Genomic DNA, 56,804 nt, shown 5'->3' with positions numbered 1-56,804 from the left:
CGAGGGCGAACTCGTCGCCGGTGCGGGCCAGCCATCCTCGGCGCATGAGCCGTTCGGCCACGAGCCTCGCGGGCCGGGGCAGCGCGATCCACAGGCTCAGCCCGTCGGTCTGCGGAGCGTCGAGCCCGGCGTCGCGGAGACGCTCCGCGAAGCGCTCGTTGCGCTCGGCGTAGTGCTCACGGGCGGCGGCGATCGTCGCAGCCGCCTCGGGGTCGGTCAACTGCGTGAGGGTGAGGCGCTGGAGCAGGTGGCTGACCCACGTGGTGCCCGGACTCAGGCGCATCGCCAGGCGCTCGGCCGTGGTGGGATCCGTTGCGGCCACCGCGAGACACATGTCGGGTCCGAGGAACTTCGAGACCGAGCGGACGAGCGCGTAGCGGCGGTGGCCGGGGCCGATCAGGCTCTCGTAGGGGCGGCCCGAGAGCATCGAGAAGTGGTCGTCCTCGATGAGCAGCACGTAGGGGTGGTCGGCGAGCACGGCCCGCAGCGCGGCCGCGCGCTCGGCGGTGAGGCTCGCACCGGTGGGGTTCTGCGCCCGCGGCGTGCAGATGATCGCGCGGACACCGGCGTCGAGCGCGGCGCGGAGCCCGTCGACGGTCATGCCCTGCTCGTCGACGGGCACCGGGACGGCACGATAGCCGCCGAGACGGACGGTGTGGATGCTCGCCAGGAAGCACGGGTCCTCGAGGGCGACCGCGTCGTCGCGCATGAGCGCCTGTGCGAGGAGCCGCTCCACGGCGTCGACGGCGCCGCTCGTGATCGTGATGCGGAAGTCGTCCACGACGAGGTCTCGGGCGACCCAGTCGTGGGCCCAGGCCTCGAGGCCGCGGTCGATCACGGGCTCGCCGTAGAGGACGGGGCGTCCGGTGACGGTGGCGAGGGCGTTCGACGGGTCGGGGATCAGGCGCGCGTCGGGGTTGCCGGTGCCGACGTCGCGGAGCACGGTGTCCGCGGCGTATCCCTCCTGCGCGACGCTCTCGTGTCCGGCGATCACGGTGCCGGCGCGGCCGCGCGAGACGACGAGCCCTGCCTGAGCGAGCTGACGATACGCGGCGACGGCCGTGTTGCGGTTGACGCCCAGGGTGGAGGCGAGCTCGCGGACCGGGGGGAGAGGGCTGCCGACGCCGAGGATCCCGCGGTCGCGGAGGTCGCGCACGCTGTCGGCGATGTCGGCCGCGGTGGTTCCGGTGATCTGGTCGCTCATGTGTCCTCGTGTCGATTCTAGGTCGTTCCGGACAGTGCTATCGTTTGGCCTAGATCAAAACCCGACAGGAGTCAGTCATGGCCGAGAACCCCACCACCGGATCGTCGCGCGTCAAGCGCGGTCTCGCGGAGATGCTCAAGGGCGGCGTCATCATGGACGTCGTGACCGCCGAGCAGGCGAAGATCGCCGAGGATGCCGGCGCGGTCGCCGTCATGGCGCTCGAGCGCGTCCCCGCGGACATCCGCGCCCAGGGCGGTGTCTCGCGCATGAGCGACCCCGACATGATCGACAGCATCATCGACGCCGTGTCGATCCCGGTGATGGCGAAGGCGCGCATCGGCCATTTCGTCGAGGCCCAGGTGCTGCAGGAGCTCGGCGTCGACTACATCGACGAGTCCGAGGTGCTGTCGCCCGCCGACTACGTCAACCACATCGACAAGTTCGGTTTCACGGTGCCGTTCGTGTGCGGGGCCACGAACCTCGGCGAAGCGCTGCGCCGCATCAACGAGGGTGCGGCGATGATCCGCTCCAAGGGCGAGGCCGGCACGGGCGACGTGTCGGAGGCGATGAAGCACATCCGGAAGATCCGCGGTGAGATCGCCGCGCTGACGGCGCTGCCCAAGGACGAGCTCTTCGTCGCGGCGAAGGAGCTGCAGGCGCCCTACGAGCTCGTGGCCGAGATCGCCGAGACCGGCAAGCTCCCCGTCGTGCTGTTCGTCGCGGGCGGGGTCGCGACGCCGGCCGACGCCGCGATGATGATGCAGTTGGGCGCGGACGGCGTGTTCGTCGGATCGGGCATCTTCAAGTCCGGCAACCCCGCCGAGCGCGCCAAGGCCATCGTTAAGGCCACGACCTTCTACGACGACGCCAAGGTCATCGCCGAGGTGTCCCGCGGTCTGGGCGAGGCCATGGTCGGGATCAACGTGTCTGATCTGCCCGCGCCGCACCGCCTCGCCGAGCGTGGCTGGTAGTCCCCGCGTCGGCGTCCTGTCCCTGCAGGGCGACGTGCGCGAGCACGCCGCCCTGCTCGAGGGACTCGGGGCGGAGGTCGCCCTCGTGCGACGCCCCGGTGAGCTGGAGGCGGTCGACGGGCTGGTGATCCCGGGTGGCGAGTCGAGTGTGATCGACAAGCTGTCCCGTCTGTTCGGTATGCAGGAGCCGATCCGGGCCGCGATCCGCGACGGGATGCCCGTGCTCGGCACGTGCGCCGGCCTCATCATGCTGGCGGACCGCCTGGTGGACGCGATCGACGGGCAGGAGTCGTTCGGCGGACTCGATGTCACCGTGCGGCGCAACGCCTTCGGTCGTCAGGTCGAGTCCTTCGAAGCGGATCTCGACGTTCCCGCGCTCGGCGGCGAGCCGGTGCATGCCGCGTTCATCCGCGGGCCGGTGGTCGAGAGCGTCGGCCCCGCGGCATCCGTCCTGGCGTCGCTCGACGACGGCCGCGTCGTCGCGGTCGAGCAGGGAGCCCTGCTCGGTCTGAGCTTCCACCCCGAGATCACGGGGGAGACCCGGTTCCATCGGCGCTTCCTCGATCGGGTGCTCGCGCGCGGCTGACTCGGCGCTCCGGAAGGGCCGGGTACCGTGGCGGGATGCGAACGCCAGTGGGGACGACGGGGATCAGCGCGAGCGGAGGAACGGTCGAGCTGGTCGGCAGACGGGGTGCCGAGTGGGCGCGCGTCGCGACCGGTGGCGCTGGCCTCGCGGAGGCCATCGCGCTTCTGGACACGGCCGAGCAAGGTGCGGCGCATGCCGATCCCGTGTACGACGGGGCCGTCGCGTCCGGCCTTCCCTCGGCGCCGCGCTTCGCCGCCGGTCAGGAGATCCTCTGGCGCTACGGGCGCGTGATCGAGACGGCGCGCGTCGTGCGCGACGACGATCGTGGGCTCGTGGCGTGGACCCCGTCGGCATCCGCACGCCTCGATGCCGTGCCCGCCGACGGGCGCCGTCCGCGGGAGGTGCCGCTCGCACAGCGCTCGCTCGTGCCGTGGCGAGCCGTCGAGAGCACATGGCGCGGACCCGGCATCCTCCGCGTCGCGCCGACGGGGAAGCCCTGGTCGGTGTGGTTCTTCCGCCGCGACGACGGCAGGCCCGACGGCGCGTACGTCAACCTCGAGCTTCCCCATCGCCGCGTCGGGGGAGCGCAGGCGGCGGTGTTCACCCGCGATCTCGTGCTCGACCTGTGGATCGACGCCGCGCACCCGGGAGAGGAGGACGTCTGGCTCAAGGATGCCGACGAGCTCGCCGCGGCGGTCGAGCAGGGACGGTTCACGGCGGAGCAGGCCGAGGCGGTGCGGATGCTCGCCGATCATGCCGCATCCGACTTCATCGTCGACGGCACCTGGCCGCTGGACGAGGGCTGGGCCGACTGGGCGCCGGATGCCGCGGCAGACGTCCCGCTCCGGCTGCCAGCCACCGCGGCGATCGAGGCCGCGCGCCGCAGGTCAGGACGCACGAGCATCGACGGCTGACCACCGGCGAGTGGGGTCAGCCCTTCCGCCGCTGGGCCATCAGCCACTCGTACAGTTCCGGGTTCTCGTACGTCTCGGTCCAGGAGTCGTGGCCCACCCCCGTGTATCGCGTGAACCGCACGTCGGAGCCGAGCGACCGGAGCTCCGTCACGATCTCCTCGGTCATGGAGATCGGAACGACCTCGTCGGCATCGCCGTGGAAGGCCCACACCGGGAGGTCCTGGATGGACGCAGCGCTCTGTCCCCACAGCCCGCCGCAGATCGGCGCGATGGCGGCGAACCGCTCCGGGTACCGCGTCGCGAGCGTCCAGGTCCCGAACCCGCCCATGCTCAGGCCGGTCACGTACACCCGGTCGGGGTCGATCCGGTAGCGCGCGGAGACCTCGTCGAGCAGTCGCGCCAGAACGGTCGGCTCGGAGTCCCACCGGCTCGACTCGGGGCACTGGGGAGAGACCAGCACGAACGGGAACTCGTGACCCGCGTCGGCGAGTGCGGGCGGGCCGTGCAGCGCGGCGAGATCGAGGTCCACTCCGCGTTCGCCGGCGCCGTGCAGGAACAGCACCAGAGGCCATCGGCGAGCCGGATCGTCGTCGTCGTCCGGCAGATGGATCAGGTACCGCAGAGTGTCTGCGGGTGTCGGCTCGCCCTCATGGATCTCGGACGCGCGGTCGATCGGGGTGATGCCTCGGAGTCGTCGCATGAGACCATCCTGCGACACATCCGCCTTTCGATAGACTGGACGACGCGCTGGGCGCGAGCTCACCGCGGATTCGACGAGCGGAGACTTATGTCCGGGCATTCCAAGTGGGCCACGACCAAGCACAAGAAGGCCGTCATCGACGCGCGCCGTGCCAAGTCGTGGGCCAAGCTCATCAAGAACATCGAGGTCGCGGCCAAGCTCGGCGGCCCCGACCTGGCGGGCAACCCCACGCTGTTCGACGCGGTGCAGAAGGCGAAGAAGACCTCTGTCCCGAAGGACAACATCGACCGCGCGGTGAAGCGCGGTGCGGGTATCGGCGGCGAGGCCGTCGAGTACTCCTCGATCATGTACGAAGGCTACGGACCCAACGGCGTCGCCCTCATGATCGAGTGTCTGACCGATAACAAGAACCGCGCGGCGGCCGAGGTGCGCACGGCGCTGAGCCGCAACGGCGGCACGCTCGCCGACCCGGGCAGCGTCGCGTACAACTTCAGCCGCAAGGGCGTCATCGTCGTGAGCTCCGAGGGCACGACCGAGGACGACGTCATGATGGCCGCCCTCGAGGCCGGCGCGGAGGAGATCGAACCGCACGCCGAGGGCTTCGAGATCCTCACCGAGCCGACCGACCTCGTGACCGTGCGCTCGGCGCTGCAGGACGCCGGCATCGACTACGAGTCCGCCGACGTCGAATTCGTCCCGAACCTCAAGGTGGAGATCGACGCCGACACCGCGCGCAAGATCTTCCGTCTCATCGACGCGCTCGAGGACAGCGAGGACGTGCAGAACGTCTTCAGCAACTTCGACCTCACGGCTGACGTGCAGGCCGAGCTCGAGAACGACGAGGACTAGGCGCGCCGACGTCGCAGGGCGCGGAGCGGCGCATAGCCTGGGGGAGTGACCTCCACTCTCCGCGTCCTCGGCATCGACCCCGGTCTGACCCGGTGCGGCGTCGGCATCGTCGACGTGGACCGTGCGCGACGGGGCACGCTCGTCCACGTCGGGGTGATCCGGTCTGCGCCGGACGCGCCGATCGGCGAGCGCCTGGCCGTCGTCGCCGCGGGCATCCGTGAGGTACTGGAGACGCATCGCCCCGACGCCGTCGCCGTGGAGCGGGTGTTCGCCCAGCAGAACACGCACACCGTCATGGGAACGGCGCAGGCGAGCGGCGTCGCACTGCTCCTGGCCGCCGAGGCCGGTCTCCCCGCCGCCACGCACACGCCGAGCGAGGTCAAGGCTGCTGTGACCGGCTACGGCTCCGCGGACAAGAAGCAGGTGCAGGCCATGATCGCGCGGATCCTCCGTCTGGATGCCCCGCCGCAGCCCGCCGATGCTGCGGATGCCCTCGCGATCGCGCTGTGCCACGCCTGGCGGCGAGGGGCGGCGACCGTCGGGGGTGCGGATGCGCTGACCCCGGCGCAGCGCGCCTGGGCCGACGCCGAGCGTGTCGCTCGAACATACGTACGATCCCGCGTCTAGGCTGGGAGGATGATCTCCTCGCTGCACGGCACGGTCCTGCACACGTCCTCCGATCACGTTGTCGTCGACGTCGGCGGTGTCGGCTTCTCTGTGGCCGTCCCGAGCGACGTCGCGCACACCGCGACGGTCGGAGAGCGGCTGCAGCTGCACACGAGCCTGATCGTCCGCGAGGATGCGCTGTCGCTGTACGGCTTCGCCCAGCGCGACGAGCTCGAGATCTTCGGTCTGCTCATCAGCGTCACGGGGGTCGGGCCCAAGTCCGCGCTGGGGGTGCTCTCGCACCTGACGGTCGACCAGATCGCCGAGGCGGTCACGGGGGAGGACGACGCGCCCTTCCGCCGCGTGTCGGGCATCGGCCCGAAGACCGCGAAGCTCATCGTCGTGCAGCTCGCCGGCAAGGTACAGCCGAGCGGCCCGGTGTCGAAGGCGACCGGTTCGGGGGGAACGGACGTCGTCGACCAGGTGACGGCTGCTCTCGTCGGTCTCGGCTGGTCCGAGAAGGTCGCCGCCGAGGCCGCTGCCCAGACGGCGGCGGAGGCCACGGACGCCGAACGTGCCGCGGTCGCTCCGCTGCTGCGACGCACGCTCGCCGCTCTGGGACCCGCGCGTGTCTGACGCCCGCGACGCCACCGAGCCGGTCGACGATGCCGAGCTCGCGATCGAGGGTGCGCTGCGCCCCACGAGCCTGGGTGACTTCGTCGGTCAGCAGAAGGTCCGCGGGCAGCTCCAGCTGCTCCTCGACGCCGCCCGCATCCAGAGCCGACCGCCGGACCACATCCTCCTCGCCGGTCCGCCCGGACTCGGCAAGACGACCCTCGCCATGATCGTGGCGCACGAGAGCGAGCGCCCGCTGCGGCTCTCGAGCGGTCCCGCGATCCAGCACGCCGGCGACCTGGCCGCACTCCTGTCGAGCCTCGTGCCCGGAGAGGTGCTGTTCATCGACGAGATCCACCGGATGGCGCGCTCCGCCGAGGAGATGCTCTATCTCGCGATGGAGGACTTCCGCATCGACATCATGGTGGGCAAGGGCGCCGGTGCGACGAGCATCCCGCTCGAGCTCGCGCCGTTCACCCTCGTGGGCGCCACGACCAGGTCCGGCCTGCTGCCGAATCCGCTGCGGGACCGCTTCGGCTTCACCGGGCACCTGGAGTTCTACGACGAGTCCGAGCTCGAGCAGGTGATCGCCCGCTCCGCCCTCGTGCTCGGCGTCGATCTCCCCGGGGACTCGCTCGCGGAGATCGCCCGTCGCTCACGAGGGACGCCCCGCATCGCGAACCGACTGCTGCGACGTGTGCGCGACTATGCGCTCGTGCACGGCGGGGGAGCGGCGTCGCTCGACGACGTGCGCGCCGCGCTGGAGCTCTACGACGTCGACCCGATCGGACTCGATCGGCTGGACCGGGCGGTGCTCGACGCCCTCGTGCGACGGTTCCGCGGCGGGCCCGTGGGCCTCAGCACCCTCGCGGTCGCGGTCGGCGAGGAGGGCGAGACCGTTGAGAGCGTGGTCGAGCCCTATCTGGTGCGGATCGGATTCCTGGGGCGCACGCCGCGCGGACGGGTCGCCATGCCCGAGGCGTATCAGCATCTCGGCATCCCGCATCCGGACGGGACGCTTCGCCTCGATGACCTATAATCACTGAAGACTTCCCCCCGATAGAACTGTGCGCCCTTGGCTGGTGCGTGCACCTGAGAAAGGCGCTAGCCCTCATGCCCATGGAAATCCTCCTCTTCGGTCTCCTCGCCGTCCTCGTCGTCTTCATGTTCGTCAACGGCCGTCGCCGCCAGAAGCAGATGAAGGCGGAGCAGGAGGAGAAGGCGACCAAGACGGTCCCCGGCGTGAAGGTGCTCCTGCAGGGTGGCATCTACGGCACGATCGTGGCGTACGACCACGACGACCTCGACTCCCCGGCCCTCGTGGAGATCGCACCGGGCACCGTCATCGAGGTGCACAGCCAGGCGATCCTCCGCATCGTCGAGCCGAAGGACCTGACCGACGGCGTCGAGATCGTGGGCGACGACGCCCCGGTCGTGGTCGAGGAGACCCCCGTCGTCGACGACGCTCCCGCCGTCGAGACCCCCGAGGAGACGCGTCGTCGTCTCGACCGGGACGCCGACGACAAGTAACACCCGCTCTCGCAGCACTCGGCACTCCGGCATCTCAGAAAGCTGATCTCACGTGGCCACTTCCTCCCCGGTCCGTCACGCCTGGCGGGTCCTCCTCGGACTCCTCCTGGTGACGGGCATCCTGTTCGGCATCAACGCCCTCGGCGTGTACGTGTTCCAGAAGAGCTCGTGGGCTCCTGAGCTCGCACTCGACCTGCAGGGCGGCACGCAGATCATCCTGAGCGCCGAGACGGAGGACGGCGCCGCGCCGTCGGCCGAGCAGCTCGATCAGGCCGCGGCCATCATCCGCCAGCGCGTCGACGCCTCCGGTGTCGCCGAGGCGGACATCACGACCGAGGGCGGCCGCAACATCGTCGTGCAGATCCCGGGTGCCGCGGACGACCAGACGCGTGAGCGCATCCAGTCCAGCGCGCAGCTGCAGTTCCGCTCCGTGATCTACACCACGGCCGCGACGAACACCTTCGTCGGCGAGGACGGCAACGAGACGGCATACCCGACGCCGGACGACTCGGTGAGCGACACCCCGACGGCTGAGCCGACCGACGCCAGCGACCCCTCCTGGGTCACGGACAAGCTCATGGCGGAGTTCCAGGCGTACGACTGCGCCAACCCGGAGAACGACCCCTCGCGCGAGCCCGCCGACAAGCCGCTCATCGCGTGCGACCCGACCGGCCAGGCCAAGTTCATCCTCGGCCCGACCGAGCTCACCGGCACCGCGATCACCGATGCGACCGCCGGTCGCGACCCGCGCTCCGGTGCCTGGATCGTGCAGCTCACCATGAACGCCGACGGCACGCAGGCCTTCGGCGAGGTCAGCACGCGCCTCAACCAGAACCGCCTCGCGAACCTCTCGCCGCGCGATCAGTTCGCGTTCGTGCTGGACGGCTCCGTCATCAGCGCCCCGCGCATGAACGGCCAGATCCTCGACGGTCGCCCCAGCATCTCGGGCGACTTCACGCAGGAGACGGCCACGACGCTCGCCGACCAGCTGAAGTTCGGTGCGCTGCCGCTCAGCTTCGAGGTGCAGAGCTCCGACACCGTGTCCGCGACGCTCGGTACCCAGCAGCTGCAGATCGGCCTCATCGCCGGGCTCATCGGCCTCGCGCTCGTCGCCGTCTACTCGCTGTTCTCGTACCGCGCGCTCGGGACGGTGATCATCGCGTCGATCGCGGTCATGGCGGTCCTCACGTACATCGTGATCTGCATCCTGGCCTGGCGCCTGGGCTTCCGCCTCTCGCTCGCCGGCGTCGCGGGTCTGATCGTGTCGATCGGATTCACGGCCGACTCGTTCATCGTCTACTTCGAACGCATCCGAGACGAGCTGCGAGACGGCAAGTCGATCACCGCCGCCGTCGAGGACGGCTGGGGGCGCGCCAAGCGCACGATCTACATCTCCAAGTCGATCAACGTGCTCGCCGCCGTCGTGCTCTACATCCTCGCGGACGCGACGGTGAAGGGCTTCGCCTTCACGCTCGGCCTCACCACGATCATCGACGTGCTGATCTTCGTGATCTTCACGCATCCGGTCATGCAGATCCTGGCGCGCACGCGCTTCTTCGGCGGGGGACACAAGCTGTCCGGCCTCGACCCCGAGTCGCTGGGCGCCGTGTACCGCAGCCGGTCGCAGTTCCGGGAGGTCGCCACGGCCACGGCCGGACGGAACGCCAAGAACGCGCGCTCCCGCGGCGAGGCCGACCGTCGCCAGACCATCGCGGAGCGCAAGCGCGCCGAAGCACTCGCCGGTGAGAAACGCACCAGCACCGGAAGTGAGGGGGACGCGTGATGGCTTCCATGAACGAGTTCGGCAACAACCTCTACACGGGCAAGACCTCCTTCCCCTTCGTCGGGAAGCGCCGCCTGTGGTTCATCATCGCGATCGCGCTCGTCGTGGGCTCGGCCCTCGTGCCGCTGATCCGTCCGATCCAGTTCTCGATCGAGTTCACCGGTGGATCGCAGTTCACGGTGCAGGCACCGGACACCACCGACCAGCAGACGGCGACGGACGCCGTGCAGTCGGTCGTCGCCGAGGCCGCGACCAAGGTCGTGGTCGTCAACGGCACCGACATCCGCGTCCAGACCGACCAGATGAGCGCCGCCGAGACGCAGCAGGTGTCCGCGGCCCTCGCCGATGCGTACGGCGTCGAGGCCGATGCGGTCACCTCGTCGTTCATCGGGCCGGCCTGGGGCGAGAACGTCACCAAGCAGTCGCTCTGGGGCCTCGCGATCTTCCTCGCGCTGACCTTCCTCATCCTCGCGATCTACTTCCGGACCTGGAAGATGTCCGCCGCGGCGATCCTCGGTCTGCTCGACGTCCTCGTCATCACGGTCGGCGTCTACGCCCTGGCCGGGTTCGAGATCTCGCCGGCGGCCGTGATCGGGTTCCTCACGATCCTCGCGTACTCGCTCTACGACACGACGGTCGTGTTCGACAAGATCCGCGAGAACACCACGGAGGACGGCGAGAAGTCCTCACGGCTGTTCGGGGAGTCCGTCAACCTCGCCGTGAACCAGACGCTCATCCGGTCGATCAACACGTCGGTCGTCGCAGCGCTGCCCGTCGGAGCGATCCTGTTCATCGGCTCGTTCTGGCTCGGCGCGGAGACGCTCACGGACATCTCGCTGTCGATCTTCGTCGGAATCCTCGTCGCGACCTACTCCACGCTGTTCGTGGCTGCGCCGCTGTACTCGCTGTTCCGCGAGAACGAGCCGCAGATCAAGGCTCGGGACGCGCGGGTGCGCGAGTCGCGCGAGCGCGCGGCCGTCGAGGCCTGATCGATCCCGCTCGGCGGGGCCGCACCCCGCCGAGCACGCGTAAGATGTTGTGATTCGGAGGTGAGCGGATGGCGGAACCGCAGACGACGTCGCAGGGATCGAGCCTGAGACGACTGGTTCCCCGCATCTTCTCCCGTGCGCCCCGGGTCAACGACCTGGACAACCTCCTCCGCACAGTCAGGGCCAACCACCCCAAGGGCGACATCGCGGTGATCGAGCGCGCCTACGCGGTCGCCAAGGAGAAGCACGAGGGTCAGAAGCGTCAGAGCGGCGAGCCGTACATCACGCACCCGCTCGCCGTCGCGCAGATCCTGGCCGAGATGGGCCTGGGTCCGCGGGCGATCGCGGCCGCGCTGCTGCATGACACAGTCGAGGACACCGGCTACGCGCTGACCGATCTCACCGCCGAGTTCGGCGACGAGGTCGCGATGCTCGTGGACGGCGTCACGAAGCTCGACAAGGTCAAGTACGGCGAGAGCGCACAGGCCGAGACCGTCCGCAAGATGATCGTCGCGATGTCGAAGGACATCCGCGTGCTGCTCATCAAGCTCGCCGACCGGCTCCACAACGCGCGCACCTGGGGCTTCGTGCCTCCGGAGAAGGCGGCGAAGAAGGCGAAGGAGACGCTCGAGATCTACGCGCCCCTCGCCAACCGACTCGGCATCCAGGCCATCAAGTCGGAGCTCGAGGACCTCTCGTTCGCGGTGCTGCACCCGAAGATCTACAACGAGATCCACAACCTCATCGCGCAGCGGACCCCGCAGCGCGAGAAGTACCTGGGCCAGGTCGTCGAGGAGATCGACGAGGATCTGCGCGACCTCCGCATCCGCGGTAAGGTCGTCGGCCGCCCCAAGCAGCTCTACTCCGTATACCAGAAGATGGTCGTCCGCGGTCGCGAGTTCGACGACATCTACGACCTGATCGGCATCCGTGTGCTCGTCGCCTCCGTGCGCGACTGCTATGCGGTGCTCGGTGCCATCCACGCGCGGTGGACGCCGCTCCCCGGTCGGTTCAAGGATTACATCGCGACGCCGAAGTTCAATCTCTACCAGTCGCTGCACACGACGGTGATCGGTCCGTCCGGCCGCACGGTCGAGATCCAGATCCGCACGCACGAGATGCACCAGCAGGCGGAGTACGGCGTCGCGGCGCACTGGATGTACAAGGAGCGGATGAACGGCGGCAAGGCCGAGGTGCGCGCCGCCGACCGCGACATGGCGTGGCTCGCCCACATCTCCGACTGGCAGGCCGAGACCGCCGACCCCGGCGAGTTCCTCGACTCGCTGCGCTTCGAGATCGGCGCGAAGGAGGTCTACGTCTTCACGCCGAAGGGCCGCGTGATCGGGCTCCCCGCCGGAGCGACCCCGGTGGACTTCGCCTACGCCGTGCACACCGAGATCGGTCACCGGACGATGGGTTCGAAGGTCAACGGCCGTCTGGTGCCGCTCGAGTCCGAGCTCAAGAGCGGCGACGTGGTCGAGGTCTTCACCTCGAAGAACCCGGATGCCGGCCCCAGCCAGGACTGGCTGGGCTTCGTCAAGAGCACGAGGGCTCGCAACAAGATCCGCGGCTGGTTCACGAAGGAGCGTCGCGAGGAGGCGATCGAGCAGGGCAAGGAGTCCATCGCGCGGGCGATGCGACGGCAGAACCTGCCCCTGCAGCGCCTCATGAGCCAGGACTCGTTCGCCGAGGTCGCCCACCAGCTGCGCTATGAGGACGTCTCGGCGCTCTACGCCGCCGTCGGCGAAGGGCACGTCTCGACGCAGTCCGTGCTCGAGAAGGTCACGGCCCTGGTCGCGGAGAGCGATCCGCCGACGGGCGCGATCGACCTGCCGGAGCGCGTCCCGACGCGGGAGGCCCGTGCGGGGGACTCCGGAGTGCTCGTCCGCGGCGCCGCCGACATCCTCGTGAAGCTCGCGAAGTGCTGCACTCCCGTCCCCGGCGACGACATCGTCGGCTTCGTGACGCGGGGGAGCGGCGTGTCCGTCCACCGGTCGGACTGCGTCAACGTCAAGGCGCTCGCGAGCGAGGAGGACCGCTTCGTCGAGGTGTCGTGGGCGCCGACCACGAAGAGTGTGTTCCGCGTGCAGATCCAGGTGGAGGCGCTCGACCGCTCCGGCCTCCTCTCGGACGTCACGCGGGTGCTGAGCGAGCATCACGTCAACATCCTGTCGGCGACCGTGAGCACCACGGACGAGCGGCTGGCGCTGAGTCGGTTCGTCTTCGAGATGGGGGACGCGGTGCACCTCGACCGTGTGCTCAACGCGGTGCGCCGTATCGACGCGGTGTACGACGTGTATCGGGTCACCTCGTCCTGACGCGGAGCAGTGCCGCGCGTCCCGAGATCTTGCCCGGCACCCGGCCGAGGCCGTCCAGCACGTCGACGGCGTCGGCGACGAGCCGGGGATCGACCTCGGCGAGCCCTATCATCCACGGGCGCAGTCCCGGATCGCGATGCAGGGCGAGGGCGAGGTCGAGCATGGTCCGCAAGGGTGTCATGGTCGTCACTCCTCCGACGATCTGCTGATCCGACAGCGGGATCTGCGCCTCGTGCATCACGACGCGCACGGACAGGACGGGGCGGATCCGGCGGCTGACGGCGCGGCTCACGTGATGTCGGCTCGGGGCCGCGTCACCGGCGCCGTGGATCCAGGCCGCTGTGGGACCCGACGCGGCGGTGCCCGGGGGGATGACCGCGGAGAGGGTCGCGGCGCGCGTCGCGGGACCCTCCACGAGATCGGCGGGGACGAATCCCTCGCCGAGGTCGACGAGGTGGCCGTCGAGGCGAGCGGCACTCAGCTCGGCGATCGTCAGCCTGCCGCCGGGCAGATACAGGAGAGCGGGATGCATCACGCCAGTGTGGCGCAGTGCATCCCGCTCATCGGTGCCGTGCGAGGCTCCTGTGGAGAGCCGACCGCGATCAGCCGCCGAGCGCGCTGAGCCAGGTGCGGCGGGCCTCGAGGGCGTCCGCCGCCTCCTTCGCCGCCTTCTTGTCACCGGACTTCTCGGCCGCGGCCAGCTCGGACTCGAGCTTCTCGATGGCCTCGAGGAGCTGCGAGCTCATGTCGTTGGCACGAGCCTTGGTCTCGGGGTTGTTCTTCTTCCAGTCGACGTCCTCGCGGGCCTTAAGAGCCTGCTCGATCACGCGCAGCCGGTCGTCGAGTGCGCGCTCCTTGTCGCGGGGGAAGATCCGACCGATCTCGTCCCACTGGCGCTGGATGCGGGTCAGCAGGGCGCGAGCGCGCTTGATGTTCGACTCGTCGGCCACGGCCTTGGCCTCCTCGAGGAGGGCCTGACGTGCCTCGATCTTCGGTGCGGAGTCCGCCTCCTCCGCCGCGGCCTGCTCGGCACGGGCGGAGTACAGCGCGTCGCCGGCGGCCTTGAACCGCGCCCACAGGGCGTCGTCCGCCTTCCGTCCGGCGCGTCCCGCGGCCTTCCACTCGTCGAGGAGCGTGCGGTACGCGGGGATGCCGTCGACGCCGCGGGGTGCGAGTGCCTCGGCCCGCTCCACCAGGCGGGACTTGGCGTCCCGTGCGGTCTTGTGGGCGTCATCGAGCTCGGAGTAGAAGGCGCGGCGCGCCTTGTCGACGACCGAGCGCGCGTCACGGAAACGCTTCCAGAGCTGCTGCGAGACGCTCTTCGAGAGGCGCGGTCCGCTCTGCTGCTGCGCCTGCCACGCGTCGAAGAGCTCGCCGAGCTCCGCCGTGACCTGCTTCCACTGGACCTTCGAGAGGTCGCGTGCGGCGATGGCCTCGGCGCGTTCGACGAGAACCGTGCGCTCCGCGACGGCCTGCTCGACGAGCTCCTTCGCCTGCTGCGCCTCCTGGGCCGTGGCCTCGGACAGGGAGGACGTGAGCGCGGTGAGCCGCTCGCGGAGTCCGGCGAGGTCGCCGACGGCCGCGGCGTCCGTCGCCTCGTCGATCAGGTGGCCCGCCTGCTTGACGAGGTCACCCGCCGAGGCGCCGCCGGCGGCATGACGCTGCTCGAGAGCGACGACCTTGAAGGCGATGTCGTCGTACTTGCGCACGAAGTAGGCGAGCGCCTCGTCGGGCGTGCCGTCGGGGTACTGGCCGACGACGCGCCAGGTCTCGCCCTCACGGACCTCGACGGTGCCGTCGTCCGAGACACGGCCCCACTCGGCGGCGTCGGACGTGGGGGTCGGGATCGCGGCGGTGACCGGAGCCACGGCGGCGGGGGTGGGCAGCTTGCGCGGCATGGGCCTGGCCGGCGGGGCCGGGACGGGCGGAGTCGGCTTCGAGGGGTCGGTGGCAGACACGTGATTCTCCTTGCGCGGACGGACCGCGGGAGGCGGAAAGGACGAGAGTCAGCCTAGTACGACGGACGCCCCGGGATGGGGTGGTCGTCTCAGCCGGCGGGTGTCTCGCTCGGCGCGGGCTCCTCGGTGGGCGCCGGCGCGTCCGTCGGGAGGGGCGTCTCGGTGGGGAAGGGTGCGTCGGTCGGCTCGACGCTCGGAGTCGGCTCGGGCTCGGGTGCGGTGACCTGCGCATGCACGACCTGGCTCGCGACAGCGCCGCCCACGATCACGATTCCGGCGATCACGGCGATCGCGTTGTCGCGCACGCGGCGGCGGATCTGACGGTCGTGCCACTCCCTGCGCGCGACGTGGAGCCGCGCGCGCTCCGCCTCGGTGCGCGAACGCTGTGCTCCCTTGGACCCGCGTGCCGCCATGCCCTGCTCCCTCTCCCGACGCGGTCGGGCGCGTCGCCTGAGAGCCTACCGTCGACCGCGTCGCCGTGCGGGACGCCGCGGTGTCGCCGCCCCGCGTTAGCCTGGGATCATGACCTCCGCCGCCGCACTGCTCTCCGGGCAGACGCCCCTCGCCGTGCGCATGCGTCCCGTCTCCCTCGACGAGGTCGCGGGTCAGAAGCACCTGCTCCGCGCCGGCTCGCCGATCGTGGCCCTCGCCGATCCGGCCGCCTCGTCTCCCGGCGCCGTGTCGATCATCCTGTGGGGCCCGCCCGGTACGGGCAAGACGACGCTCGCGCAGGCGATCGCGCGCTCGTCGGGGCGCCGTTTCGTCGAGCTGTCGGCCATCACAGCCGGCGTCAAAGACGTGCGCGAGGTCATGCAGGAGGCGATCACCCAGCGCGACCTCTACGGTCAGACCACCATCCTCTTCCTCGACGAGATCCATCGCTTCACGAAGGCGCAGCAGGACGCGCTGCTGCCCGGCGTCGAGAACGGCTGGGTGATCCTGATCGCCGCGACGACCGAGAACCCCTCGTTCTCGGTGATCTCGCCGTTGCTGTCCCGGTCGCTCCTGCTCACGCTCCAGCCGCTCACCGACGACGACATCGGCACCCTCGTCGATCGCGCCGTCGCCGACGCGCGCGGGTTGAACGGCGCGGTCTCCCTCGCCGATGACGCGCGGGCCGCCCTGATCCGCCTCGCCTCGGGCGACGCCCGCCGAGCCCTGACCGGGCTCGAGGCCGCAGCGGCTGTCGCGATGTCGCAGGCCGACGACGGGGCGACCCCCGAGGTGAGCGCAGACGACGTCGCGCAGGCCGTGGACAAGGCGTTGCTGCGCTACGACCGCCAGGGCGACGAGCACTACGACGTGATCAGCGCCTTCATCAAGTCCATCCGGGGCTCCGACCCCGACGCGGCTCTGCACTACCTCGCGCGCATGATCGAGGCGGGGGAGGACCCGCGGTTCATCGCCAGACGGCTCGTGATCTCCGCCTCGGAGGACGTCGGCCTCGCCGACCCTCAGGCGCTGACGATCGCGGTCGCAGCGGCGGATGCGGTGGCGTTCATCGGCATGCCGGAGGGCCGGATCCCGCTCGCCGAGGCAACCGTCTACCTCGCCACGACCGCGAAGTCCAACGCCGCCTACTCCGGCATCGACGCCGCGATCGCCGACATCCGCGCCGGCGGCTTCGGACGGGTGCCGCTGCATCTGCGTGACGCCCACTATCCGGGGGCCAAGCGGCTCGGTCATGGACGGGGCTACGTGTATCCGCACGACAGCGAGTTCGGCATCCTCCCGCAGCAGTACCTGCCGGACGAGCTGCAGGGACGCCGCTACTACGAGCCCAAGAACCTCGGCGCCGAGCGCGACATCTCGGCGCGGCTCGAGCGCATCCGCCGCATCCTCGACGGGCGCTGACCGCAGGGAGCCGGGCGGATCCGGTTCACGGCAGCGGAAGGTCCTCGCCGTTCCACTCGATGTCGTGGGTCGTCGCGGCGGCGAGCGGGATCCGCTGCCGGAGCGCGGTGAGAGCGAAACCGCCGAGGAGCAGGGCGTAGGCGACGGAGGGCATCGGGTCGTCCCCGGCGTGTACGACATCGCGGATGCCTCGAGCGCCCCGTCTCCGGCGGAGCAGGTTCATCACACGGATCTGCGCGGGCGCGACGGTCTGCGTCGACCCGGACGGCTCCTCGGCGGCGAAGAGCCCGCCGAAGTCGGCGCTCGCGAGACAGTGGATGCCGCTGGTGACCCGCGGATTGCATTCGATGACGGCGATGCGGTCCTCCGCGACGATCGCGTCGAACGAGATGTGCCCCGAGTAGCGGAGGCCCGCCACCGCACGCTCGATCGCCTCCTGGAACCGGGGTTCGTGGACCGGCTGAAACGACGTCAGGACCTCGAACGACGCAGCCGCGGCATCCGCGTACTGCACCGAGGCCAGGACGCGTCCCTCGTGGGCGAAGGCGTAGGCGCAGTGCAGGCGCCCCTCGACGAACTCCTGCGCGACCCAGTGGTCGTCCCCGTGACCGAAGGCGATCGGCGGCCGCAGGCGCCGCGATTCGCGGGCCAGGAGTCGCACGTGCGTCCCGAATCGCGAGAAGCGCCGCTTGAGCACGAGCGTCCGGCTCCGGTCGCTCCGCAGCAGCGCGCCGAGGTCCTCGGCCCCGCGCACGAGTCGTGTCGCGGGCACCGGAACGTCCAGCCGTCCGAGGGTCCGCATGGCCCCGAGCTTGTCGTGGAGCGCGGCGATGTGCGCGAACGACCCCGCGGCGATCCGCACCCCGGGACAGCGCCGCCGCAGCCAGTCGGCGCCTCGCGCGACGAAGAAGGTCTCCTCGCAGGTGGGGACGACGAGGTCGATGTCGTGCGTCTCGATCGCCGTCGCGAGATCCTGCAGGAAGGCAGGGAAGCGGAATCGGGGCGAGCGGATGCGGACGCTCCCGTGGGCGTACCGCGACCAGGCAGCGGGATTCACCGCGACCGACTCGGAGACGTAGACGTCGTGACCGTGCCGACCGAGGTTGCGGACGATGTCGAGGGCCACGAGCGACCGGCCGCCCAGCACGAGCACGCGCATCAGAGTCCCCGGCGCATCATCATCGGCACGACCACCCGCTCGGCGAGCGCCGCGAAGCTGCGCACGAGCGCGGCGCGCCACCGCGGCACGCCGTCGAGCACGACCATGCGGTACTCGATGCGGTTCTTCGCGCCGCGGCTCTTCTTGAACTCCCCGGCGCCCGCGCTGCTGTGGAAGACGAGACCGAGGTCTCGAGCCTTGTCCTGCAGGCGGATGGACAGGATGCGGTAGAGGCCGTCCTCCCGCGGACGGTCGAGGTCGTAGCCGAGCACCGGGGTGGTGAGGACGCCGTTGAGCGCGATGTGGCCGATGACGCCGACCGCCTCCCCGTCCCCACGGGCGAGCACCTCGTAGTCGACGATTCCGGCGTCGTGCGTCCGCGCCATGAACCGAGAGGTGAGCTGCGGGTTGTGGGCCGAGTACTTGTCGACGTAGAGCCGACGGTACAGGTCGGCGGCGCGCACCGGGTCGAGGTCGTCGCGGTGGGGACGGGAGCCGCGGAACCGGTGTTCCGACCGCGCGGCGAGGCGGCGCTCACGACGGAGCACGTGCTCGACACGGCTGCCGAGACCCTCGTACACGTCCTGGACCCAGATGCTGCGGCTGAACAGCGGGAGGTAGCCGAGATCACGCATCCGAGCGTGCAGGGCACCCGTCGTGTCCGCGTTGATCGAGTTCCACACGACGTAGCGCCCCCGGAACCGTGCGGCCACCGCCCTCGTGACCGCCTCGACCGCGGCGGGGGCGAGCGCCGGGTACAGGTTGGTCGACAGCAGCCAGTTGTTGACGTACACGGCCTCGTCTATGCGCGCCATCCGCAGCATCGCCGCCACAGGGAGGAGCGCGATCGCGGCGAGGCGCTCGGCGATGGGCGATCGCAGCTCCCGGAGTTCCGCGCGTGCGTAAGAGACGTAGTGCGCGTACATCGAAGAGGTGTAGGCCGTGTTGGCGTTCGAACGGGCGTCGGGGAGGAAGAGGGGGAGCACGACCGCGTCGTCGACGACGATCGCGAGCATCGTTCCGCGGGCGTTCGCCACCGCCGACGCCACGCCGTCCTCCGCGAGGAGCCGGATGTAGTCGGCGGCCTTCCGCGCGTCCGGGTGAGCGAAGCGCGAAGGGTCGAGCGCGTCGGCCGCCTCGAGGCGGACGTCGACGACCTCTGGCACGAGAGGCATCCTATCCGTCGACGATCGCCGCGATCGGGGGGTCCGCGGGCACCGGAGTCGATCTGTTAGACTTGATCGGCTCGAAACCGAGTTTTCGGGCATCTCCTCGTTCACACCACACCTTGCTGGCGCCCCGGCGTGCGCTCCAAGGCAGGACGCGGTGATACGTCCGCGAGTCGCGAAAGCCGCGACCGCGTCATCGGAAGGACAGCTTCGTGACCACGAAGTCCCAGGACCGCCGCAAGGTCCGTCTCAGCCGCGCCCTCGGCGTGGCCCTCACCCCGAAGGCCGCCCGCTACCTCGAGAAGCGTCCCTACGCTCCGGGCGAGCACGGCCGCACCAAGCGCAAGGCCGACAGCGACTACGCCGTCCGTCTGCGTGAGAAGCAGCGTCTGCGCGAGCAGTACGGCATCCGCGAGAAGCAGATGCGCAACACGTTCAACGAGGCCCGCCGCCAGGACGGCCTGACCGGTGAGAACCTCGTCGAGCTCCTCGAGATGCGTCTCGACGCCCTCGTCGTGCGTTCGGGCTTCGCCCGCACCACCGCGCAGGCTCGTCAGCTCGTCGTGCACCGTCACATCCTCGTCGACGGCCAGCTCGTCGACCGCCCGTCGTTCCGCGTGAAGCCGGGTCAGCTCATCCACGTCAAGCCCAAGAGCGAGGGCACCGAGCCCTTCCAGGTGGCGGCAGCCGGCGGCCACGCCGAGGTGCTTCCCCCCGTTCCCGGCTACCTCGAGGTCGAGCTCGACAAGCTCCAGGCCCGTCTCGTGCGTCGTCCGAAGCGCTCCGAGGTCCCCGTGACCTGTGAAGTGCAGCTCGTCGTCGAGTACTACGCGGCTCGCTGATCACCAGCGGCACAGCAGAGGGCGTCGGGTTCACCCGACGCCCTCTGTCGTTTCCGCCTACGATGGAGAGACCGCGCCTCCGCGGGTCGAACACGAGGATGACGACATGAAGAACGTGCTGTGGTTCCTGATCGGTGTGATCGGCGGCTTCGTCGCGGCGCACTTCATGAACAAGGACCCCCGCGGTCATGACATCCTCGCCGAGGTCGACGCCAGGATCAACGAGTTCACGGGGATCATCGGCGACGCCTATCGCGAGCAGCAGGCCCGACTCTCCGACCCCGCGGACGACTGAGCCTCGGCGCACGACCGCCGCGCGACCGCCCGCCATCCCACCCCGTACGCAAGGACACCCGGCACACCCATGAACACTGCGGAGATCGCGCAGCGCTACCTCGACTACTTCGAGAAGAACGACCACCTCATCGTCCCCTCGTCCTCGCTGGTCAGCGACGACCCCTCGCTGCTCTTCACCGTCGCGGGCATGGTGCCGATGATCCCGTACCTGACCGGCGTCGTGCCCGCCCCTCACCCGCGCATCGCCGACGTCCAGAAGTGCATCCGCACGAACGACATCGAGGAGGTCGGACGCACCGCCCGCCACGGCACCTTCTTCCAGATGCTGGGCAACTGGTCGTTCGGCGACTACTTCAAGGAGGGGGCGATCCGCTACGCCTGGGAGCTGCTGACGAGCTCCGAGGCCGACGGCGGACTCGGCTTCGACGAGAAGGACCTCTGGGTCACGGTGTACGAGACCGACGACGAGGCCGAGGCGATCTGGCGCGACATCATCGGCCTGAAGCCCGAGCGCATCCAGCGACTCGGCCGCGCGGACAACTACTGGAACACCGGCCAGCCCGGCCCGGGCGGCCCGGACAGCGAGATCTTCTTCGACCGCGGCCCCTCGTACGGCGTGGACGGCGGTCCCGCGGCGGACGACACCCGGTTCCTGGAGATCTGGAACCTCGTGTTCATGCAGGACTTCATCGACAACATCCGAGGCAAGACGGAGTTCGACATCGTCGGCGAGCTGCCGATGAAGAACATCGACACCGGGATGGGACTCGAGCGCGTCGCCTTCCTCAAGCAGGGCGTCGAGAACATGTACGAGACGGACCAGGTGCGTCCCGTGCTCGACCGCGCCGTGGAGCTCTCCGGCCGACGTTACGGAGCCGTGCACGAGGATGACGTGCGCTTCCGCGTGGTCGCCGACCACGTGCGCTCCTCGCTCATGCTGCTCTCCGACGGCGTGCGTCCGTCCAACGAGGGCCGCGGCTACATCCTCCGCCGTCTCATGCGCCGCACGGTGCGCGCGATGCGTCTCCTGGGTGTCGACGAGCCGGCGTTCCCCGAGCTGTTCTCCGCCTCGCGCGACGCCATGAAGTCCGCCTACCCGGTGCTCGAGGCCGACTGGACGACGCTGTCGTCCGCGGCGTTCGCCGAGGAGGAGACGTTCCGCCGCACGCTGGCCCAGGGATCCACGATCCTCGACCTCGCTCTCGACGACACGAAGAAGAGCGGGTCGACGGCGCTCAGCGGCCGTGAGGCGTTCCTGCTGCACGACACGTACGGCTTCCCGATCGATCTCACGCTCGAGGTCGCCGAGGAGGCGGGGCTCGACGTCGATCGGGCGGCGTTCGACTCGCTCATGAAGGAGCAGCGGGACCGCGCCAAGGCCGACGCCCGCAACCGCAAGCGCCAGCTCGCCGACGTCTCGGTGTACCGCGACCTCCGCGCCCTCGGCGAGACCGGTTTCGACGGGTACTCCGAGCTCCAGGTCGACTCGCACGTGCTCGGCATCCTCGTCGACGGTCAGGTCGAGAAGATCGCTATCGAGGGCCAGATCGCCGAGGTCGTGCTCGCCGAGACCACGCTGTATGCGGAATCCGGCGGTCAGGTCGCCGACAAGGGCGTGATCGTCGGCCCCGGCTACGAGCTCGAGGTCCTCGACGTGCAGAAGCCGGTTCCCGGACTCATCAGCCACACGGTCGAGGTCACCCGGGGCTCCGTCGCCGTCGGCGCTGCCGCGACCACGGTCGTCGACGCCGCGAACCGTCGGGCCGCGCGTCAGGCGCATTCGGCCACACACCTCGTGCATGCGGCGCTGCGCGACACGCTCGGCCCGACCGCCACACAGTCGGGATCACTCAACCGCGCCGGGTACATGCGCTTCGACTTCGCCTGGTCGCAGGCGCTCTCGTCGGAGACCCGCACCGAGATCGAGGAGATCACGAACCGCGCCGTGAACGACGCTCTCGAGGTCACCACGCGCATCCTCACGCTCGACGAGGCCAAGGAGGCCGGCGCGATGGCGCTGTTCGGCGAGAAGTACGGCGATGTCGTGCGGATGGTCGACATCGGCGGCCCGTGGTCGCGCGAGCTCTGCGCCGGCACGCACGTGGCGTCCAGCTCCGAGATCGGTCTCGTCAGCGTCGTGGGGGAGTCGTCGGTCGGCGCGTCCAATCGCCGCATCGAGGCCCTCGTGGGTCAGGACGCGTTCCGGGAGCTCGCCGCGGAGCGTGCACTGGTCTCCCAGCTCACGGCATCCCTCAAGACCCCGCGCGATCAGCTCGCCGAGCGCATCGCCGACCTGTCGTCGAGCCTGAAGGCCGCCGAGAAGCGCATCGCGCAGTTCGAGGCCAAGGAGCGTGCCGGACAGGTCCCCGCGATCGCCGACGCCGCGACGCGCGTGGGCGCCTTCCACGTCGCCGCGCAGTCGCTCGGCGACGTCGCCTCGGCGGACGACGTGCGCGACCTCGTGCTCGGCGTGCGCGAGCGTCTCGGCAGCGACCCCGCGGTCGTGGCTCTCGGCGCCGTCGTGAACGGACGACCCGTCGTCGTCGTCGCCACGAACGACTCCGCACGAGCGGCCGGAGCCAAGGCGGGTGTGCTCGCGAAGCGCGCGGCCGCGGTGCTCGGCGGCGGCGGCGGCGGACGTGACGACGTCGCGCAGGGTGGAGGGACGGATGCTGCGGCGATGTCCGCCGCGCTGGAGGCCGTCTCTCAGGAGCTGCAGGCAGCGTGACGGGCTTCCGCCGCGGGGTGCGCCTCGGGATCGACGTCGGCCGGGCTCGGATCGGCGTCGCCCGGTGCGACCCCGACGGGATGCTCGCCGTTCCGGTGGAGACCGTCGCACGCGACGATGCGGCACTCGACCGCATCGCGGAGATCGCGACCGAGTACGTGCCCCTCGAGATCGTGATCGGCCTCCCCGTGAACCTCCGCGGTGTCGACACGGCATCGACCGCAGACGCACGGGAGTTCGCGGCAGCGCTGCAGAGCCGGATCGGCACGCCCGCGAGGCTCGTCGACGAGCGGCTGAGCACGGTCACCGCACACGCCGCGCTGAGATCTTCGGGCAGATCCCAGAAGAACTCTCGTAGCATTGTGGATCAGGTCGCCGCTGTGGTCCTTCTGCAGCAGGCGATAGACACGGAGAAGAGCACGGGAAACCCGCCCGGCTCCACGATTCCGCTCGACGAGGAGTCCCCCTGACGATGCCCGAACGCGAGAGTGCTTCCCCCCGGCACGATCCGGACGCCCGATTGGGCGACCTGTTCGAGAACCTTCCCGACCCGACGCAGCAGAGCCCGACGGTGGACAACACGCCGCCCGCTCCGGGTTCGCGTCGAGCGGCGCGTGAGGCCGCGAGCCGCGCTGCCGGTCCCGCCGTCCCCGAGGCGTCTCGCGACGATCTCGCGGACGACGGCGCCGCCCGGTCCGCCGCCCCGGTGCCGGAGGCCGCCGCGGACGAGTCCACGGCGGACGGCGCTCCCGTCGCCGCGCCCCGTGCGGAGACTCCGACCCCCGACGAGGGCACTCCCACCAGGGCCATGCCCCTCACGCGCACGCCGGCGGAGGATGTCGCGCCCGCCGACTCCTCGACGTCCGAAGCCCCCGCGGCCGGAGGGCGGCTGGAGGACCTCTTCCACAGCGAACCCGTGGCCGAGGACAGGCGCGGAGCCGCGGTGAAGAAGAAGCGCCGCACCGGCTGCCTCGTCGCTCTCATCATCGTGCTCGCCATCCTCGGAGGCATCGTCGGCGCGGGGGTGTGGGCCTGGAACACCTACGGCGACAAGATCAGCGACGCGCTCGGCTGGGGTGATCCCCAGGACTGGGAGCCCGGGATCGCGACCGGCGAGGTGCTGGTGACGATCAAGGACGGCGATACCGGCGGCCCCGTCTCCACGGCGCTGTTCGAAGCGGGCGTCACCCGCACCGAGGACGTCTTCTACGACTATCTGGTCGACGAGAACATCGCGGTGACCTTCTACCCCGGCATCTACCGGATGCAGGAGAAGATGACCGCGGAGGATGCCCTGGCCGCGCTCCAGGACCCGGCGAACAAGATGGAGAACTCGGCGAGCGTGTCGGAGGGCGGGACGATCAGCTCCTCGCTGCCGGGCATCGCGGAGTCCCTCAACATGCCGATCGAGGATCTTCAGGCGGCGATCGACCTCGGGCCCGCGGCCTACGGCGTCGACGCGCAGAGCCTCGAGGGATGGCTGTTCCCGGCCGTCTACACCTTCGACCCCGGCGTGACCGCTCAGGGCGTCATCCAGCGCATGGTGGATCGCACGTGGGAGTCGCTGAACGCGGCGGGTGTGCCGGCGCAGGATGCGCAGCGCGTGCTGACGATCGCCTCGATCATCCAGCGCGAGGGCCTCACCGCCGATTTCGACAAGGTCTCGCGCGTCATCCAGAACCGTCTGGACATCGACATGAAACTGCAGATGGACTCGACCGCGCAGTACGGCTACGGGTCACTGCACGAGGGTGTCGTGTCGAGCTCCGCCGAGGCACTGGCCGACCCGAACCCCTGGAACACCTACGTCAACACGGGGCTGCCCGTCACCCCGATCGCCAGTCCGAGCGACGCCGCGATCAAGGCGGCGATGAATCCGGCCGACGGTCCGTGGCTGTACTTCGTCACGGTGAACCTCGCCACCGGGGAGACGCAGTTCTCCGAGACCTACGAGGAGCACCTCAAGGGCGTCGAGAAGTGGGACCAGTGGTGCAAGGAGAACCCCGACGGAGGATGCGCGGCCGGATGACCCGCACTCGACTCGCGGTGTGGGGCGACCCGATCGCGCACTCCCGGTCGCCGCAGCTGCACGCCGCCGCGTACCGCGTTCTCGGACTGGAGTGGGACTACACGCGTCGGCAGGTCGACGCGGAGGGGTTCGAGAAAGCGTTCGGGTCGCTGGACGACACCTGGCGGGGCCTCTCGCTCACGATGCCGCTCAAGGAGCGTGCGTACCGCGCCGCCGAGGTTCGCGATCGCCATGCCGAACTCACCGGCGCCGTGAACACGCTGCTCCTCGCCGACCGCGTGCACGGTTTCAACACCGATGTCGGCGGCATCGTGGACGCGCTGCGTGAGGACGGCCTCGACCGGGTCGAGCGCGTCCGCATCCTCGGAGCGGGTGCGACGGCGGCATCCGCTCTGGTCGCGGTGGCCGAGATGGGCGCGCGCCGCGTCGACCTGCGGGCGCGCCGGCCGGAGAAGGCTGCGCCCCTCCGGGATCTCGCCCTCCGGTTGGGCATCGACACCGGCATCCGCACGTTCGACGACGTCGCGGCCCCGGTCGACCTGACCGTCGCGACCCTCCCCGGAGGCAGCGCGCTCGGCGAGAGCATCGTCGAGCCGCTCGCCAGCACGGGGGGAGTGCTGTTCGACGTCGCGTACTCGCCCTGGCCCTCGTCGCTCGCGGAGCGGTGGCCGGGCACGACGATCTCCGGGCTCGGGATGCTCCTGCACCAGGCCGTTCGCCAGATCCGGGTCTTCCACCACGCGGACACGGAGGTCCCGCTCGACGGTGAATCGCGCGTCCTGACGGCGATGCGCGAGGCCCTCGGGTCGTAGACCGACACGCGGCACGAGCAGGGGTGCGACGCGTGGGAGACTAGAGCAATGCTCCGCGTGCTCACGGCCGGCGAATCGCACGGCCCAGAACTCATTGCCGTCATGGAGGGCCTGCCCTCGGGCGTCCCGGTGTCGTCCGAGGCGATCCAGGCAGACCTCGCCCGCCGCAAGCTCGGCTACGGCCGCGGCTCCCGCATGAAGTTCGAGCAGGACGAGCTCTCGATCTCCGGCGGCGTGCGCCACGGCAAGACCCTCGGCAGCCCGATCGCGCTCCGCATCGGCAACACCGAATGGCCCAAGTGGGTCGAGGTCATGAACCCCGAGCCCGTCGAGCTCACGGACAAGTCCCGTGGCCGCAGTGCGCCGCTCACCCGCCCCCGCCCGGGACATGCGGACCTCGTCGGCATGCAGAAGTACGACTTCGACGAGGCCCGCCCGATCCTCGAGCGGGCGAGTGCGCGAGAGACCGCCGCCCGCGTGGCGCTCGGAGCCGTCGCGCGGTCCTTCCTCGGTGAGCTCGGCATCCGCCTCGTCAGTCACACCCTCTCGATCGGCCCCGTGCAGGTGCCCGAGGGCTCCGCGCTGCCGACGCCCGACGACGTGGAGCGCCTCGACGCGGATCCGCTGCGCTGCTTCGACCCCGCCACGTCCGCACGCATGGTCGCCGAGGTCGACGACGCCAAGAAGGACGGCGACACGCTCGGCGGCATCGTCGAGGTGCTCGCGTACGGGCTGCCTCCGGGGCTCGGCTCGCACGTGCACTGGGACCGCCGCCTGGACGCCCGTCTCGCGCAGGCGCTCATGAGCATCCAGGCCATCAAGGGCGTCGAGGTCGGCGACGGCTTCGAGACGACGCGCCGGCGCGGCTCCGCCGCTCATGACGAGCTCTTCGCCACGGCCGACGGCATCACGCGAGGGTCCGACCGTGCCGGCGGCACCGAGGGCGGCATGTCGACGGGCACGGTGCTGCGGGTCCGTGCCGGCATGAAGCCCATCGCCACCGTGCCGCACGCCCTCCGCACGATCGACATCGCGACCGGCGACGACGCCACGGCGCATCACCAGCGCTCGGACGTCTGCGCGGTCCCGGCTGCGGGCGTGGTCGCCGAGGCGATGGTCGCCGTCGAGCTGGCGCGTGCCGTGCTGGAGAAGTTCGGCGGCGACAGCGTGCGCGAGACACGACGCAACCTCGAGGGATACCTCGACGCGATCCCCGCCGAGCTGCGCACGACCCCGGCCTCCGAGGCGGCGCTCATCGCGCATGACGAGCGAGGCTGAGCGGCTCACGCTGGTGCTGGTCGGTCCCATGGCCGCCGGCAAGACCAGTGTGGGACGACGCGTCGCGCGGAAGCTGGGCATCCCGTTCATCGACACCGACAAGCGCGTCGTCGCGGCTCACGGTCCGATCCCGGCGATCTTCGCCGAGTTCGGCGAGTCGCACTTCCGGGAGCTCGAGCGCGACGCGGTCGCGGCAGCGCTGAGCGAGGGCGGCGTCGTCTCATTGGGCGGCGGAGCCGTGACCGACGAAGGGACCCGAGCGCTCCTGCGGAAGCATCCGGTCGTGTTCCTGACGGTGACGCCCGAGGCGGTGGCGGATCGGATCGCCGGCGGCGGTCGACCGCTGCTCGAGGGAGAGGATCCCGTCGGCCGCTGGACCCGCATCTTCGAGGCGCGCCGAGGCTGGTACGAGGACGTCGCGTCCACGACTTTCGACACGTCCCGACGGCCGATGCACCGCATCGCCGAGGAGATCGCCGCATGGAGGAGAGAGCAGGCATGAGCAGCACGACCATCAGCGTCACGGGGGAGACCCCCTACGACATCACGATCGGGCGGGACATCCTCGACCGCGTGTCGGACGCCCTCGACGCCGGCGTCCGGAAGGTGCTCATCGTGCACCCGCCGACGCTCGCGGCCCGCGCGGCCGAGCTGCGCGATCGACTCCTCGCCGATACGACGAACGGTCAGCGCGAGGTCCTGCTGGCCGAGGTGCCCGATGCCGAGCAGGGCAAGCGCATCGAGGTCGCCGCCTTCTGCTGGCAGGTCATGGGGCAGGCCGACTTCACGCGGTCGGACGCGGTGGTCGGCTACGGCGGCGGCGCCGTGACCGACCTCGCGGGGTTCGTGGCGGCGACGTGGCTGCGCGGCGTGCAGCTCGTGCAGGTGCCCACCACCGTGCTCGGGCTGGTCGACGCGTCCGTCGGCGGAAAGACGGGAATCAACACGGCGGAGGGCAAGAACCTCGTCGGGGCGTTCTGGGCACCGCGCGCGGTGATCGGCGACCTCGACGAGCTCGGGAGCCTGAGCGCGAACGAGGCGACGGCCGGCTTCGCGGAGGTCGTCAAGGCCGGATTCATCTGGGCGCCCGAGATCCTCGACATCGTGGAGGCCGACCCCGCGCGTGCCGTCGACACGACCACGCCGGAGTTCCGACGCGCGATCGAGCTCGCGATCGACATGAAGGCGAAGGTCGTCTCGGACGACTTCCGCGAGGCCGGTCAGCGGGAGATCCTCAACTACGGCCACACTCTCGGCCACGCGATCGAGCACGCGGAGCGCTACCGCTGGCGCCACGGCGCGGCGATCTCGATCGGCATGGTCTACGCCGCGGAGCTCTCACGCCTCGCCGGGCGCCTGTCCGACGCGTCGGCCGAGAGGCATCGGACGATCCTGGAGTCGCTGGGACTGCCGACGACCTACCGCGCCGGTGCCTGGCGGACGCTGCTCGCCACGATGCAGCGCGACAAGAAGACCAGGGGAGGGATGCTGCGGTTCATCCTGCTCGACGAGATCGGGAAGCCGACGGTGCTCCAGGCTCCCGACGAGTCCCTGCTCTTCGCCGCGTATCAGGAGGTCGGCGAGTGACCCGGCGCATCCTGCTCGTGAACGGACCGAACCTCAACCTCCTCGGCACGCGGGAGCCGGAGGTGTACGGGACCGCGACGCTCGATGACATCGTCGCCCTGACGACGGGGGCGGCGCAGGAGGCGGGCTTCGAGGTCCGCTCGATCCAGAGCAACCACGAGGGCGTGCTGATCGACGCGATCCACGATGCCCGCGCGGACTGCGCCGGCATCGTGATCAACCCCGGCGGGCTCACGCACACGTCCGTCGTGCTGCGCGACGCCCTGACCGGGGTCTCGTTGCCGTTCGCGGAGGTGCACATCTCCGACGTGTACGCCCGGGAGGAGTTCCGCCACCACTCGTACCTGCACGACGTCGCCGCTGTGCGGGTCGTCGGCGAGGGCGTCGAGGGCTACGCGACCGCCGTGCGACAGCTCGCGGCGCTCATCCCGTAGAATCGACTGTCGGCCCGCCCTGCCATCCGGCGGCGAGCGGCCCCCACGGACTCACGAAACGGAACTCCCGCACATGGCATCTACCGCAGACATCAAGAACGGCGTCGTCCTCAGCATCGATGGACAGCTCTGGAGCGTCATCGAGTTCCAGCACGTCAAGCCGGGCAAGGGCGGGGCGTTCGTGCGCACCAAGCTCAAGAACGTGGTGTCGGGCAAGGTCGTCGACCGCACCTACAACGCGGGCGCGAAGATCGAGATCGAGAACGTCGACCGCCGCGACTACACGTACCTGTACACGGACGGTGACGGCTACGTGTTCATGGATCAGACGGACTTCGACCAGATCACGGTCGGCGCAGCGACCGTGGGAGACGCCAAGAACTTCCTGCTCGAGAACCAGCAGGTCACGATCGCGCTCAACAACGGCAACCCGCTGTACCTCGACCTGCCGGCCTCCGTGATCCTCGAGATCACGTACACGGAGCCGGGTCTGCAGGGCGACCGGTCCTCGGCAGGCACGAAGCCCGCCACGCTCGAGACCGGATACGAGATCCAGGTCCCGCTCTTCGTCGAGGCCGGCACCAAGGTCAAGGTCGACACCCGCACGGGTGACTACCTCGGTCGCGAGAAGTAAGGCGTGAGCGCCCGGACGAAGGCGCGCAAGCGCGCACTCGACATCCTCTTCTCCTCGGACGTCCGCGGAGACGACCTGGCCGTGACCCTCGCCGCGGAGGCGACCCGCGCGGCGAGCGAGCCTGCGCGAGAGGCCTCCTGGCTGTACGCCCGCGAGGTCGTCGACGGGATCGTCGATCACCGTGACGAGATCGACGAGCAGATCACGACGCACAGCCGCGACTGGCGTCTGGAGCGCATGCCCGCGGTCGATCGGGCTCTGCTGCGCATCGGCGTGTGGGAGATCCTGTACAACGACCAGGTGCCCACCGCGGTCGCGATCGACGAGGCGGTGGAACTCGCCAAGGAGTTCTCGACCGACGACTCGGGCGCTTTCGTGCACGGCGTGCTCGCCCGGGTGGCGCGCGCCGCCTGAGCGCGGTCCACGAGGATGCCGGCGGCGTCGATGTCGGCGGCTCACGGAACGATGGCCGGATGAACGACTGGCGATCGCTGCTCCCCGCGCGCGAGAGCGGACCACGGGTCCCTGTCGCGCTCGGGGTCGAGCTGCGACTCCGTGATCTGCGCGGGTCCTGGTCGGCCCGTCCTCAGCGCGCGGCCACTCCGCGCGATATAGCGAAACGCGAGGGAGAGGTGCTCCTCGGTGTGCGACCGCTCGTGCGCAGCGAGGCGACCGGCGCTTGGATCCAGAGCGGGGTCTCCTGGGACCAGGTGCGCCGCCCCGGAACGCAGTTCGCCGCCGCGACGTCGCGCTGGTTCGGGGATCTGCTGAACATCTCCCGGGATTCGCTGCTCTCCGGCGCCTCCGGCGAGTGGCTGATCCTCGACCACGTCGAGTCGTCCCTCCTGTGGCCGCATCTGCGCGAGGCCGCCGGACTCGGCATCCCGTTCGTCTCGACGCAGAAGACCGTCGCAGTCGGTCTCGCCGAGACCGTCGCCGTCTCGGCGGAGATCCGTCGCGAGGAGTCGGGCTCTCTCCTCGTGCACGCCGAGGCGTCGGTCGACGGTCGCACGGTGGCCGCACCGGATCTCCACGCGATCGGCACCACAGGCGTGTACGCCGTCTCGGCGGTGGGCCGAGGCCTGGAGGTGCGGCTGGGGGAGACGGCGCTCGACCCGGCCGTGCGCGCTCTCCTCGCGGCGCCCGCGGGGGTCGAGGTCGTCGCCGACGAGGAGACGGCATTCCTGCGCGACGCGTATCCATTGCTGGCTCGTCGCATCACGGTGCGCGCTCGGGGCGGGGTTCCGGTTCCTGTGCTGCCGCCGCCGGTCCCCGTGCTCACGGTCGCCTTCCAGGCGGGGGACGTGGTTCGCTGGACGTTCGAGTGGGAGTACGCCGGATTCGGCCGCTTTCCGCTCTCGTCGACGAACGACGCGATACGGGACGCGCAGGCGGAGGACGACGTCCGCGCGGGGCTCGTCGACAGCTGGACCCGTGCGACGCCGCTCGCATTCGCGGCACAGGGGTCGGTGCACGACGTCGACGCCGCCGAGTTCGTGGCGACAGGGGTTCCGGCGCTCGAGGCCGACGGCGTGACCGTGATCGTCAGCGGACGGCGCAAAGCCTATCACGAGCTCAGCGGTGAGCCCGAGGTGACGATCTCCACCGTCGAGACCACCGATGCCGATTGGTTCGATCTCGGGGTGCTCGTCCGCATCGACGGCCGGAGCATCCCGTTCGAGCCTCTGTTCACCGCTCTGAGTCGAGGGAGGAAGAAGCTCCTGCTCGCCGACGGCGGTTACTTCTCGCTCGCGCACCCCGCACTCGGACGTCTCCGGGACCTGATCGACGAGGCGGGCGGACTCGACGAGTGGGAGACGGGTCCGCGGATCAGCCGCTACCAGGTCGATCTCTGGGAGGAGTTCGAGGACCTCGCCGATGAGGCGCTGCCGGCCGTCGCCTGGCGGGCGACGGCCGATGGACTCCGCGAGGCCTCGGGCGTTCCGTCGACCCCGGTGCCACAGGGGCTCCGGGCGACGTTGCGGCCGTACCAGAAGTCGGGCTTCGACTGGCTCGCGTTCCTCTGGCGACACCGCCTGGGGGGCATCCTCGCCGACGACATGGGACTCGGCAAGACGCTGCAGCTGCTGGCCCTGATGCAGCACGCGCGAGAGCAGGGCGAGACGCGTCCGTTCCTCGTCGTCGCGCCGACGTCGGTCACGGGTGCGTGGCGCGCCGAGGCCACGCGCTTCGTGCCGGACCTCCGCGTGGCGCTCGTGGAGGGCACGGTCGCGTCGGGCGGCGCCTCCGTCGTCGCGGCAGCCGCGGGCGCCGACGTCGTCGTGACCTCGTACGCGGTCGCCCGTCTCGACGAGGAGGAGTTCGCCCGTGTGTCCTGGGCCGGACTGGTGCTCGACGAGGCGCAGTTCGTGAAGAACCCGGCGACGAGGGCCCACCGGGCGATGGCGTCGTTCGACGCGGCGGTGACGTTCGCGGTGACGGGCACACCGATGGAGAACAGCCTCAGCGAGCTCTGGGCGCTCCTGTCCCTCTCCGCACCCGGGCTGTTCGCGTCGGCGCGCGCGTTCCGGGAGCACTATCTGCAGCCCATCGAGCAGGGGAAGGTCCCGGAGAACGCCGAGGGAGGGGACTACCGCCGCCGCCGGCTCGCACAACTGCGTCGACGCATCCGCCCCCTCGTGCTGCGACGCACGAAGGAACGCGTCGCGGCAGACCTCCCTCCCAAGCAGGAGCAGCTGCTCGAGGTCGAGCTGAGCACGGCGCACCGCGCCCTGTACGACGTGGTTCTGCAGCGCGAGCGCCAGAAGGTGCTCGGTCTGCTCGAGGATCTCGACCGCAACCGGTTCATCGTGTTCCGCTCGCTCACGCTCCTGCGCATGCTGAGCCTCGCACCCGCTCTGATCGACGACGCCGATGCGGCGATCGGCTCCCGCAAGCTCGACGTGCTGCTCGAGCGCGTCGAGGAGCTGCAGGCCGAGGGACACCGGGCGCTCGTGTTCAGCCAGTTCACGTCGTTCCTCGACCTGGCACAGGAGCGCCTCGCGTCGGCGGGTATACCGTTCGCACGACTCGACGGCTCGACGCGTCGCCGCCAGGAGGTCGTCGACGGCTTCACGACGGGGGAGCAGCCCGTGTTCCTCATCAGCCTCAAGGCCGGCGGCTTCGGACTGACCCTCACCGAGGCCGATTACGTCTTCCTGCTCGACCCGTGGTGGAACCCGGCGGCCGAGGAGCAGGCGATCGACCGCACGCACCGCATCGGTCAGACCGAGCAGGTGTTCGTGTATCGGATGGTGTCGACCGGGACGATCGAGGAGAAGGTGCTCGATCTGCAGCGGCGCAAGGCGCGGCTGTTCTCCGCGGTGATGGACGACGACGACCTGTTCGCACAGTCGCTGACGGCCGAGGACATCCGCGGGCTGTTCGACCCTCGGTGATTTCTCCCGGCCGGTCTCCGCGGCCGCACAGGAGGGCCTCGGTAGAATCGAACGGTTCACCTCAGGAGGAATGCATGCGGATCACGGGACTCGGCCACGCCGGGATGTTCATCGAGACGGTCGGCGGGAACATCATCTGCGACCCCGTTCTCGGACCCTCGTTCTTCGGATCCTGGTTCCCCTTCCCGGACAACCGCGCGCTGGACTGGGAGCGCTTCGGGCGGGAGGCCGACTTCCTCTACATCTCGCACCGCCACCGCGACCACTTCGACCCGAAGCTCCTCGAGCGCTACATCCGCAAGGACATCGAGGTCCTGCTGCCCGAGTACCCGATCGACGACCTCGAGCAGGACATCCGTGCGCTCGGCTACACGAACATCACGTACGCGCCGGCCGGCGAGATCATCGAGCGCGGCGACCTGAAGATCATGATCACGCCGCTCCGCGCCCCCAGCGACGGACCCATCGGAGACTCCTCGCTGAGCGTCGACGACGGCACCGGATCGGTGCTGAACCAGAACGACTCGCATCCGCTCGACCTCGAGAAGCTGCTGCACTTCGGTCGCCCCGACGCGTACTTCACGCAGGTGTCGGGGGCGATCTGGTGGCCCATGGTCTACGACCTGCCGCTCGACGCCAAGCAGAACTTCGCCCAGCTCAAGCGCGACGCGCAGAACAAGCGGGCGATGTACTACATCGAGAAGGTCGACGCCCCGCACGTCTTCCCGATGGCCGGGCCGCCCATGTTCCTGCGCGACGATCTGTTCGACTTCAACGGCCTCGGCCGCAACGGCGAGTCGATCTTCACCGACCAGAAGCAGTTCCTCGTGCACATGCACGAGCAGGCGCCGCAGTACGACGGACAGCTCTTCGTGCCGGGCACGGTCGTCACCGTCGAGGACGGCGAGGTCACCACCGAGCAGACGCTGTACAGCGAGGCCGAGCTCGCCCACATCTTCGACGAGAAGTGGGACTACCTCGAGGAGCAGCGCGCCACGCGGCAGGACGAGATCCGTGCGGAGGAGGCGTCGCGAGCGGAGGTGCTGTCCGCGCAGGAGATCCTCGACGAGCTGAAGGCGTGGTGGGAGCCGCTCCTCAAGAAGTCCCGCACGATCCGCCTCGGAGTCGGCGGCAACGTGCGGTTCAGGATCGGCGACCTCGACATGGTCGTCGACTTCTCGCGCGCGAAGGTGCGCGAGTACGCCGGTGAGGACTGCATCTACTGGTACACGATCCCCGCGGACCTGGTCTCGACCAACATCCGCGACCACGAGATCGACTGGTCGAACTCGATCTTCCTGTCGATGCAGTTCTCGGTGGGCCGCAGCGGGAAGTTCAACGAGTTCCTCACGACGTTCCTCAAGTGCCTCTCCGTCGACCGCATCGAGTACGTCGAGAACTGGTACCAGGAGCAGACCGACCAGACCGAGGACGCCGAGATCGGCGACTGGGTCGTGCAGCGACGCTGCCCGCACCTTCGCGCGGACCTCACCAAGACCGGCAAGGTCGACGACGACGGCATCCTCACGTGCAGCATGCACGACTGGAAGTGGGATCTGAAGACCGGCCGATGCCTCTCGACGTCTGGGCACCCGATCCGCTCGTCGAAGATCGACGAGGTCACCGACGCCGTGCTCAGCGAGGCGAGCTGAAACACTCCGCCCGCGCTCGGATAGACTGACGACGCAAGCAACCTTTAACACCGTCCTGTGAGGCGGAGAAGGGAGCGGCTGATGGGTGCACGCACCGTCCTGCACGAAGCCGACATCTCGCGGGCTCTGACCCGTATCGCGCACGAGATCCTCGAGTCCAACCGGGGAGCGGAGAACCTCGTCCTGCTGGGCATCCCGACCCGCGGAGTGGCTCTGGCCCAGCGCCTCGCCCGACTGATCGGCGAGATCTCGCAGACGTCCGTCCCGGTGGGGGCGCTCGACGTCACCCTGTTCCGGGACGACCTCGCGAAGCATCCGACCCGCTCACCGCAGCCGACCGACATCCCGACCGGGGGGATCGACGGCCGCACGGTCGTGCTCGTCGACGACGTGCTGTTCTCGGGCCGCAGCATCCGCGCCGCGCTCGACGCTCTGCAGTCGATCGGACGCCCCGCCGTCGTGCGTCTCGCGATCCTCGTGGACCGCGGCCACCGCGAGCTCCCGATCCGCCCGGACTTCGTGGGCAAGAACATCCCCTCCTCGCGCCAGGAGCGCGTGAACGTGCGTCTGCGTGAGAACGACCACGCCGAGGAGGTGACGATCGAGGCATGAGGCACCTCCTCGACACCCGCACCCTCGACCGCGAGACCGCCCTGCGGATCCTCGACGTCGCCGAGGACATGTCCGACACGCAGTCGCGCGAGATCAAGAAGCTCCCGACACTGCGCGGCAAGACCGTCGTGAACCTCTTCTTCGAGGACTCGACCCGCACCCGCATCTCCTTCGAGGCGGCGGCCAAGCGCCTGTCCGCCGACGTCATCAACTTCGCCGCCAAGGGCTCCAGCGTGTCGAAGGGCGAGAGCCTCAAGGACACCGCGCAGACGCTCCAGGCGATGGGCGCGGATGCCGTCGTCATCCGTCACCCCGCCTCCGGCGCCCCGCAGACGCTCGCGACGAGCGGGTGGATCTCGGCCGGCGTCGTCAACGCGGGCGACGGCACGCACGAGCATCCGACGCAGGCTCTGCTCGACGCGTTCACGATCCGCAAGCGCCGTTTCGGTGCGGAGAGCCGCGGACGCGACCTCTCGGGCGTCCGGGTCGTGATCGTCGGCGACGTGCTCCACTCGCGTGTCGCCCGTTCCAACGTGTGGCTGCTCGCGACGCTCGGCGCCGAGGTCACGCTCGTCGCCCCGCCGACGCTCGTGCCGCAGAACGTCTCGCTCTGGCCGGCGCGCGTCGTCTACGACCTCGATGAAGCCCTCGCCGAGGCGCCGGACGCGGTCATGATGCTGCGAATCCAGCTCGAACGCATGAATGCCGCGTATTTCCCCACTGAGCGGGAGTATTCCCGGCGCTGGGGGCTCGACGCACGGCGTACCGCGGCGCTTCAGGGCGATAGCATTGTGATGCACCCCGGACCCATGAACCGCGGGCTGGAGATCAGCTCGGAAGCGGCGGATTCGCCGCGCTCCACGGTGCTGGAACAGGTCACGAACGGGGTGTCGGTCCGGATGGCCGTGCTGTACCTGCTGCTGGCGGGCGAAAGAGACGACGAACGAGGGGGAGACCTGTGAGCGAGACCCTCGTCATCACCGGCGCACAGCTTCTCGGTGCCGAGAGCGCCGACATCATCGTGGAGGACGGCCGCATCGCCGAGATCGGCAGCGGGCTGAGCCGCGCCGGCGCCCGGGTGATCGACGCCGCCGGCCTCGTCGCGCTACCAGGACTCGTGGATCTGCACACGCATCTGCGGGAGCCCGGCTACGAAGCCTCCGAGACGATCCTCACCGGCACACGTGCGGCCGCAGCGGGTGGGTTCACCGCCGTCTTCGCGATGCCGAACACCTCGCCTGTGGCCGATACGGCCGGCGTCGTGGAGCAGGAGCTCGCCCTGGGCGACGCCGCCGGCTACGCGACCGTGCAGCCGATCGGCGCGGTGACGGTCGGGCAGAAGGGCGAGCGGCTCGCCGAGCTCGGCGCCATGGCGACGTCCCGCGCCCGGGTGCGCGTGTTCAGCGACGACGGCTTCTGCGTCTTCGATCCGCTCATCATGCGGCGCGCGCTGGAGTACGTGAAGTCGTTCGACGGAGTGATCGCCCAGCACGCTCAGGACCCGCGCCTCACCGAGGGCGCGCAGATGAACGAAGGGACGGTCTCGGCCGAACTCGGCCTCGCCGGGTGGCCCGCCGTCGCCGAGGAGTCGATCATCGCGCGCGACGTGCTCCTCGCCGAGCACGTCGGTTCCCGCCTGCACGTGTGCCACCTGTCGACGGCGGGGTCCGTCGACATCATCCGCTGGGCCAAGAAGCGCGGCATCGCCGTGACCGCCGAGGTCACCCCGCACCACCTGCTGCTGACGGACGAGCTCGTCCGGGGCTACGACGCCCGCTACAAGGTCAACCCGCCGCTGCGCCGCGAGGAGGACGTGCTCGCGGTTCGCGAGGGTCTCGCCGACGGCACGATCGACATCGTCGCCACCGACCATGCGCCGCACCCGAGCGAGCACAAGACGTGCGAGTGGCAGGCGGCGGCGAACGGCATGGTCGGGCTCGAATCCGCGCTGCGCGTCGTGCACCAGTCGATGGTGGAGACCGGGCTGATCGGCTGGAGCGACGTGGCGCGCGTGATGAGCGCCGCCCCGGCGCACATCGGCCGCCTCAGCGGTCACGGCTCGCCGCTCGAGGTCGGAGCGCCCGCGCAGATCGCGCTGTACGACGCCGCCGTCGCAGGGGTGTTCACCGAGGCCGACCTCCACGGACGCAGCGCGAACTCCCCGTATCTCGGACGCGACCTCCCCGGTCGCGTCGAGTACACGATCCACGGCGGCGCTCTGACCGTCGATGCCGGCACGCTGGTCGAGGAGCTCCGCGCATGATCCCCCGTGATGTCGCGATCGCGGTGATGATCGCCCTCGCCGTCCTCGTCCTGCTCGCGATGGCGTTCGCCTGGCGTCGACGTCTCCGACGCGACGCGGGGCTCGCGGCCCCGCTCGGTGTGCCCGAGCACGCCGAGGTGATCGACCGGCACGAGGTGCTCTACGTCTCGACGACGAAGCACGGTCAACCGCTCGAACGCCTCACCCTGTCGCCGCTCGCGTATCGCGCCCGTGGCGAGGCAGCGGTGACCGACCGCGGACTGGCGCTCTGCCTCGACGGCGCGCCGACCGTGTTCCTCGCCTCGTCCCGCCTCGCAGGCGTCGATCGCGCGACGGTCACGATCGATCGGGTCGTCGAACCGGGCGGCCTCGTCCGGGTGGCCTGGAACGTCGACGACGACACCGTCGTCGACTCCTATCTCCGTCTGACCGACGGCGACCCGAAGAACTTCATCTCTGCACTGCAGCAGCTCGTCCCCGCCTCCGGCGCCGCGGACGACCCCGCTGCCCCCGACACAGGAGCACAGTCATGACCTCCCTCCCCGAACCCGCCGTCCTGGTCCTCGAGGACGGCACCCGCCACACCGGCCGTGCCTACGGCGCGCTGGGCACCACGCTCGGCGAGGTCGTCTTCGCCACCGGCATGTCCGGCTACCAGGAGACGCTCACCGACCCGTCGTACGCCGGACAGATCGTCCTCCAGACGGCACCGCACATCGGCAACACCGGCATGAACGACGAGGACCCCGAGTCGCGGCGCATCTGGGTGGCCGGTTACATCGTGCGCGACCCCTCGCGCGTCGTCTCGAACTGGCGCGCGAACGCCTCCCTAGACGAGATCCTCGTGCAGGACGGCATCGTCGGCATCAGCGGCATCGACACGCGGGCGATCACGCGTCACATCCGCTCCGCCGGCTCGATGCGCGGCGGCATCTTCTCGGGCGAGGCCGCCGGCCTCGACGCCGAGGAACAGCTGCGCATCGTGCGCGAGGCCCCCGAGATGGCGGGTCAGAACCTCTCGGCGCAGGTCTCGGTCGACGTCGCGTCCGTGACGGATGCCGTGGGCGACAAGATCGGCAACCTCGCGGTGCTCGACCTGGGCGTCAAGCAGGCGACGATCGACAACCTCGCGGCCCGCGGCTTCGAGGTGCACGTCCTGCCGCAGTCGTCGACGTTCGCCGACATCACCGCGATCGATCCGGTCGCCGTGTTCTACTCGAACGGTCCCGGCGATCCCTCGGCCTCGGACGGCCAGGTCGCCGTGCTCCGCCAGGTGCTCGATGCGAAGCTGCCGTACTTCGGCATCTGCTTCGGCAACCAGCTGTTCGGACGCGCGCTGGGTCTCAGCACGTACAAGCTCACGTTCGGCCACCGCGGCATCAACCAGCCCGTGCTCGACAGGGTCACCGGCAAGGTCGAGATCACGGCCCACAACCACGGCTTCGCGGTGGAGGCGCCTCTGGACGGCGCCTTCGACAGCCCGCACGGCTACGGCGCGATCGAAGTCAGCCACGTGGGCCTCAACGACAACGTCGTGGAGGGGCTGCGCGCCCTCGACCTCCCGGCCTTCTCGGTGCAGTACCACCCCGAGGCCGCCGCCGGGCCGCACGACGCCAATTACCTCTTCGACCGGTTCCGCGACATGGTCATCGCGAGCAAGAAGGACGCACAGTAATGCCCAAGCGCGACGACATCAGCTCCGTTCTCGTCATCGGCTCCGGCCCGATCGTCATCGGTCAGGCGTGCGAGTTCGACTACTCCGGCACCCAGGCGTGCCGTGTGCTCCGCGAGGAGGGCGTGCGCGTGATCCTCGTGAACTCCAACCCCGCGACGATCATGACCGACCCCGACTTCGCCGATGCGACGTACATCGAGCCGATCACCCCCGAGGTCATCGAGACGATCATCGCCAAGGAGAAGCCCGACGCGATCCTGCCGACGCTCGGCGGCCAGACGGCGCTGAACGCGGCCATGGCCCTCGACGAGCGCGGCATCCTCGCCAAGTACGGCGTCGAGCTCATCGGCGCCAAGGTCGACGCGATCAAGAAGGGGGAGGACCGCCAGGTCTTCAAGGAGCTCGTCCTCGAGGCCGGCGCCGACGTCGCCAAGAGCGTGATCGCCCACACCATGGACGACCTGCTCGCCGGCGCCGAGAAGCTCGGGTACCCGCTCGTGGTGCGCCCGTCCTTCACGATGGGCGGTCTCGGCTCGGGCTTCGCGTACGACGAGGAGGACCTCCGCCGCATCGGCGGCGCCGGTCTGCGCGACTCGCCGACGACCGAGGTGCTCCTGGAGGAGTCGATCCTCGGCTGGAAGGAGTACGAGCTCGAGCTCATGCGCGACACCGCCGACAACACGGTCGTCGTCTGCTCGATCGAGAACGTCGACCCGGTCGGCGTGCACACGGGCGACTCGATCACGGTCGCACCCGCACTCACCCTCACGGACCGCGAGTACCAGAAGATGCGCGACATCGGCATCGACATCATCCGCGCGGTCGGCGTCGACACCGGGGGCTGCAACATCCAGTTCGCGGTCGATCCGACCAACGGCCGGATCATCGTGATCGAGATGAACCCGCGTGTCTCGCGCTCCAGCGCCCTGGCGTCGAAGGCGACCGGATTCCCGATCGCCAAGCTCGCCGCGAAGCTCGCTCTCGGGTACCGCCTCGACGAGATCCCCAACGACATCACGGGCGTGACCCCGGCGAGCTTCGAGCCGACGCTCGACTACGTGGTCGTCAAGGTGCCGCGCTTCGCGTTCGAGAAGTTCCCGGCCGCCGACGCGACGCTCACGACGACCATGAAGTCGGTCGGCGAGGCGATGGCGATCGGGCGCAACTACGCCACGGCCCTGCAGAAGGCGCTGCGCTCGCTCGAGAAGCGCGGGTCCAGCTTCCACTGGGGCGCGGAGGAGCGCTCTGTGGAGGAGCTGCTCGAGATCGCGAAGACCCCGACCGACGGCCGCATCGTCACGCTGCAGCAGGCGCTGCGCAAGGGTGCGACGGTCGAGCAGGCGTTCGAGTCCACCGCGATGGACCCGTGGTTCCTCGACCAGATCGTGCTCATCAACGAGGTGGCCGAGCTCGTGCGCACGGCGCCGGAGCTGGATGCCGCGACGCTGCGCTACGCCAAGGAGCACGGCTTCTCGGACGCGCAGCTCGCACAGCTGCGCGGCACCACCGAGGAGGAGGTCCGCGGCGTGCGCCACGGCCTCGGCATCCGTCCCGTCTACAAGACCGTCGACACGTGCGCCGGAGAGTTCCCGGCTCTCACGCCGTACCACTACTCGAGCTACGACTTCGAGACCGAGGTCCAGCCCTCGGATCGCACCAAGGTCGTGATCATCGGCTCCGGTCCGAACCGCATCGGGCAGGGCGTCGAGTTCGACTACTCCTGCGTGCACGCCTCGTTCGCGCTGTCGGACGCCGGTTTCGAGACCGTCATGGTCAACTGCAACCCGGAGACCGTGTCGACCGACTACGACACGTCCGACCGGCTGTACTTCGAGCCGCTGACGCTCGAGGACGTGCTGGAGGTGCTGGACGCCGAGGCGGCGAGCGGCACGATCCTCGGCGTCGTCTGCCAGCTCGGCGGCCAGACGCCCCTCGGCCTGGCCAAGGGGATCGAGGCGGCCGGGTACACGGTGCTCGGGACGAGCCCCGAGGCGATCGACCTCGCCGAGGAGCGGGAGCTGTTCTCGCGCCTGCTCGACGATGCCGGGCTGCTCGCCCCGCGCAACGGCACCGCGATCGACGTCGAGGGCGCCGTGCGCATCGCGGAGGAGATCGGATACCCCGTGCTCGTGCGCCCGAGCTTCGTGCTCGGCGGCCGCGGCATGGAGATCGTGTACGGCACCGATGCGCTGCGCGACTACTTCGTGCGCACCGCGGGCGAGGTCGTGATCGAGGAGGGCAAGCCCCTGCTCGTCGACCGCTTCCTCGACGACGCCATCGAGCTCGACGTCGACGCCCTGTACGACGGCACCGACCTGTTCATCGGCGGCGTCATGGAGCACCTCGAGGAGGCCGGCATCCACTCCGGTGATTCGAGCTGCACCCTGCCTCCGGTCTCGCTCGGCCGCACCGACGTCGACCGCGTCCGCGAGGCGACCCTCGCGATCGCCGAGGGCGTGGGCGTCCGCGGACTGCTGAACGTGCAGTTCGCGATCAGCGCCGGCGTGCTCTACGTGATCGAGGCGAACCCCCGCGCGAGCCGCACGGTGCCGTTCGTGTCCAAGGCGCTCGGCATCCCGATGGCCAAGGCCGCGAGCCGCGTCATGGCCGGTGCCACGATCGCCGAGCTCCGGGCCGAGGGCATGCTCCCGGAGCAGGACGGCTCGCGGGTGCCACTCGACGCCCCCGTCTCGGTCAAGGAGGCCGTGCTGCCGTTCAAGCGGTTCCGCACGGCCGACGGCAAGACGGTCGACTCGGTCCTCGGTCCGGAGATGCGCTCGACCGGCGAGGTCATGGGCATCGACCGCGACTTCCCGACCGCGTTCGCGAAGAGCCAGGCGGCCGCCTACGGCGGGATGCCGACGTCGGGCACCGTCTTCATCTCGGTCGCCGACTCGGACAAGCGCGCGGTGATCCTCCCGGCCCACCGCCTGCAGCAGCTGGGCTTCACGATCGTCGCGACCGAGGGCACGGCCGAGATCCTCTCGCGCAACGGCATCGCCGTCACTGTGGTCGAGAAGTACAGCGAGACCCAGGAGTCGGGCGCGACGAACATCGTCGACCTGATCAACGACGGCGCGATCGACATCGTCGTGAACACGCCCTCCGGTGGTGCGGCCCGAGCGGACGGCTACGAGATCCGCGCCGCCGCCGTGGCCGCGGACAAGGCCCTGTTCACCACCATGGCGGTGCTCGGTGCCGCAGTGAGCGGTATGGATGCCGCTCACGAGGGGTTCCAGGTCAAGAGCCTGCAGGAGTACGCCCTCGACCGGAAGGCCGCGGTGTGACAACTCCCTTCGGCGAGCGGGTCCGCGCCGTCCTGGACGAGCGCGGCCCGCTCTGCGTGGGCATCGACCCCCATGCGGCTCTCCTGGACGCCTGGGGGCTCGGTCAGGATGCCGCGGGCGCGCGCGAGTTCGGTCTGCGGACGGTCGCTGCGGCCGCGGGACGCGCCGGGATCGTGAAACCGCAGGTGTCGTTCTTCGAGCGCTTCGGATCCGCCGGGTTCGCGGCGCTCGAAGAGGTGCTCGCCGCCGCCCGTGCCGCGGATCTGCTCGTGATCGCCGACGCGAAGCGCGGAGACATCGGGACCACCATGGACGCCTACGCCGCCGCGTGGCTCAGCCCCGGCTCACCGCTCGAAGCCGACGCGCTCACCGTGAATCCGTACCTCGGCGTGGGAGCGCTCGACGGGACGTTCGAGCTCGCACTCGAACACGGCAAGGGTGTGTTCGTCCTCGCCGCCACGAGCAACTCCGAGGCGCTCACGCTGCAGCGCTCCGTCTCCGCCACCGGGCGCTCGGTCGCGGCCGACGTCGTCGCGGTCGTGTCGGCACGCAACGCCGAGAGCGCGCAGACGGGGGAGTGGGGGAGCATCGGTTTCGTGATCGGCGCGACGGTCGACTGGACGGACGCCGGACTCGCGGCGTTCACACCTCCGGCGCCGATCCTCGCACCGGGCTTCGGGGCACAGGGGGCGACGGCCGCCGATCTGCATCGACGTTTCGGATCGATGAGCCGCAGCGTCGTCGCGAGTGAGAGCCGCAGCATCCTCGCCGCGGGCCCGGACGGGCTCGAGGCCGCCATCGACGCCCGCGTCGCCGACTACAGGGAGGCCCACCGTGGCTGAAGCACGCCCGGTTCCGGAGGTCGATCGCGCCGCCGCCGCGCGCAAGGCGGTGGAGCGCCGCCGCGCCCGCGCATCGCTCAAACGCGATCTCACGATGCGGGTCACGGCGCCGCAGACGGTCGTCGCGCGGGCGACCGCCGACCCCGACTCGGTCGAGGGCTCGATGCGCATCACGGACTTCCTGCTCGCGCTCCCGGCGATCGGCGCGGGCAAGCGCGACCGCATCCTCGCAGATCTGAACATCTCGCCCGTCAAGCGTCTGGGCGGTCTCGGCGTGCGGCAGCGCGTGGCGCTCTCGGCGTGGCTGGACGAGAGGTTCCCGGTCCTCGTGCCGCGGGGGGCGAGGAGCCGCCTCCTCGTGCTCGCCGGGCCGACGGCCGTGGGCAAGGGCACGGTCGCGGCGTACATCCGCGAGCACAACCCCGAGATCCACCTCTCCGTGTCCGCGACGACACGTGCTCCGCGTCCCGGCGAGGTCGACGGCGTGCACTACTACTTCGTGGACGACGCCGAGTTCGATCGGCTGGTCGCCGCCGACGAGCTGCTGGAGTACGCGGTCGTGCACAACCGGTCGCGCTACGGCACACCGCGCGCGCCCATCGACGCCGCCCTCGCTGCCGGCAGGACCGTCCTGCTCGAGATCGACCTGCAGGGCGCACGCCAGGTGCGCCGGGCCGAACCGAGCGCGACCCTCATCTTCCTGCTGCCGCCGACGTGGGACGAACTCGTCCAGCGACTGGTCGGCCGGGGCACCGAGGGGCCGGAGGAGCGGGCTCGCCGGCTGCGCACCGCGAAGGTCGAACTCGCCGCGCAGAACGAGTTCGATCACCTCGTCGTGAACGAGGACGTCGCCGCCGCGGCCGCGGAGGTCGTAGAATTGTCTTCAGGCTCTGCGCGCTGAGTCCTCTCGCGCGCCCGCAGCACCGTCTTCGCGACGATCCCGTCGCCTGATCAGGAGGTCCCACCATGGCCGGACACCACAACAAGGGCATCATCGATCCCCCCATCGACAACCTGCTCGACCGCGTGGACTCCAAGTACGAGCTCGTGATCTACGCGGCCAAGCGCGCGCGTCAGATCAACGACTACTACTCGGATCTGCACGAGGGCAACCTCTTCGACAACGTCGGCCCGCTGGTCGACTCCTCGGTCGAGGACAAGCCGCTGACCATCGCGCTGCACGAGATCAACGAGGACAAGCTCCGTCTGCGTCACGCCGAGTGACCTCCTGTGACCGTGCCGCCGGCTGATGTCGGCGGCACGGTTCACAATGGGGACCATCCCCGCACACCGATCGATCCCGTTCTGGAGCACCGATGAGCGCCCTGCGTCTGTTCACGTCCGAGTCCGTCACCGAAGGGCACCCGGACAAGATCTGTGACCAGATCTCGGACAGCATCCTCGACGGGCTGATCGCCAAGGACCCGGGATCGCGCGTCGCTGTCGAGACCCTCGTCACCACGGGGCTCGTGCACGTCGCCGGCGAGATCCGCACCGATGCGTACGTCGACATCCCGACGATCGTCCGCCAGGTCGTGAACGGGATCGGATACACGTCGAGCGACACCGGCTTCGACGGTGACAGCTGCGGCGTCAGCGTCTCGGTGGGGGAGCAGTCCTCCGACATCGCGCACGGCGTCGACAACGCGCAGGAGCATCGCGACGGCTCGTCGATCGATCCGCTCGACGGCCTCGGCGCCGGCGACCAGGGGATCATGTTCGGGTTCGCCACGAACGAGACCCCGCAGCTCATGCCGATGGCCGCGTGGACGGCGCACCGCATCGCCGAGCGTCTCACCGAGGTGCGACGCTCGGGCGTGCTGCCGTTCCTGCGGCCCGACGGCAAGACCCAGGTCACCCTCGGCTACGACGGCTTCACGCCGAAGACCGTCGACGCCGTCGTCCTGTCGACGCAGCACAACCCGGACATCTCCCAGGAGGAGATCCAGGCGCAGGTCCGCGAGCACGTGATCGACCCGGTCCTCGCGACGACGGGACTCGACCTCGACGACGTCACCTACTACATCAACCCGGCCGGTCCGTTCGTGACCGGCGGGCCCAAGGGCGACGCCGGGCTGACCGGTCGCAAGATCATCATCGACACCTACGGCGGCGCGGCTCGGCACGGCGGTGGCGCGTTCAGTGGCAAGGACCCGTCGAAGGTCGACCGCTCGGGCGCGTACGCGACGCGGTGGGTCGCCAAGAACGCCGTCGCCGCGGGTCTCGCGGACCGCCTCGAGGTGCAGGTCGCCTACGCGATCGGCGTCGCGCGTCCCGTCGGGCTGTACGTCGAGACGTTCGGCACCGGGAAGGTCTCGGACGAGGCCATCACGAAGGCGATCCTCGACGTGTTCGACCTCCGTCCGCAGGCCATCATCGACCAGCTCGACCTCCTGCGCCCGATCTACGCGCAGACCGCCGCCTACGGCCACTTCGGACGGGAGCTCCCCGAGTTCACGTGGGAGCGGACCGACCGCGCGGAGGAGCTGCGGCGGGCCGCCGGTCTCTGAGCAGCACATGGTGACGCCGAGCCGACGCATCGCGCGCGTGCTCCTCGACTCGCCGCTCCCGCAGCTGGACCGGCTCTTCGACTACGCTCTGCCCGCGGAGATCGTCGATCCCGTGCCGGGGACCCGCGTGCGGGTTCCGCTGCGTACCGCGGGGCGAGTGGTCGACGGATACATCGTCGAGCTCGACACCGAGAGCGACGCGGACCGCCCGCTCTCCGAGGTCGACACCGTCGTCTCTCCGGTCCCCGTGCTCCCGGATCGGCTGTACCGCCTCGCGCGCAGGGTCGCGGATCGGGCCGCGGGATCGGCCTCCGACATTCTGCGGCTCGTGATCCCCAAGAGGCAGGTCCGGGTCGAGAAGGCCTGGACGTCGGATTCGCCGACCGTGGTGCCGACGGATGCCGCGCGTGAACGGGCCGCTGATCTCCTCGCCCTCTATGACGGACTGGCCGAGGTGCTCGACACCGGTGGGCGGGCAGCGGTCGAGGCGATCCCGGTCGCCCACGACGGAGAGCAGGGCTGGGCCGCGCTGCTCGCGGCGTCCGCTGCACGAATCCTCGCGTCGGGCCGATCCAGCATCCTCGTGGTGCCGGATCATCGCGACCTCGATCGTCTGCTCTCGGCCCTCGGTTCCGTGCTGCCCGCGGAGACGATCGTGCGCTACGACTCGCGCCAGACGAACCCGGACCGGTACCGGGCGTTCCTCCGGACCCTTGAGGAGGCGCCGTGCGTCGTCGTCGGCAACCGCTCCGCCGTGTACGCTCCGGTGCGGGCGGGTCTGGTCGCCGTCTGGGACGACGGCGACGCGCTTCTCGGCGAACCGCTCGCACCGTACGTGCACGCCCGAGACGCGGCGTTGCTGCGGCAAGAGCAGGAGGACTCGGCGCTGGTGTTCGCCGGTCACACCCGCACCACCGACGTGGAGAGGCTCGTCGCACGGGGCTGGCTCCGCGACATCAGGGCGGCCCGACGGGTGCTGCCGCGCGTGGTGCTGAGCACGCCGCAGGAGATGGAGCAGCCGACCGCGCAGCGCCTGCCCTCGTCGGCGTTCCTCGCGGCCAGGGCCGCAGCCGCGGAGGGACCGGTGCTCGTTCAGGTCTCCCGCCCCGGGTTCGCGCCGTCGCTCGTGTGCGCCGAGTGCCGTGCCCCCGCCCGCTGCGCCCACTGCGGCGGTCCGCTGGGGGCGACGCATCGCGGCGCGGTGCCGATATGCGGATGGTGCGGGCGCGGAGCACGGGCCTGGGCGTGCCCGCACTGCTCGTCGACGCAGCTCCGCCTGGCATCGTCGGGCAGCGAGCGCACGGCCGACGAACTCGGCAAGGCCTTCCCCGGGATCCGCGTGATCGTCGCGGACGCGGCGCATCCCGTCGAACGGGTGGCCGACAAGCCTGCTCTCGTCGTCGCGACTCGCGGGGCGGAACCCGTCGCCGACGGTGGCTTCCGGGCCGTCGTGCTGCTCGACGGACCCCGCATGCTGCAGGCTCCGGACCTCCGCATCGGGGAGGCCTGTCTGCGCTGGTGGTCGAACGCGGCGGCGCTGGCGGCCCCGGGGGCGCCCGTGCACCTCGTGGGTGTCGACGGCGCCGTCGCTCGAGCCCTGGCGACGTGGAATCAGCCGGCGTATGCACGTACCGAACTCGCCGAGCGGGACCCCCTCCACATGCCCCCGGCGGCGCGCGTCGCGCTCGTCGAGGGATCGGCCGCAGCCGTGAGCCGTGCTCTCGTCTCCCTGCAGGATCTCTCGTTGCCCCCGGACGCCGTGCTCGGTCCCGTGCCGATCGACACCGAGGACGTGCCGCCGCGGGTGCGCGCGCTGGTGCGGTTCGACTACGGCGCGGGCGCCCGGGTGTCGACGGCTCTGCGGGCCGCCGTCGTCGCCGAGGCGATGAGCGCGCGCCGCGGCCGAGGGCGCTCCACGCGGAGCACGCTCTCGGTCCGTCTCGATATCCTCGATCCAGAGCTCTGATCGGCTGCCACCGATCGGTCCCCGTCCTCCAATCCCTCCGGAGCACCTTCATGCGTCTCGTCTTCGCCGGCACACCGGCCGCCTCCGTCCCCACCCTCCGTCGTCTCGCGGCAGAGCACGACATCGCGGCGGTCGTGACGCGTCCGGACGCCCCGCTCGGACGCAAGCGCGTCCTCACCCCCTCGCCGGTCGCGCAGGCCGCTCATGAGCTGGGTCTGCCGATCATCCCCGCCGCGCGACTCGATGATGAGGCGACGGCCCGCATCTCGCTGCTCGAACCCGAGCTCGGCGTGATCGTCGCCTACGGCGGCCTCGTGCGCGAACCGCTGCTGTCGATCCCGACCGGCGGGTGGATCAACCTCCACTTCTCGCTGCTGCCCCGCTGGCGCGGCGCGGCCCCGGTGCAGCGCGCGTTGATGGCCGGCGACGAGCGGATCGGGGCGAGCGTCTTCCAGCTCGTCCCCGCCCTCGACGCGGGTGACGTCTTCGCGATGCGCGAGGTCGAGATCCCGGCGGATGCGACCGCGGCGACGGCTCTCGACCTCCTCGCGATCGACGGGGCCGACCTCACGTCAGCGGTGGTCGCGGGCATCGCCGACGGCACCGCCCGCTCGGTCGCACAGGACGGCGAGGTCACCCTCGCCCCCAAGCTGACCCTCGACGACGGCGCACTCGACTTCACCGTGCCTCGGGCACAGGTCTTCGCGCGCTTCCGCGGCGTCACCCCCGAGCCCGGAGCCCATACGACGGTCGACGGACAGCGACTCAAGCTCCTCGACGCCGCTCTGCCCGATGCGGGCGAGGAGACTCCGGTGCTCGCACCCGGCGAGATCGCCGCGACGAAGACGAGGTTGCTGGTCGGCACAGCCGACGAGCCCCTCGCCGTGACGCGCGTGCAGCCGGCGGGCAAGGGAGCCATGAACGCCGTCGACTGGTGGCGCGGTCAGCGATCGACGGACGGGACGAGGCTCGGATCATGAGCGCACAGCACGGATCACGCAGGGACGCGGAACCGCGCCGTGGCCGGGACGACACACGACGTGATCGCGTCGGAGGCGACGGTAGGGAGAGGAACGGCGCCGCACGGAGCAGCGTCGCACGGAGCGAGGGCGCGCGTTCCGGCCGCGGTCCGCAGCGCGGCGTCCAGCCGGCTCGCCGCGTCGCGTTCGACGTGCTCCGGGCCGTCTCCGATGCCGACGCCTACGCGAACCTCCTGCTCCCCTCGGCGATCGCCGAGGCCGGGCTCGGTCCGCAGGACGCGGCGCTCGCGACGGAGCTCACGTATGGCACTCTGCGTCGCCGGGGCACGTACGACGCCGTGATCGCGGCGGCCGCCGATCGCTCGACGGACGAGATCGACCCCGCGGTCCTCGATGCGCTGCGTCTCGCCGCCCACCAGCTCCTCGCCACCCGCGTCGCCTCGCACGCGGCCGTGAACGAGTCCGTCAACCTGATCGCCGCGACGCAGGGGCGCGGTGCCGCGGGATTCGCGAACGCCGTGCTCCGCCGCATCGCGCGGGAGACCCCCGGGCGCTGGCAGGAGCGCATCGAGGAGTCGGCGCGTTCCGACGACGAACGCCTCGCGTTGCGCACGGCGCACCCCGTCTGGGTCATCCGGGCGCTGCGACGCGCTCTCGCGGCCGAGGGACGCGTCGACGAGCTCGACGCGCTGCTGGATGCCGACAACGCCTCGCCCGAGGTGACTCTGGTCGCGCTGCCGGGACTCGCTCCGGTGGGCGACCCCCGTCGCCCCTACGCGGCCACGGCGTACGGGTCGCCCGGGGGAGATCCGCACCGCGTGGTCGCCGAGTCGGGCGGTACCTTGCGCGTGCAGGACGAGGGGTCCCAGCTCGTCGCCCTCGCCCTCGCCGAGGCCGCGCCGATCCGCGCGGGGGAGCGCTGGCTCGATCTGTGCGCGGGCCCGGGCGGCAAGACCGCTCTGCTCGCGGCCGTCGCACATCAGCACGGCGTGCGGGTCGAGGCCAACGAGGTCGTTCCCACGCGCGCCCGTCTCGTGCGCAACGCGCTCCGCGCGGTGCCCGGCGACGTCGTGGTGCACGAGGAGGACGGCCGCGTCCTCGCCTCGCAGAACCCGGGCGTCTTCGACCGCATTCTCGTGGACGCGCCGTGCACGGGTCTCGGTGCGCTCCGCCGGCGCCCCGAGGCCCGCTGGCGCAAGACCCCCGCCGACGTCGCCGAGCTCGTCCCGCTGCAGGTGGAGCTGCTGTCCGCGGCGGTCGACGCCCTCGCCCCAGGTGGGATCGTGGCCTATGCGACCTGTTCGCCCCACCTCGCCGAGACGACCGGAGTCGTGCAGGAGGTGCTGCGCACCCGCGACGACCTCACCGAGCTCGACGCGACGGCCGTCCTCGCACAGATCGCGGAGTCGCCGATCGACCTCGCATCCGACGGTACGGGCCGGGTGCAGCTCTGGCCTCACCGTCACGGCACCGATGCGATGTTCCTCGCGCTCCTGCAGCGGGAGAGGGGACACGAGCGCCCGACGACCACCGACGATCAGGGAGACTAGGACCGTGGAACTTCCCGGCGCACCGCGCATCAACCCCAGCATCCTGGCCGCCGACTTCGTCAACATGCAGCGCGACCTCGCGCGCATCGCGACCGCGGACTTCGCGCACGTCGACGTGATGGACAATCACTTCGTGCCGAACCTCACGTTCGGCCCGCAGATGGTCGAGCGGATCCAGGCGACGAGTCCGATCCCGCTCGACGTGCACCTGATGATCACGGACCCCGATCGCTGGGCGCCCGCCTACGCGGAACTGGGAGCCGCGAGCGTGACCTTCCACCTGGAGGCCGCCGCCGACCCCGTCTCACTCGCACGCACGCTCCGGAGCATCGGCGCCCGAGCGGGCGTCGCGATCAAACCCGACACACCGGCGGAGGGGCTCTACACCGTGCTGGAGGAGTTCGACCAGATCCTCGTCATGACGGTGGAACCCGGCTTCGGCGGGCAGGGCTTCATGCCCGAGACGATGCCGAAGCTGCGCGCACTGGCCGACGAGGCAAGGCGTCGCGGATCGACCGTATGGCTGCAGGTCGACGGCGGGATCTCCGACGCGACGATCGAGCAGGCGGCCGCAGCCGGCGCCGACACGTTCGTCGCCGGCTCCGCGGTGTACGGCGCGGATGACATCGAGGCGGCCGTCACCCGGCTCAGGGACCGCGCGCGAGCCGCTAGCCTGGAATCGTGAAGACTTTCGACGAGCTGTTCGCCGAGCTCAGCCACAAGGCCGAGACCCGACCCGAGGGTTCGGGCACGGTCGCGGAGCTCGACGGCGGCGTGCACACGATCGGCAAGAAGATCGTCGAGGAGGCCGCCGAGGTGTGGATGGCCTCGGAGTACGAGTCCGACGAGGCGGCGGCCGAGGAGATCTCCCAGCTGCTCTACCACGTGCAGGTGATGATGATCGCGAAGGGCCTGACGCTGCAGGACGTCTATCGACATCTGTGACGCGCCCCGCCCCATTCGCTCCGAACTGAAGGCTGCACCATGCTGCGCATCGCTGTCCCCAACAAGGGCTCTCTCTCCGAGACGGCCGCCGAGATGCTCGCGGAGGCCGGTTACGCCGGTCGCCGCGACCCCAAGACCCTGCACGTGATCGACGCCGACAACGACGTCGAATTCTTCTTCCTCCGCCCCAAGGACATCGCGACCTATGTCGGATCCGGGGCGATCGACGTCGGGATCACGGGCCGTGATCTGCTCCTCGACGCCCGCATGCCGGGTGCGCGTGAGATCGAGGCCCTCGGCTTCGCGGGCTCCACGTTCCGATTCGCCGCGCCCTCCGGCCGCTACACCGACGTGTCCGAGCTCGACGGTCTGCGGATCGCCACCTCCTATCCCGGGCTCGTGGACGCGTTCCTCGACGAACGCGGCATCGCCGTCGACCTCGTGCCGCTCGACGGCGCGGTGGAGTCGGCGGTGCGCCTCGGCGTGGCCGATGCCGTCGCCGACGTCGTGGAGACCGGCACCACGCTCCGCCAGGCGGGGCTCGACGTGTTCGGCCCTGTCATCCTCGAGTCGGAGGCCGTGCTCATCGCCGGGCCGCACGACGCCGACGGGTCCGACACGCTCCTTCGTCGCCTGCGCGGCGTCATGGTGGCTCGTCGCTTCGTCATGATCGACTACGACCTGCCGGTCGCGCTGCTCGACGACGCCGTCAAGGTCGCGGGTGGCATCGAGTCTCCCACCGTGTCACCCCTGCGCGACCCCGAGTGGGTCGCGGTGCGGGTGATGGTCGCGCGCTCCCGCGTCAACCCGGTGATGGACGAGCTCTACGCGCTCGGCGCGCGCGCGATCCTCGTGACGGCCATCCACAACGCGAGGCTCTGATGACGCTCGCCAGCCGGGTGATCCCGTGCCTCGACGTCGCCGAGGGGCGGGTCGTCAAGGGCGTGAACTTCGAGAACCTCCGCGACATGGGCGACCCCGTCGAGCTCGCGCGGCACTACGCCGCGCAGGGGGCGGACGAGATCACGTTCCTCGACGTCACCGCGACGGTTGATGCCCGGGCGACGACGTACGACGTCGTGCAGCGCACGGCCGAGCAGGTGTTCGTGCCGCTCACGGTCGGCGGGGGAGTGCGCTCGGTCGACGACGTCGCCCGGCTGCTCGCTGTCGGCGCCGACAAGATCGGCGTGAACTCGGCCGCGATCGCCCGTCCCGACCTGATCGGCGAGATCGCGGACCGCTTCGGTGCGCAGGTGCTCGTGCTGTCGCTCGACGTCAAGCGGGCCGACACGACCGCGTCGGGCTTCGTCGTCACGACGCACGGCGGCCGCACGCAGACCACGCTCGACGCGCTCGAGTGGGCCCGGGAGGCCGCGGAGCGCGGTGCCGGGGAACTGCTCGTCAACTCGATCGATGCGGACGGCACCCGCGACGGGTTCGACCTCGAGCTCGTGTCGCTCATGCGTGAGGCGGCCTCGGTGCCGGTCATCGCCTCGGGCGGCGCAGGCAGTGCCGAGGACTTCGCGCCGGCCATCAAGGCGGGAGCGGACGCCGTGCTCGCCGCAAGCGTCTTCCACACGGGCGCTCTCACGGTCGGCGACGTCAAGCACGCGCTGCGCTGCGAAGGAGTGATCGTCCGATGACGAGCGTCGAGGAGCGCATCGCGCAGGTGGCGTTCAACGCCGACGGTCTCGTTCCCGCGATCGTGCAGCAGTGGGACACCGCCGAGGTGCTGATGCTCGCGTGGATGGATGCCGAAGCGCTGCGCCGCACGCTCACGACCGGACGTGCGGTCTACTGGTCCCGCTCCCGGCAGGAGTACTGGCGCAAGGGCGACACGTCGGGCAACATCCAGGTGGTCCACGAGGCGCGCCTCGACTGCGACGGCGATGCCGTGCTGCTGCGCGTCGACCAGACCGGCCCCGCATGCCACACCGGGACCCGCACGTGCTTCGACACGACCGACCTGGACGCCGTCGACGGGAGCGCCGCCGCATGAGCATCGCACGTCGCGGGCGGATGATCGGCGTCTTCGGCTTCCTGCTGGCCGGGGCCGCGGGCATCATCTCGTCGACGCAGACCTGGCTCACGGTCGAGCGCTCGGATGCGGGGGAGGCGATCCTCGTCCCCGGAGCCTCGGCGCTGCCGCTGCTCGCGCCGCTGAGCCTCGCGGTCCTCGCGCTGGGCGTGGCGATGTCGATCGTCGGTCCCGTGCTGCGTCTCGTCTTCGGCATCCTGGGACTGGCGAGCGCCCTCTTCCTCGCCTGGACGACGCTGCAGCTGTTCCTCGGCGAGCCGCTCGCCGCCGTGCGCACCACGGTCACCGAGACCACCGGGCTTGCAGGAGACGCGGCCGTCGCGGACATCGTCCGCGGCATCGCTCTATCGGCCTGGCCCGTGATCGCGCTGGTCGGCTGGATCCTGCTGGTCCTCGCGTCGGTGGTGGTGCTCCTCACCTGGCGCCGCTGGAAGACCGGCGGGCGCCGCTACCGCACCGATGCCCCGCACGGCGCCGAGAGCGCCGGTCCCGTCGATGCGATCGATTCCTGGGACGACCTGTCCCGCGGAACCGATCCGACACGCTGACCCCGATAGACTGAACCCGATCCCGCTCGCTGTCCCCGGAGGAGACCATGACCAACCCGATCGCCGACCCCGGCCACGGACACTCGCCTGCAGCCTGGACGGCCGTCATCATCATGCTCGCCGGCTTCACCATCGGCACGGTCGGTTTCTGCTTCGCCGAGTTCAGCCCGCTCTGGGTCTCGCTCATCTGGGTCGGCGCCGCGCTCATCCCCGTCGGTGCGATCGCCGGCTGGGCACTCGCCCGGGCGGGCTACGGCGTGAAGGGTCCCAAGTACTCGCCGAAGGCGCACTAGTGGTCCTCGCCGACCTCACGGCCGGCGCAGTCGCGGACGCGGAACGCCGCGCCCTCACACGGCCGCTCGCGGACGTGGAGCGCGATGCGCTGGCGCGCCCGGCGGCGAAGGACGCCGTGTCGTTCCTCGCCCCGGCCGATCGCGTCAAGATCATCGCCGAGGTCAAGCGCGCGAGTCCCTCGCGCGGCGCGCTGGCCGAGATCCCCGACCCCGCGCACCAGGCGTCGCTGTATGAGACCGGCGGCGCGTCGGCCATCAGCGTCCTGACGGAGGAGCGCCGCTTCGGCGGCAGTCTCGCCGACCTCGAAGCCGTGACCGCGCGCGTGTCGCTCCCGGTGCTCCGCAAGGACTTCATCGCGACCCGCTACCAGGTGCTCGAAGCCCGTGCTGCGGGAGCCGATCTCGTGCTCCTCATCGTCGCGGGGCTCGAGCCGGCGGTGCTGCAGGACCTTTTCGGCTCCATCATCGAGCTCGGCATGACCCCGCTCGTCGAGACCCACTCGGCCGACGAGCTCGAGGCCGCGATCGACCTCGGAGCGCCCTTGATCGGCGTCAACGCCCGCGATCTCACGACGCTCGAGCTCGACCGCGACCTCTTCGGCCGCCTGGTCGACCGCATTCCCGACTCTGCGGTCAAGATCGCCGAGTCGGCGGTGCTCACACCGGCCGACGTCGTGCACTACCGCTCCGCCGGCGCCGACGTCGTGCTGATCGGCGAGGCGCTCGTCACCGGCGACCCCGTCGCCACCCTCAAGACCTTCCTGGAGGCGTGATGTCCCTGCGAGACCAGCACGGCCCGCTGTTCGGCGAGTACGGCGGCCGGTACATGCCGGAGTCGCTCATCGCCGCGATCGACGAGCTCACCGTCGCGTACGCCGAGGCTATCGCCGACCCCGAGTTCCGGGCCGAGCTCGCCGGGCTCCTCGGCTCCTACGCGGGCCGTCCGTCTCCGATCACCGAGGTCGCACGCTTCGCCGAACACGCCGGCGGCGCCCGCGTGTTCCTCAAGCGCGAGGACCTCAATCACACGGGCTCGCACAAGATCAACAACGTGCTGGGTCAGGCCCTGCTCACGAAGCGCCTGGGCAAGACCCGCGTGATCGCCGAGACCGGCGCCGGTCAGCACGGCGTCGCGACCGCCACGGCAGCCGCGCTGTTCGGTCTCGACTGCACGATCTACATGGGCGAGGTCGACACGGAGCGCCAGGCGCTCAACGTCGCGCGGATGCGTCTGCTCGGCGCCGAGGTCGTGCCCGTCACCTCCGGTTCCCGCACGCTCAAGGACGCGATCAACGACGCCTACCGCGACTGGGTCGCCACCGTCGAGAACACCAACTACATCTTCGGCACCGCCGCCGGGCCGCATCCGTTCCCGGCGATGGTGCGCGACTTCCAGAAGGTCATCGGCGAGGAGGCCCGTCAGCAGCTGCTCGACGTGGTCGGACGCCTGCCCGACGCCGTGGTCGCCTGTGTGGGCGGCGGATCGAATGCGATCGGCATGTTCGACGCCTTCCTCGACGACGAGGGCGTCGAGCTCTACGGTGTCGAGGCGGCCGGCGACGGCGTCGACACCCCGAAGCACGCCGCGTCGATCGAGCGCGGGCGCCCCGGCATCCTGCACGGCGCCAAGACCTACGTCCTCCAGGACGAGGACGGCCAGACCATCGAGTCCCACTCGATCTCCGCGGGTCTCGACTACCCGGGCGTCGGGCCGGAGCACTCGTGGCTCGCGGACATCGGCCGTGCCGAGTACATCCCCGCGACCGACGACGAGGCCATGCAGGCGCTGCGCCTGCTGAGCCGGACCGAGGGCATCATCCCGGCGATCGAGTCCGCGCACGCCCTCGCCGGCGCTCTGCGCCTCGGACGCGAGAAGGGGCCGGATGCCGTGATCGCCGTGTGCCTCTCGGGTCGCGGCGACAAGGACATGGACACCGCTGCGCGTTACTTCCACCTGTACGACGAGGCGGCGCGCGAGCACGACGTCGCCGCCGAGAGCGTCGCGGAGGATGCGGCGTCGAAGGGGGAGCCCCAGCTATGAGCCGTGTGGAAGAGGCCATCGCGGCCGCGCACGCCGCCGGGCGCAGCGCTTTCGTGGGCTACCTGCCCGTCGGATTCCCCGATCTCGACACGAGCATCCAGGCGGCCATCACGCTCGCCGAGAACGGCGTCGACATCATCGAGCTCGGCCCGCCGTACAGCGACCCCGTGATGGACGGCGCGGTGATCCAGGAGGCGACGACCGCCGCGCTCGCGAACGGCTTCACGATGAAGGACCTGTTCACGGCCGTGCGCGCGATCACCGCGGCGACCGACGTGCCCGTGCTCGTCATGACGTACTGGAACCCGGTGTTCCAGTACGGGGTCGACCGCTACGCCGACGACCTGCTCGCCGCGGG

Annotated in this window: 56 protein-coding genes (2 of these 56 only partly in view); 49 read left to right on the top strand and 7 right to left on the bottom strand. The window is 70.4% G+C overall.

Features of this window, described 5'->3' with window-relative positions; genetic code table 11:
• Positions 1-1,204: the 5' portion of an aminotransferase class I/II-fold pyridoxal phosphate-dependent enzyme gene (locus ACIPY8_RS10240; RefSeq protein WP_400817584.1), read on the bottom strand. The gene continues 104 nt to the left of window position 1, outside the view; only the first 1,204 of its 1,308 coding nucleotides appear in the window; the start codon lies at positions 1,202-1,204; the stop codon falls past the left edge of the window.
• Between the two features lie 77 nt (positions 1,205-1,281).
• Between ACIPY8_RS10240 and pdxS the strand changes: the two genes are divergently transcribed.
• The 3 genes from pdxS to ACIPY8_RS10225 are packed head-to-tail and all read left to right on the top strand — an operon-like array spanning position 1,282 to position 3,675.
• The gene (pdxS, locus tag ACIPY8_RS10235) at positions 1,282-2,175 is read left to right on the top strand and encodes a pyridoxal 5'-phosphate synthase lyase subunit PdxS (RefSeq protein WP_400817582.1); all 894 of its coding nucleotides are present in this window, start codon (positions 1,282-1,284) and stop codon (positions 2,173-2,175) included.
• Entirely contained in the window at positions 2,165-2,761 is a 597-nt protein-coding gene (pdxT, locus tag ACIPY8_RS10230; protein ID WP_400817580.1) for a pyridoxal 5'-phosphate synthase glutaminase subunit PdxT, read from the top strand. The genes pdxS and pdxT overlap by 11 nt, the downstream gene beginning before the upstream one ends.
• Before the next feature lie 35 nt (positions 2,762-2,796).
• On the top strand, positions 2,797-3,675 hold the full coding sequence (locus ACIPY8_RS10225) for a DUF402 domain-containing protein (RefSeq protein WP_400817578.1): 879 nt from the start codon (positions 2,797-2,799) through the stop codon (positions 3,673-3,675).
• 16 nt (positions 3,676-3,691) lie between these two features.
• Here the strand turns inward: ACIPY8_RS10225 and ACIPY8_RS10220 are convergent, their stop codons facing one another.
• Complete coding sequence (locus tag ACIPY8_RS10220; RefSeq protein WP_400817576.1) at positions 3,692-4,375, bottom strand: alpha/beta fold hydrolase; 684 nt, start codon at positions 4,373-4,375, stop codon at positions 3,692-3,694.
• Between the two features lie 87 nt (positions 4,376-4,462).
• On the opposite strand from ACIPY8_RS10220, the gene ACIPY8_RS10215 reads away from it, so the two are divergent.
• From ACIPY8_RS10215 to ACIPY8_RS10180, 8 genes are all read left to right on the top strand, one after another.
• Positions 4,463-5,224: a YebC/PmpR family DNA-binding transcriptional regulator gene (locus ACIPY8_RS10215; RefSeq protein WP_400817574.1), complete on the top strand. Its 762-nt coding sequence runs from the start codon at positions 4,463-4,465 to the stop codon at positions 5,222-5,224.
• Positions 5,225-5,269: 45 nt separating this feature from the next.
• Positions 5,270-5,851, top strand: coding sequence for a crossover junction endodeoxyribonuclease RuvC (gene ruvC / locus ACIPY8_RS10210; protein WP_400817572.1), 582 nt, complete (start codon positions 5,270-5,272; stop codon positions 5,849-5,851).
• Positions 5,852-5,860: 9 nt separating this feature from the next.
• Positions 5,861-6,466, top strand: a complete 606-nt coding sequence (gene ruvA, locus ACIPY8_RS10205) for a Holliday junction branch migration protein RuvA (protein WP_400817570.1) — start codon at positions 5,861-5,863, stop codon at positions 6,464-6,466.
• A complete protein-coding gene (ruvB, locus tag ACIPY8_RS10200) occupies positions 6,459-7,484 on the top strand; it encodes a Holliday junction branch migration DNA helicase RuvB (protein WP_400817568.1) in 1,026 nt (341 codons plus the stop codon). Before ruvA ends, ruvB begins: the two co-directional genes overlap by 8 nt.
• Before the next feature lie 80 nt (positions 7,485-7,564).
• Positions 7,565-7,975 carry a preprotein translocase subunit YajC gene (yajC, locus tag ACIPY8_RS10195; RefSeq protein ID WP_400817694.1) on the top strand — a complete coding sequence of 137 codons (411 nt, stop codon included), beginning with the start codon at positions 7,565-7,567 and terminating at the stop codon, positions 7,973-7,975.
• Positions 7,976-8,027: 52 nt separating this feature from the next.
• Complete coding sequence (gene secD, locus ACIPY8_RS10190; protein WP_400817566.1) at positions 8,028-9,758, top strand: protein translocase subunit SecD; 1,731 nt, start codon at positions 8,028-8,030, stop codon at positions 9,756-9,758.
• Complete coding sequence (gene secF, locus ACIPY8_RS10185; protein ID WP_400817564.1) at positions 9,758-10,747, top strand: protein translocase subunit SecF; 990 nt, start codon at positions 9,758-9,760, stop codon at positions 10,745-10,747. Before secD ends, secF begins: the two co-directional genes overlap by 1 nt.
• Positions 10,748-10,815: 68 nt before the next feature.
• Positions 10,816-13,065, top strand: coding sequence for a RelA/SpoT family protein (locus ACIPY8_RS10180; RefSeq protein WP_400817562.1), 2,250 nt, complete (start codon positions 10,816-10,818; stop codon positions 13,063-13,065).
• On the opposite strand, the gene ACIPY8_RS10175 is transcribed toward ACIPY8_RS10180, so the two are convergent.
• From ACIPY8_RS10175 to ACIPY8_RS10165, 3 genes are all read right to left on the bottom strand, one after another.
• A complete protein-coding gene (locus tag ACIPY8_RS10175; RefSeq protein ID WP_400817560.1) occupies positions 13,052-13,597 on the bottom strand; it encodes a type IV toxin-antitoxin system AbiEi family antitoxin in 546 nt (181 codons plus the stop codon). The two genes, ACIPY8_RS10180 and ACIPY8_RS10175, sit on opposite strands and share 14 nt — an antisense overlap.
• Before the next feature lie 70 nt (positions 13,598-13,667).
• On the bottom strand, positions 13,668-15,023 hold the full coding sequence (locus tag ACIPY8_RS10170) for a DUF349 domain-containing protein (RefSeq protein WP_400817558.1): 1,356 nt from the start codon (positions 15,021-15,023) through the stop codon (positions 13,668-13,670).
• A gap of 89 nt (positions 15,024-15,112) precedes the next feature.
• Positions 15,113-15,436 (bottom strand): hypothetical protein, encoded by a 324-nt coding sequence (locus ACIPY8_RS10165; RefSeq protein WP_400817556.1) that lies wholly within the window; start codon positions 15,434-15,436, stop codon positions 15,113-15,115.
• A gap of 109 nt (positions 15,437-15,545) precedes the next feature.
• Here ACIPY8_RS10165 and ACIPY8_RS10160 point away from each other — a divergent pair, with 109 nt between their 5' ends.
• Positions 15,546-16,877 (top strand): replication-associated recombination protein A, encoded by a 1,332-nt coding sequence (locus ACIPY8_RS10160; RefSeq protein WP_400817554.1) that lies wholly within the window; start codon positions 15,546-15,548, stop codon positions 16,875-16,877.
• A gap of 25 nt (positions 16,878-16,902) precedes the next feature.
• Here the strand turns inward: ACIPY8_RS10160 and ACIPY8_RS10155 are convergent, their stop codons facing one another.
• Positions 16,903-18,036, bottom strand: a complete 1,134-nt coding sequence (locus tag ACIPY8_RS10155) for an ATP-grasp domain-containing protein (protein ID WP_400817552.1) — start codon at positions 18,034-18,036, stop codon at positions 16,903-16,905.
• Positions 18,036-19,202, bottom strand: a complete 1,167-nt coding sequence (locus ACIPY8_RS10150; RefSeq protein WP_400817550.1) for a hypothetical protein — start codon at positions 19,200-19,202, stop codon at positions 18,036-18,038. Before ACIPY8_RS10150 ends, ACIPY8_RS10155 begins: the two co-directional genes overlap by 1 nt.
• Positions 19,203-19,417: 215 nt before the next feature.
• Between ACIPY8_RS10150 and rpsD the strand changes: the two genes are divergently transcribed.
• The 37 genes from rpsD to trpA all read left to right on the top strand — a co-directional run.
• Positions 19,418-20,047, top strand: coding sequence for a 30S ribosomal protein S4 (gene rpsD, locus ACIPY8_RS10145; protein ID WP_400817548.1), 630 nt, complete (start codon positions 19,418-19,420; stop codon positions 20,045-20,047).
• Positions 20,048-20,153: 106 nt separating this feature from the next.
• Complete coding sequence (locus ACIPY8_RS10140) at positions 20,154-20,342, top strand: hypothetical protein (RefSeq protein ID WP_400817546.1); 189 nt, start codon at positions 20,154-20,156, stop codon at positions 20,340-20,342.
• A 69-nt stretch (positions 20,343-20,411) separates the two neighbouring features.
• Positions 20,412-23,072, top strand: coding sequence for an alanine--tRNA ligase (gene alaS / locus ACIPY8_RS10135; RefSeq protein ID WP_400817544.1), 2,661 nt, complete (start codon positions 20,412-20,414; stop codon positions 23,070-23,072).
• Complete coding sequence (ruvX, locus tag ACIPY8_RS10130; protein WP_400817542.1) at positions 23,069-23,542, top strand: Holliday junction resolvase RuvX; 474 nt, start codon at positions 23,069-23,071, stop codon at positions 23,540-23,542. The genes alaS and ruvX overlap by 4 nt, the downstream gene beginning before the upstream one ends.
• 2 nt (positions 23,543-23,544) lie before the next feature.
• On the top strand, positions 23,545-25,101 hold the full coding sequence (gene mltG / locus ACIPY8_RS10125; protein ID WP_400817540.1) for an endolytic transglycosylase MltG: 1,557 nt from the start codon (positions 23,545-23,547) through the stop codon (positions 25,099-25,101).
• Positions 25,098-25,913, top strand: a complete 816-nt coding sequence (locus ACIPY8_RS10120; protein WP_400817538.1) for a shikimate dehydrogenase — start codon at positions 25,098-25,100, stop codon at positions 25,911-25,913. The genes mltG and ACIPY8_RS10120 overlap by 4 nt, the downstream gene beginning before the upstream one ends.
• Positions 25,914-25,961: 48 nt before the next feature.
• A complete protein-coding gene (gene aroC, locus ACIPY8_RS10115; protein ID WP_400817536.1) occupies positions 25,962-27,191 on the top strand; it encodes a chorismate synthase in 1,230 nt (409 codons plus the stop codon).
• The gene (locus tag ACIPY8_RS10110) at positions 27,175-27,693 is read left to right on the top strand and encodes a shikimate kinase (RefSeq protein ID WP_400817534.1); all 519 of its coding nucleotides are present in this window, start codon (positions 27,175-27,177) and stop codon (positions 27,691-27,693) included. Before aroC ends, ACIPY8_RS10110 begins: the two co-directional genes overlap by 17 nt.
• Positions 27,690-28,778, top strand: coding sequence for a 3-dehydroquinate synthase (gene aroB / locus ACIPY8_RS10105; protein WP_400817533.1), 1,089 nt, complete (start codon positions 27,690-27,692; stop codon positions 28,776-28,778). The genes ACIPY8_RS10110 and aroB overlap by 4 nt, the downstream gene beginning before the upstream one ends.
• Positions 28,775-29,212, top strand: coding sequence for a type II 3-dehydroquinate dehydratase (aroQ, locus tag ACIPY8_RS10100; protein ID WP_400817532.1), 438 nt, complete (start codon positions 28,775-28,777; stop codon positions 29,210-29,212). Before aroB ends, aroQ begins: the two co-directional genes overlap by 4 nt.
• A 73-nt stretch (positions 29,213-29,285) precedes the next feature.
• Positions 29,286-29,846 carry an elongation factor P gene (gene efp, locus ACIPY8_RS10095; RefSeq protein WP_050720937.1) on the top strand — a complete coding sequence of 187 codons (561 nt, stop codon included), beginning with the start codon at positions 29,286-29,288 and terminating at the stop codon, positions 29,844-29,846.
• A gap of 3 nt (positions 29,847-29,849) precedes the next feature.
• Positions 29,850-30,260: a transcription antitermination factor NusB gene (gene nusB, locus ACIPY8_RS10090; RefSeq protein WP_400817530.1), complete on the top strand. Its 411-nt coding sequence runs from the start codon at positions 29,850-29,852 to the stop codon at positions 30,258-30,260.
• Positions 30,261-30,319: 59 nt separating this feature from the next.
• Positions 30,320-33,244, top strand: coding sequence for a DEAD/DEAH box helicase (locus ACIPY8_RS10085; protein ID WP_400817528.1), 2,925 nt, complete (start codon positions 30,320-30,322; stop codon positions 33,242-33,244).
• 74 nt (positions 33,245-33,318) lie between these two features.
• Positions 33,319-34,896, top strand: coding sequence for a Rieske 2Fe-2S domain-containing protein (locus ACIPY8_RS10080; protein WP_400817526.1), 1,578 nt, complete (start codon positions 33,319-33,321; stop codon positions 34,894-34,896).
• A gap of 81 nt (positions 34,897-34,977) precedes the next feature.
• On the top strand, positions 34,978-35,508 hold the full coding sequence (gene pyrR / locus ACIPY8_RS10075; protein WP_400817524.1) for a bifunctional pyr operon transcriptional regulator/uracil phosphoribosyltransferase PyrR: 531 nt from the start codon (positions 34,978-34,980) through the stop codon (positions 35,506-35,508).
• Entirely contained in the window at positions 35,505-36,470 is a 966-nt protein-coding gene (locus tag ACIPY8_RS10070; RefSeq protein ID WP_400817522.1) for an aspartate carbamoyltransferase catalytic subunit, read from the top strand. Before pyrR ends, ACIPY8_RS10070 begins: the two co-directional genes overlap by 4 nt.
• Positions 36,467-37,771 (top strand): dihydroorotase, encoded by a 1,305-nt coding sequence (locus ACIPY8_RS10065; protein WP_400817520.1) that lies wholly within the window; start codon positions 36,467-36,469, stop codon positions 37,769-37,771. Before ACIPY8_RS10070 ends, ACIPY8_RS10065 begins: the two co-directional genes overlap by 4 nt.
• Positions 37,768-38,304: a hypothetical protein gene (locus ACIPY8_RS10060; protein WP_400817518.1), complete on the top strand. Its 537-nt coding sequence runs from the start codon at positions 37,768-37,770 to the stop codon at positions 38,302-38,304. Before ACIPY8_RS10065 ends, ACIPY8_RS10060 begins: the two co-directional genes overlap by 4 nt.
• Positions 38,301-39,446: a glutamine-hydrolyzing carbamoyl-phosphate synthase small subunit gene (gene carA, locus ACIPY8_RS10055; protein WP_400817516.1), complete on the top strand. Its 1,146-nt coding sequence runs from the start codon at positions 38,301-38,303 to the stop codon at positions 39,444-39,446. The genes ACIPY8_RS10060 and carA overlap by 4 nt, the downstream gene beginning before the upstream one ends.
• Positions 39,446-42,733, top strand: a complete 3,288-nt coding sequence (gene carB / locus ACIPY8_RS10050) for a carbamoyl-phosphate synthase large subunit (RefSeq protein ID WP_400817514.1) — start codon at positions 39,446-39,448, stop codon at positions 42,731-42,733. The genes carA and carB overlap by 1 nt, the downstream gene beginning before the upstream one ends.
• Positions 42,730-43,575, top strand: coding sequence for an orotidine-5'-phosphate decarboxylase (gene pyrF / locus ACIPY8_RS10045; RefSeq protein ID WP_400817512.1), 846 nt, complete (start codon positions 42,730-42,732; stop codon positions 43,573-43,575). Before carB ends, pyrF begins: the two co-directional genes overlap by 4 nt.
• Positions 43,568-44,476: a guanylate kinase gene (gmk, locus tag ACIPY8_RS10040; RefSeq protein ID WP_400817510.1), complete on the top strand. Its 909-nt coding sequence runs from the start codon at positions 43,568-43,570 to the stop codon at positions 44,474-44,476. The genes pyrF and gmk overlap by 8 nt, the downstream gene beginning before the upstream one ends.
• A 65-nt stretch (positions 44,477-44,541) precedes the next feature.
• A complete protein-coding gene (gene rpoZ / locus ACIPY8_RS10035; protein ID WP_045258544.1) occupies positions 44,542-44,799 on the top strand; it encodes a DNA-directed RNA polymerase subunit omega in 258 nt (85 codons plus the stop codon).
• Positions 44,800-44,891: 92 nt separating this feature from the next.
• Positions 44,892-46,085 (top strand): methionine adenosyltransferase, encoded by a 1,194-nt coding sequence (gene metK / locus ACIPY8_RS10030; RefSeq protein ID WP_400817508.1) that lies wholly within the window; start codon positions 44,892-44,894, stop codon positions 46,083-46,085.
• Between the two features lie 7 nt (positions 46,086-46,092).
• Positions 46,093-48,051, top strand: a complete 1,959-nt coding sequence (locus tag ACIPY8_RS10025; protein ID WP_400817506.1) for a primosomal protein N' — start codon at positions 46,093-46,095, stop codon at positions 48,049-48,051.
• Between the two features lie 50 nt (positions 48,052-48,101).
• Positions 48,102-49,031, top strand: coding sequence for a methionyl-tRNA formyltransferase (gene fmt, locus ACIPY8_RS10020; RefSeq protein ID WP_400817504.1), 930 nt, complete (start codon positions 48,102-48,104; stop codon positions 49,029-49,031).
• Positions 49,028-50,581, top strand: coding sequence for an RsmB/NOP family class I SAM-dependent RNA methyltransferase (locus tag ACIPY8_RS10015; protein WP_400817502.1), 1,554 nt, complete (start codon positions 49,028-49,030; stop codon positions 50,579-50,581). Before fmt ends, ACIPY8_RS10015 begins: the two co-directional genes overlap by 4 nt.
• A gap of 4 nt (positions 50,582-50,585) precedes the next feature.
• Entirely contained in the window at positions 50,586-51,266 is a 681-nt protein-coding gene (rpe, locus tag ACIPY8_RS10010; protein WP_400817500.1) for a ribulose-phosphate 3-epimerase, read from the top strand.
• Positions 51,263-51,526 carry a phosphoribosyl-ATP diphosphatase gene (locus ACIPY8_RS10005; protein ID WP_400817498.1) on the top strand — a complete coding sequence of 88 codons (264 nt, stop codon included), beginning with the start codon at positions 51,263-51,265 and terminating at the stop codon, positions 51,524-51,526. Before rpe ends, ACIPY8_RS10005 begins: the two co-directional genes overlap by 4 nt.
• A gap of 39 nt (positions 51,527-51,565) precedes the next feature.
• A complete protein-coding gene (gene hisG, locus ACIPY8_RS10000; protein ID WP_400817496.1) occupies positions 51,566-52,408 on the top strand; it encodes an ATP phosphoribosyltransferase in 843 nt (280 codons plus the stop codon).
• A complete protein-coding gene (gene hisF, locus ACIPY8_RS09995) occupies positions 52,408-53,169 on the top strand; it encodes an imidazole glycerol phosphate synthase subunit HisF (RefSeq protein ID WP_400817494.1) in 762 nt (253 codons plus the stop codon). The genes hisG and hisF overlap by 1 nt, the downstream gene beginning before the upstream one ends.
• Positions 53,166-53,525 (top strand): phosphoribosyl-AMP cyclohydrolase, encoded by a 360-nt coding sequence (hisI, locus tag ACIPY8_RS09990; RefSeq protein WP_400817492.1) that lies wholly within the window; start codon positions 53,166-53,168, stop codon positions 53,523-53,525. Before hisF ends, hisI begins: the two co-directional genes overlap by 4 nt.
• Positions 53,522-54,112, top strand: a complete 591-nt coding sequence (locus tag ACIPY8_RS09985; RefSeq protein ID WP_400817490.1) for a Trp biosynthesis-associated membrane protein — start codon at positions 53,522-53,524, stop codon at positions 54,110-54,112. Before hisI ends, ACIPY8_RS09985 begins: the two co-directional genes overlap by 4 nt.
• A gap of 47 nt (positions 54,113-54,159) precedes the next feature.
• Positions 54,160-54,405, top strand: a complete 246-nt coding sequence (locus ACIPY8_RS09980) for an HGxxPAAW family protein (protein WP_400817488.1) — start codon at positions 54,160-54,162, stop codon at positions 54,403-54,405.
• Entirely contained in the window at positions 54,405-55,178 is a 774-nt protein-coding gene (gene trpC / locus ACIPY8_RS09975) for an indole-3-glycerol phosphate synthase TrpC (protein WP_400817486.1), read from the top strand. Before ACIPY8_RS09980 ends, trpC begins: the two co-directional genes overlap by 1 nt.
• Complete coding sequence (gene trpB / locus ACIPY8_RS09970) at positions 55,178-56,446, top strand: tryptophan synthase subunit beta (protein WP_400817484.1); 1,269 nt, start codon at positions 55,178-55,180, stop codon at positions 56,444-56,446. Before trpC ends, trpB begins: the two co-directional genes overlap by 1 nt.
• Positions 56,443-56,804: the start of a tryptophan synthase subunit alpha gene (gene trpA, locus ACIPY8_RS09965; protein WP_400817483.1), read on the top strand. The gene runs 442 nt beyond the window's last position; the window shows 362 of its 804 coding nt (coding positions 1-362); the start codon lies at positions 56,443-56,445; its stop codon lies beyond the right edge, outside the window. Before trpB ends, trpA begins: the two co-directional genes overlap by 4 nt.

Origin of the sequence: Microbacterium sp. NPDC089696, from assembly GCF_044749125.1 — a bacterium.
In the GTDB taxonomy this organism is placed as follows: domain Bacteria; phylum Actinomycetota; class Actinomycetes; order Actinomycetales; family Microbacteriaceae; genus Microbacterium.
The sequence above is the reverse complement of the archived record's forward strand: the minus strand, read 5'-3'. Positions and strand labels throughout refer to the sequence as shown.

Coding starts and splice junctions, on each gene's coding strand:
- pdxS (WP_400817582.1), top strand. CDS start 1,282: ATGGCCGAGAACCCCACCACCGGATCGTCGCGCGTCAAGCGCGGTCTC.
- ACIPY8_RS10225 (WP_400817578.1), top strand. CDS start 2,797: ATGCGAACGCCAGTGGGGACGACGGGGATCAGCGCGAGCGGAGGAACG.
- ACIPY8_RS10220 (WP_400817576.1), bottom strand. CDS start 4,375: ATGCGACGACTCCGAGGCATCACCCCGATCGACCGCGCGTCCGAGATC.
- ACIPY8_RS10215 (WP_400817574.1), top strand. CDS start 4,463: ATGTCCGGGCATTCCAAGTGGGCCACGACCAAGCACAAGAAGGCCGTC.
- ruvA (WP_400817570.1), top strand. CDS start 5,861: ATGATCTCCTCGCTGCACGGCACGGTCCTGCACACGTCCTCCGATCAC.
- yajC (WP_400817694.1), top strand. CDS start 7,565: ATGGAAATCCTCCTCTTCGGTCTCCTCGCCGTCCTCGTCGTCTTCATG.
- secF (WP_400817564.1), top strand. CDS start 9,758: ATGGCTTCCATGAACGAGTTCGGCAACAACCTCTACACGGGCAAGACC.
- ACIPY8_RS10180 (WP_400817562.1), top strand. CDS start 10,816: ATGGCGGAACCGCAGACGACGTCGCAGGGATCGAGCCTGAGACGACTG.
- ACIPY8_RS10175 (WP_400817560.1), bottom strand. CDS start 13,597: ATGCATCCCGCTCTCCTGTATCTGCCCGGCGGCAGGCTGACGATCGCC.
- ACIPY8_RS10165 (WP_400817556.1), bottom strand. CDS start 15,436: ATGGCGGCACGCGGGTCCAAGGGAGCACAGCGTTCGCGCACCGAGGCG.
- ACIPY8_RS10160 (WP_400817554.1), top strand. CDS start 15,546: ATGACCTCCGCCGCCGCACTGCTCTCCGGGCAGACGCCCCTCGCCGTG.
- ACIPY8_RS10155 (WP_400817552.1), bottom strand. CDS start 18,036: ATGCGCGTGCTCGTGCTGGGCGGCCGGTCGCTCGTGGCCCTCGACATC.
- ACIPY8_RS10140 (WP_400817546.1), top strand. CDS start 20,154: ATGAAGAACGTGCTGTGGTTCCTGATCGGTGTGATCGGCGGCTTCGTC.
- alaS (WP_400817544.1), top strand. CDS start 20,412: ATGAACACTGCGGAGATCGCGCAGCGCTACCTCGACTACTTCGAGAAG.
- mltG (WP_400817540.1), top strand. CDS start 23,545: ATGCCCGAACGCGAGAGTGCTTCCCCCCGGCACGATCCGGACGCCCGA.
- ACIPY8_RS10120 (WP_400817538.1), top strand. CDS start 25,098: ATGACCCGCACTCGACTCGCGGTGTGGGGCGACCCGATCGCGCACTCC.
- aroC (WP_400817536.1), top strand. CDS start 25,962: ATGCTCCGCGTGCTCACGGCCGGCGAATCGCACGGCCCAGAACTCATT.
- ACIPY8_RS10110 (WP_400817534.1), top strand. CDS start 27,175: ATGACGAGCGAGGCTGAGCGGCTCACGCTGGTGCTGGTCGGTCCCATG.
- aroB (WP_400817533.1), top strand. CDS start 27,690: ATGAGCAGCACGACCATCAGCGTCACGGGGGAGACCCCCTACGACATC.
- efp (WP_050720937.1), top strand. CDS start 29,286: ATGGCATCTACCGCAGACATCAAGAACGGCGTCGTCCTCAGCATCGAT.
- ACIPY8_RS10085 (WP_400817528.1), top strand. CDS start 30,320: ATGAACGACTGGCGATCGCTGCTCCCCGCGCGCGAGAGCGGACCACGG.
- ACIPY8_RS10080 (WP_400817526.1), top strand. CDS start 33,319: ATGCGGATCACGGGACTCGGCCACGCCGGGATGTTCATCGAGACGGTC.
- pyrR (WP_400817524.1), top strand. CDS start 34,978: ATGGGTGCACGCACCGTCCTGCACGAAGCCGACATCTCGCGGGCTCTG.
- ACIPY8_RS10070 (WP_400817522.1), top strand. CDS start 35,505: ATGAGGCACCTCCTCGACACCCGCACCCTCGACCGCGAGACCGCCCTG.
- ACIPY8_RS10060 (WP_400817518.1), top strand. CDS start 37,768: ATGATCCCCCGTGATGTCGCGATCGCGGTGATGATCGCCCTCGCCGTC.
- carA (WP_400817516.1), top strand. CDS start 38,301: ATGACCTCCCTCCCCGAACCCGCCGTCCTGGTCCTCGAGGACGGCACC.
- carB (WP_400817514.1), top strand. CDS start 39,446: ATGCCCAAGCGCGACGACATCAGCTCCGTTCTCGTCATCGGCTCCGGC.
- rpoZ (WP_045258544.1), top strand. CDS start 44,542: ATGGCCGGACACCACAACAAGGGCATCATCGATCCCCCCATCGACAAC.
- metK (WP_400817508.1), top strand. CDS start 44,892: ATGAGCGCCCTGCGTCTGTTCACGTCCGAGTCCGTCACCGAAGGGCAC.
- ACIPY8_RS10025 (WP_400817506.1), top strand. CDS start 46,093: ATGGTGACGCCGAGCCGACGCATCGCGCGCGTGCTCCTCGACTCGCCG.
- fmt (WP_400817504.1), top strand. CDS start 48,102: ATGCGTCTCGTCTTCGCCGGCACACCGGCCGCCTCCGTCCCCACCCTC.
- ACIPY8_RS10015 (WP_400817502.1), top strand. CDS start 49,028: ATGAGCGCACAGCACGGATCACGCAGGGACGCGGAACCGCGCCGTGGC.
- hisG (WP_400817496.1), top strand. CDS start 51,566: ATGCTGCGCATCGCTGTCCCCAACAAGGGCTCTCTCTCCGAGACGGCC.
- hisF (WP_400817494.1), top strand. CDS start 52,408: ATGACGCTCGCCAGCCGGGTGATCCCGTGCCTCGACGTCGCCGAGGGG.
- hisI (WP_400817492.1), top strand. CDS start 53,166: ATGACGAGCGTCGAGGAGCGCATCGCGCAGGTGGCGTTCAACGCCGAC.
- ACIPY8_RS09985 (WP_400817490.1), top strand. CDS start 53,522: ATGAGCATCGCACGTCGCGGGCGGATGATCGGCGTCTTCGGCTTCCTG.
- ACIPY8_RS09980 (WP_400817488.1), top strand. CDS start 54,160: ATGACCAACCCGATCGCCGACCCCGGCCACGGACACTCGCCTGCAGCC.
- trpB (WP_400817484.1), top strand. CDS start 55,178: ATGTCCCTGCGAGACCAGCACGGCCCGCTGTTCGGCGAGTACGGCGGC.